The sequence below is a fragment of the Nocardia sp. NPDC004573 genome, assembly GCF_053602135.1.
Map to the genome: position 1 here is coordinate 112,615 of NZ_JBSGDA010000015.1, position 57,308 is coordinate 169,922.

Consider the following 57,308-nt stretch of genomic DNA (forward strand, 5'->3'; position numbering starts at 1 on the left):
GGCGATCGAGACCCAGAAGTGCTTCGACGAGGGCGTGCTCACCTCCACCGCCGACGCCAACATCGGCTCGATCTTCGGCATCGGCTTCCCGGCCTGGACCGGTGGTGTGCACCAGTTCATCGTCGGTTACCCGGGTGGCCAGGAGGCCTTCGTGGAACGCGCCGATTACCTCGCCAAGAACTACGGCGAGCGCTTCGAGGTCCCGGCCTCGCTGCGTAAGTAGTTTCCGCCGCAAGGCAAGGGCGAAGCCCGCCACCGTGTTTCGCGGTGGCGGGCTTCCGTCGTTTTCCGGCCCGTTCACCGTCGCGTCCGTTCGGCCGGATAGGTTGGCAGCCGTGCCGAGACGTAGTCGCCCTGTTCTGATCGCCGGTTGCGCCCTCGCGCTCGCCTCGGCCCCGGTCGCGGCCGCCGCCCCGGTGGCGGCGCCCTCGGCGCGCTTGCTCGGCGAGCAGACGATCGCATCGAATTCGGATTTCGAGGGCACCGTCGTCGGTGGTCTCTCCGGAATCGATTACTCCCCTCGTACCGGTGAATTCGTGCTGATCAGCGACGATCGGTCGAGCAAGAACCCGGCCCGGTATTACACCGCGCGCATCGAGGTCGGCGAAGGCGGTGTCGGACCGGTGACCTTCACCGGCACGCGACCGTTGCCGACCGCGACGGGCGCCGTCTACCCGCCGATGTCGGTGGACCCGGAGGAGATCCGGGTGGACCCGTGGACCGGCGACTACTACTGGACGCAAGAAGGCGAGCGGGCCGGCGCCGTGCTGGACGACCCGTCTGTGCGGATCACGCACCCGGACGGCTCCTACGTCGGTGAGCTGCCGATTCCCGACAACGAACGGATGCGTCCCGACGCCGGTCCCCGGCGGAACGCCGCGCTGGAGGGGGCGACCTTCCTCGCCGCGGGCGCGTTGTTCGCGACCTCGATGGAGGGGCCGCTTCTGCCGGACGGCCCGGCGGCGACCACGACCAGCGGAGCGCTCACGCGCATCACCATCCAGGCTCGATCCGGTCCGCTGCTGGCCCAGTACGCGTATCCGGTGGAACCGATCTTCGCCGAATCGCGGCCTGAACCAGGCCGCGGCGAGACCGGGATCGCGTCCATCCTCGCCGCCGATCCGCTCGACCCCACGAAACTCCTTGTGCTGGAACGGTCCTTCTCGCCGGGCACGCCCAACAAGATTCGCGTCTACGAGGCGGACCTGAGCGCGGCGACCAACATCCTCGACGCCCCGATCGGCACCGCGCGTCCGATGACCAAGCGGCTGCTGATCGACCTCGACGACGTCGGGCTCTCCGCCGTCGACAACGTGGAGGGCATGACCTGGGGTCCTCGCCTGCCTTCCGGCGAACGGACCCTCGTCCTGGTGAGCGACGACAACTTCGACAGCCGTCAGATCACCCAGATCATCGCCCTGGCCGTCGCCTAGTCCGCCGGACGCAACTCCTCGGCGGCCGCCTGGTACGCGGCGGCGGCCCTGGTGAAGTAGTCGAACAGCACCTCCTGCTGTTCGGGTGCGTAGCCGCGGATGATCTCGCCGATTCGTTGTCGCGCGGGGGCGAGGACCTCGTCGAGATCGGCGGGCTTGCCGATCAATTCGACGGTCACCTTGCGCCGGTCGCCCGGGACGGGCGCGCGGCGGACGTAACCGGCGTCCTCCAGGCGGTCGATCAGCCGCGTGGTGGGGCCGGTGGTCAGTCCGCTGCGCGCGCCGAGCTCGCCGGGCGTCATCGGTCCCGCCAGTTCGAGGATGTTGAGCGCGTAGAGGTCGGTGGCGCCCAGGTCGACCGCCCGCGCGCCGGCTTGTCCGTGCAACATGACCGCGCTCAGGTAACGCCGATAGACCGAACCCGCGTCCGGTGGTAGGCCGCGTGCCGCGGAATCATCGTCGGGATCAGGCGTTGACACCGAATTCCTCCACGTCCAACTTCTACCGATATAAACAGGCTTCTCGAAAGAAGAAAACTCCGTGCAGAAGCAACTTAGCACGGCGCTTGCTTGACGCCATCCTCGTGGGGTAACCCTCCTGGTGAACCCGATGTGGCGGTGTGGTCATGAGCCGAGGCGACGTCTGCGAAGACCCTCGATCCCCACCGCTGCGCGGCGCGAAACACGCGGATCCGAGACACACCCGTCCTCTCCGGAAACGTCACCCGTGTGATACCGCACCGCGCTACGTTGGAATATGCGCAGACATATCGGACACGACGTCCGGGGTGTCGGCGCGGAGTTGGTCGCCGATGTCGCCGATTCGATGTGAGTTCGAGGTGATCACATGAATCCACAGACGCGTTCGGGCCGGGTGCGCCCCGAATCGACTGCGGCCGAAACGAACACACAGCGGCAGACACCCGTCGACATCGCCGACGAACTGGAGGCGATGGGCCTGTCCGGAGCGGTGGAGATCGGTCGCGGCGGGTTCGGCGTGGTCTACCGCTGCGTCCAGACCGCGTTGGATCGCGTGGTCGCGGTGAAGGTGCTCCCCTCGGAGATCGACGAGGAGAGCCGCGAGCGGTTCCTCCGCGAGGAACAGGCGATGGGCAGGCTGTCCGGTCACCCGAACATCGTCGACATCCTCCAGGTGGACGTGACGGCGACCGGCATGCCGCTGATCGTCATGCCGTACTGCACGCACGGGTCGCTGGAGAAGCTGATCCGCGATCAAGGCCCGTTGACGTGGGCGGACTCGCTGCGCGCCGGCGTCAAGCTGGCGGGCGCCATCGAGAGCGCGCACCGCGCCCGCATCCTGCACCGCGACGTGAAACCGGCCAACGTGCTGCTCAGCGGCTACGGCGAGCCGCAGCTGACGGATTTCGGCATCGCCCGCATTCCCGGCGGGTTCCGCACCTCGAGCAGCATGATCACCGGTTCACCCGCGTTCACCGCGCCGGAGGTGCTCAAAGGCGACGAGCCGACCATCCGCTCCGACGTCTACGGCCTCGGATCGACGCTGTTCGCCCTGCTCACCGGGCACGCGGCCTTCGAGCGGCAGGCGGGCGAGCGGGTAGTCGCGCAGTTCTTGCGAATCACCACCCAGCCGATACCCGACCTCCGTGCACAGGACATTCCACCGGATGTGGCCACCGTCATCGAACACGCGATGGCTCCCAGTCCGCGGGATCGCCCGGCCAGTGCCTACGAGTTCGGCGAGATGCTGCGTGCGGTGCAGCGCAGCCATGACCAGCTGCCGGACGAGATGGCACTGCTGGACACCACGCCGGAGGTCGAAGCGGCGGCGCCGACCGCGATCGGCGAACCGACCGTGGCCTGGACCGGCTCTCGTCCCGCGGTCACCGCCCGGCGCAGCTGGCCGTTGACGCTGCGTCCCGCCGTCTCGCAGCATCCCGTGTCCGCGACGACGACACCGCCGACCGCCGTGACCAAATTCCGTCCTCCGACGCCCACCCGGGATCCGATACCCCGGCCGCGTCTGCTGGACATCCTGCGCGGGGGCGGGCGGCGCAGGCTCGCCGTTATCCACGCGCCCGCCGGATTCGGCAAGAGCACGCTGGCCGCGCAGTGGCGCGCCGAACTCACCGAGGGCGACGCCGCCGTCGCCTGGATCGGGATCGACCGCGACGACGACAACGAGATCTGGCTGCTGGCCCACCTCATCCAGGCCATTCGCCGGGTCCACCCGGACGTCGGCGCGGGTCTGGAACAGGTGCTGGAGGAGCGGCCGGCCGACGCCGCCGCGTTCGTGATCCCCACCCTCATCGACGAGATCCATACGGCGGGCAAGACGGTCGTGGTGATTGTCGAGGACTGGCAGCGGATCACCGACGCGGGTGCGCATCGGGCGATGGAAGCCCTGCTCGACAACGGTTGCCACCACCTGCGGTTCGTCGTGACCAGCCGAGAGCAGTCCGGCCTGCCGACCAGCCGCATGCGGGTGCACGACGAACTGGTCGAGATCGGCTCGGCCGCGTTGCGCCTCACCGAAGCGGAGACCAGGCAGATCCTGGTGGAGCGCAACGGATTCGACCTCACTCCCGAGCAGGTCACCGATATCCACATCGCCACCGACGGCTGGCCCGCGGCCATCCAACTGGTCGGACTGTCGCTGCGTGGCAACGCCGACCCCGCCCAGCTGATCGCCACGCTCTCCGAGGGCAACCACGGCATCCGCGAATACCTCGCCGAGAACGTGCTCGACACCTTGGAACCGCGAATGCTCGAGTTCTTGATGTCGATCGCGGTGACCGAGCGGGTGTGCGGCTCGCTCGCCGCGGCGTTGTCCGAGGAGCCGGACGCCGAACAGCTGCTCGAACAGGCCGAGCAGCGCGAGTTGTTCCTACGGCGCATCCAGCACGACCCGGAGTGGTTCCGGATGCAGCCGCTGTTCGCCGAGCATCTGCGGACCCGGCTGGAGCGCGTCCACCCGGGCAAGGTGAAGTCGCTGCACCGCAAGGCTTCACGCTGGTACGCCGAACATCAGCTGCTGCGCAAATCGGTCGATCACGCACTGGCCGCGACCGACCTGAAGATGGCGCTCGACCTGCTCGAGGGCGGCGGCATGGACCTCATCGACGGTTCCCGGCTGGCCACCCTGCTCGGCAGCGTGTCGAAACTGCCGATGCAGCAGGTGGCCTCGCGCTCGAAATTGCTGATGGCGGTGGCCAGGGCGAATGTCAACCTGCAGCAGTCCGGCGCGGCGCGCAACGCCCTCGGCAGGCTGTCCAACATCCTGGCCCGCGGTTCCACGAGCGACGCCGACGTGCGTGTGCAGCGCTGCCAGGCTGCGGTGCTGGCCGCGTCGGACCAGATCGCGCGCGACCGCACCGAAGGCGTGCTGGACCGGGTCGCCGACTGCCTGCGGGAACCGGATGACCTCCCGGCGTGGACCGTCTCGACCGCGGCGAACTTGACCACCTTCGTGCGCCTGTGCGGGTTCGACTTCGAGGGCGCGAGGAAGATGCAGGAGTGGGCCGAGGAGTACCACGAGCGCTCGAAGGACCCGCTGGGCCTGGTGTTCGGCCGCTGCGGCCAGGGCGCGGCCGCCTACGAGCAACTCGACGTCGCCACCGCCACGAGTTGCTTCCAGCAGGCGTGGGACTCCGCGCGCGAGCGTTCCGGACCACGCTCGCACGCGGTGCGCGTCGCCGCGGCGCTGCTCGGTGAGATGAGCTATCGCCGGGGCGATCTGGAAACCGCCGACCGGCTGCTCGACGAGAGTCACGAGCTGGTCACCCGGGTCGGGCCGGTGGACTTCCTGATCTCCACTTTCGTCGTCGGCGCCAGGGTCAAGGCGGTCGGCGGGGACCTGCTCACCGCGGCCACGCGACTGGAGGAGGGCGCGCGCATCGCCGCCGACAACCGCCTGGCCCGGTTGGCCGCGCACATCCGAGCCGAACGGCTCCGCCTGGGCCTGCCGCTGGAGCCGGGCGAACGCCGGTACACCGATCTCAGCGAATCGACGCCGTTGCAAGCAGCGCATCGGCTGACCGGCGGCGCCTTGCTCACCGCCGAAGCCGAGGAACTCGCCGCGATTCGCGCGCTGCTGGCCGAACACCGGCACGGCTCCGAGGACCGAGCGGTCCGCCGCGCCCGCGCGCTGTACGACCACACCCTGCAAAAGCGCCGTCCGCGCGCCCAATTGGACGCCGCGGTGCTGCTCGCGGAATGCCTGGCCGCCGCTGGCTGGGTCGGCGAGGCCACCAATCTGCTACTGCCCGCCGTCGCGACCTGCGCCGGCCTCGGCTGGACCAGGCCGCTGCTGGACGCGGGGCCCGGCGTGGTCGGGATCCTGCGCGTCCTGCGGACCGACCTGCCCGCCTCGGCGCAGGTCGGCGACATCGAACTGCCCGCCCCGTTCCTCGACGAAGTCCTGAACGAGGCGGGCAGCAGCGCCTACTGAGCGAACCCGGTTACGGCTGCCACCACGGGCGCAGCGGTACGGTCCATGCGCCGTCCGGGGGCAGCTTGACCCCGAGCACCTGGTGCAGCTGAACCACGTTGCGCTGGAAGCCGAGCCGGCAACCCGCCATGTAGAGGCCCCACACCTTCGCGGTGCCCTCACCGACCTCCGCGACGCAGGCGTCCCAGTTGGCCACCAGGTTCTTACACCACTCGTGCAAGGTCAGCGCGTAGTGCTCGCGCAGGTTCTCCTCGTGCAGCACCTCGAGACCGATGTTCTGGATCTCGGAGATGATCCGGCCGGAGCCGATCAGCTCGCCGTCGGGGAACACGTAGCGGTCGATGAAATCGCCCGCTTTGGTGGTGCGGGTGTTGTCCGGGCGGGTGATGCAGTGATTCAGGAACAGGCCGCCGTCGCGCAGCTTGTTCTTGATGTACTCGAAGTAGAACGGGTAGTTGTGCACCCCGATGTGCTCGGTGAGCCCGATCGAGGAGACCGCGTCGAACTCGCCCTCCGGCACGTCGCGGTAGTCGGAATGGCGCACTTCGGCCAGATCGGCGAGACCTTCCTCGGCGATCTTCTTCTGTGCCCAGTCCGCCTGCTCGGCCGAGAGCGTCGCGCCGATCACCTTGACGCCGCGCTTGGCCGCGTAGCGCACCATGCCGCCCCATCCGCAGCCGATGTCGAGCAGCCGGTCGCCTTCCTTCAACCGCAGCTTCTCGAATACCAGGCGATATTTGTTCTCCTGCGCCTGCTCCAGCGTCCAGCTCTCGTCGCCGTAGGCCGCGCAGGTGTAGGTCATCGACGGGCCGAGCACATACTCGTAGAACGTGTTCGAGACGTCGTAGTGGTGGTGGATGGCTTCGGCGTCCCGGGTCTTGGAGTGGCGCAGGCCCTCGAAGGCGATCCGCCGCCAGCGCGGCAAGGTCTCCTGCGGCGGCGGGGCGACCGGCTTGAGCCGCTCCCAGCCCAGCGAGCGCGCGATGGTCACCAGGGCCAGCGCGGACGGGCGGCGGAACTTCAACCGCTCCATCGCCTTCAGGATCGGGTACGGATCACCGGGATGCACGCCGCCCGCGATCATGTCGCCCGCGATATAGGCGCGGGCCATGCCCAGATCGCCGGGGGCCGTCGCCAGATAATTGATCCCACGCGGGGTCCGGATGTCCAGCGTGAACTCGGAATCCTGCGGCCCGGTCGCGCTGTCGTCGTAAGCCGTCAACCGGATCGGAACTTCGCCCTCGACGAGGGACTCGAAGATTTCGGCAATGCTGAGTTTGGTTCCGAGATCGTTGAAGACATCGGAACGGTCCTTGAATGTCGTCATTTGCGTTGCACCGCCTTCGAATACAGATCCAGCAGGCGCTGGTCCGGGTCGTAGCGTTTCTTGAGTTCGGTATAAGTGTTTCCGCCGTAGAGCGCGGCGAATTCATCTTTGTCGTAGAAGGAATCCGAGTACAGCGACTTATGACCGTCGAACTCGGTCACCGTGCGCTCGATGGCACGATTGGCCGCGCCCTCGTGCTGCCCGGGGGTGGTTGGCACGGCCGACCAGAAGCCGACATTCACGTAGGTCCGGTCCGGCTCCAGGGGATACAGCGGCCAGGCGCGTCCACCCGGCCGGTTCGGGCCGCCCGTGTGGCGCAAGCGCAGCGGGCACAGCCAGATCGGCTCGATCGGGATCTCGCGCAAGAACCATTCCACGAAGTCGGCGGTGCGTTCCACGGGCACCTCGATGTCCTGCACTACTCGCTCGCGCGGGGGATTGCCCTTGCGGGCCTCCAGCTTGTCGCCGATGGCGTACTTGTGGTCCAGCGCGACGAGCTTCCAGTAGAAGCTGCTGCGCCGGTAGCGCTTCGGCCAGAACCGGCGGATCTTCGGGTTCTGCGTGCCGAACGCGCGCGAGCACCAGAACCAGTCGGTGTCCCAGCGCCACAGGTAGTCGTGGATGGTCAGGCGGTCGCGCTTGGGTGTGGCCCCCTCGTGTTGCAGAGACCGGTAGTAGACGTCCATGCCGGTGTAGTCGCTCACCGGGCCCGGTTCGTCGGTCCGGCGGCCCAGCGTCAGGTAGCTCTCCTCGGCGGAGAACACGACGCCGTCGAGGTAGTCGACGGTCTCGCCCTGGTAGACCCGGTCGGTGACGATCGCCGCGAGCGTCGTCTCCAATTCGCGCACGTCACGGAAACGCACGTGCCGCAGCGCGACGTACGGCTGCACTTCCTCCAGTTCGATCTTCAGCCGGACCGTATAGCCCAGCGTGCCGTAGGAGTTCGGGAAGCCGCGGAACAGATCGGCGTGTTCGTTGTCCGGCGTAGCGGTGAGGATCTCGCCCGCACCGGTCAGCACATCCATCTCCAGCACCGACTCGTGCGGTAGACCGTTGCGGAAGGACGTGGACTCGATGCCGAGGCCGGTGACCGCGCCGCCCAGCGTGATCGTCTTGAGTTGCGGCACGACCAGCGGCGCGAGGCCGTACGGGAGGGTGGCCGCGACCAACTCCTCGTAGGTGGTCATGCCTGCGACGTCGGCGGTCTTGGCGGCCGGGTCCACCGCGATGACCCGGGTGAGTCCGGAGACGTCGAGGCCGGGCGCGGTGTTCTTGGCCCTGGCTCGGAATAGGTTCGAGGTCTTCTTCGCCAACCGGACGTTGGCGTGCTCGGGTATCGCGCGGTAGCTCGCCAATAGGCGGTCCACGCCCGCTCGATGCGCGGCAAATCCTGATTCGCGTGCGGCCGGTGCGTGTCCGGCCTTCCCCAACAGACTCACTGCCACCCCTCGACGCTAGTACGGACCCCACGGCTGGGCTACCGCTCGGCCACGGTGGCGGAGAAATGTCACGCACATGTTGCGAAGTGGAATACCGAATTGTCCGGAGTGGTTCGCCGTACCCTCGCCGCTCCGCTCCCGCGCAGGCAGGGCAGGATGGAGACCGGTCGAGACACCGCATCCGGACAAGGAGCTCATTGTGGGACAGGTCAGCGCCAGTAGTTCGATCGACGTGGCGGCGGATCCGCAGCGCGCGCTGGAGGCCATCGCCGACTACGACACGGTACGTCCGCGCATTCTCTCGTCGCACTATCGCGACTACAAGGTGGTCGAAGGCGGCAAAGGCGCGGGCACCGTCGCGGAATGGACGTTGCAGGCCACCGAGAAGCGCTCACGGAACGTGCACGCGGTCGTCTCCGTGTCCGATTCCATTGTCACCGAGCGCGATTCGAATTCGACGTTGGTGAACACCTGGACCGTCACCCCCGAGGGCGCGGGCGCGCGGGTCACGCTGCGCACCACGTGGAAGGGCGCGGGCGGCATCGCGGGCATCTTCGAGGGCATCTTCGCGCCGCTGGGCCTGAAGAAGATCCAGGCCGAGGTGCTCGGGAACCTGCAGCGCGAGCTGGCCTGATCCGGCGGTCGCGACGACGGTCCGTCCGGGCCGTCGTCGCGATCTACCCGGGAATCACTCGGACTCGATGTCGAAGAGGTTCCCCTCGGGATCGGCCAGCGTAGTCCACCTCAGGCCCCACTCGTCGTAGTCGGCCACGTGCTTCGCGCCGAGATCGATCGCGCGCGCGACCTCGTCCCGGCCCGATGCGTGCAGATCCAGGTGGATCACGTTCTTGCCGGGGTTCTTGTCGGGCACCCGGGTGAACATCAACACGGGCGCGGCGCCCGCGGCCCGGCCGACGGTCGCGAACTCCGGGGTCGGGTCGGGATCGACGGGCGTCTCCAGCAACTGTGACCAGAATTCCGCCAGGGCGCCAGCATTCTCACAATCGATGGTGACGTGGGCGATCGACAGCGTCATGGATATCTCCTTTTCAAGGCTGGGCGATGGGCCAGCACACTTCGGTCCGGTAGGTGGCGGGATCGTCGGACACGTCCGGTCCGACCAGGTACATCTCGCGGATCGGCTCGGAGAGCGCGACGTCGTGCTCGGCGACATGACTGCCCAGCGCGCCGTAGGTTCGGTCGAAATCCTCGAAAGGACCCTCGTGCACGGCGACGGCGAACCGGCGCGCGGGCAGCTCGATCGCCGAAAGTTCCGCGGGCAGTGCGACCTCGGCGTCGGCGAGGGGGACGAACGCGACGACCGCGCCCTCGTCGTGTTCGAAGAAATCGGTGCCGTAGGTGGCCCCGCCGACGCCGGCGGGCGTGATGTCCGCGGCGGCCAGCGCCTCGTACAACGCCTGGAACGTCGCAGCGCACCACTCGTCGATGTGTTCGCGCGCCACCGTCGCCCCGATCGCCGCCGCCGGGAACGCCGCCACCGCGCGGTACTCCACGGAGATCGGCGCCGAGGGCGTCAGCAGCGCGCGCAGCGAGGCCACGACCGCGCGGGTGCGGGCCAACTCGGCCTCCATACGCTCCAGATGCGCGCGCAGCGTGGCGTCACGGGCGTTCTCGTCCGGCGCGGCGAGCACCGCGCGGATCTCCGGGACCGGCATGTCCAGCTCGCGCAGCCGCCGGATCAACTGTGCCTGCGAAACCTGTGCCGTCGCGTACCGCCGATAGCCCGAACTCGCGTCTACGCCGACCGGAGCGAGCAGGCCGATTTCGTGGTAGTAGCGCAACGTCTTCACGCTGAGATTGCTCAGCCTGGAGAATTCCCCGATGGGGACGGTCGCCGTCATGGCATCAGCCAACACCCTCCAGTGACGGGAGGGTCAAACGACACCCGTTGTTCAGGCGAGTGCGAAGGTCAACAGCAGGGTGGTCTGGACGGCGCCGCGCCACCACGAGTAGCCGAACCACACACCGGGGGTGACCTCCCGGATCTCGTCGTAGACCGGCGGCGTCGGCGACGGCGTGTAATCGAGCGCCCAGGCCGGCTGCCCATCGGTCAGGGCAGGCGCCGCATACACGTCGGCGCGCCAGCCCTCGATGCCCGCGCCGGTGAGGCGGTTCATCAGGTGGCCGCCGTCCGGGCCGGTGTAGAAGGTCTTGCCGATCCACAGCGGAGGCGCGACGGCCTGCATGACCGGCGGGCGAGTGACCCAGCCCGACTTCACACCGGTCGGCACGGCGCCGAGCGGCGCGGCGCGGAAGATGGCGTCCTGTTGTTCGGCCGAGCACCGCAAGCGCAGCGAATCGAGCGTCGCGGCCTTGTCGTCGGGGTAGAGCACGCAGCCGCCGCCGTAGTCCGCTACCGCCGGGGTGGGTTCGACCTCGACGCCCTCTTGGACGTCGATCACCTCGATGATCTCCGTGTCCGCCGACGCCGCGGGACCCGCGACGCCGAGAAAGATGCTGGGAACACCGATCGTGAGCACCAGACTGCTCAGGAAACGTGCACGAACTGCGATCATCTTTGTCTCCAGATTTGCACACCGGTCGCCGATCCGGTGTCGATGGTAAGGGGAGCTCGGTCGGTCTCCACCAGAACTACCCAACCTGTTATCCACCATGCGCCGTGGTGATCGCCGACCGTCGGGCCGCGCTCGGGACACGGTGTGGCAGGACTAGGCTGGCCGGTGACACCTTCTCCAGAGAGGACCCTCCCGTGCAGCCAGGTGGCCAGTTCGACATGCAACAGTTGCTCGCCCAGGCGCAGCAGATGCAGCAGGCGGTGATGGAAGCCCAGGCCGAGATCGCGGCGACCGAGGTGGAGGGCGCGGCGGGCGGTGGCCTGGTCAAGGTTACCATCAAGGCCAGCGGCGAGGTGTTGTCGCTGACCATCGATCCCAAGGCTGTGGATCCCGACGACGTCGAGACCTTGCAGGACCTGGTCATCGGCGCGGTCAACGACGCGATGGCCAACGCGCAGCGCGTCGCCGCGGAACGGCTCGGACCGCTGTCCGGCGGCCTCGGCGGCGGTTCGCTGCCCGGTTTCTGAGCCGAGGCAGCGGGTGTACGAGGGTCCGGTCCAGGATCTGATCGACGAGTTGGGCAAGCTGCCCGGCGTCGGTCCGAAGAGCGCGCAGCGCATCGCCTTCCACTTGCTGCAGGTGGAGCCGCCGGAGATCGACCGGTTGCAGGCCGCGCTGCAGAAGGTGCGCGACGGTGTGCAGTTCTGCGTCACGTGCGGGACGGTCTCCGACGGCGAGCTGTGCCGCATCTGCGCCGACCCGCGCCGGGACCGGACCATGATCTGCGTGGTCGAAGAACCCAAGGACGTGCAGGCGATCGAGCGCACCCGGGAGTTCCGCGGTCGCTACCACGTGCTCGGCGGCGCGCTCGACCCGCTCAGCGGGATCGGTCCCGATCAATTGCGCATCCGGGAACTGCTGGCGCGCATCGGGAATCAGGAGGACGGCGTCGACGTCAGCGAGGTGATCATCGCGACCGACCCGAACACCGAGGGCGAGGCCACCGCCACCTACCTGGTCCGGATGCTGCGCGACTTTCCCGGCCTGAGCGTGACCAGGCTGGCCTCGGGCCTGCCGATGGGTGGCGACCTGGAGTTCGCCGACGAGCTGACCCTCGGCCGCGCGCTGTCGGGGCGGCGCGCGCTCTAACCGGCGAGAACTCTTACCGCGAGCGCGATTGCGCCCGCCGGGCGTGGGTTACCGTGTGGGGGATGAGCATCGAATTCGTGCTGACGACGCTCGTCATCGTCGCGACCCCTGGTACCGGGGTGCTGTTCACACTGGCGGCCGGACTGTCCCGCGGCATGCGAGCCGCGGTGATCGCGGCCTTCGGCTGTACGCTCGGCACCGTCCCGCACCTGGTCGCGGCGATCACGGGTCTGGCCGCGCTGCTGAATGCCAGCGCGGTCGCGTTCCAGACGCTGAAGTACCTCGGCGTCGCCTATCTGGTGTACATGGCCTGGAGCACATTCCGGGACAAAGGCGCGCTCGCCGTGCCGGAGCAGGCCGGGCGCACCGCGCCCTCGGCGCGGCAAGTGATCACCTCGGCGGTCCTGCTCAATCTCCTCAATCCCAAGCTGACCATCTTCTTCTTCGCATTCCTGCCGCAGTTCGTCCCCAGCACGGCGCCGAATGCCCTGGCGCGCATGCTCGCGTCGAGCGGCATCTTCATGCTCGCCACATTGGTGGTGTTCGCGGTGTACGGCATGTGCGCCGCCGCCGTGCGGGACCACGTCGTGCACCGGCCCGCCGTGGTGACCTGGACGCGCCGGGTCTTCGGCGCTTCGTTTCTGGCGCTGGCCGGTCGGTTGGCCGCTCAGCACCAGTGACCCGGGTTCAGAGGTCGACGCGGGTCCAGGGCAGGCCAGGGAAGCGACCGCGGTCGTCGTTGGCCCAGCCCCAGATGAGGGCGGCCACCGTGGCGGGGTCGGAGACGGTGGTGCCGAAATGCTTCTCGGATGAGCCGTCCCGGTATTCCACGGTGTACGCACCGGTATTCCCGCGATAGGTCTGGATGTAGAACTGCTCGCCGCGTTCGACGACGAGATACGGGTTCGGCGCGCTCAGCTCCGGAACCCACTGATGGACAAGCGCTTCGGTCAAGTACGGGAACTCGCCCGCGCCACCGTGGGTGACGAGGGCGTCGACATGCCCGGCGGGATCGATCAGCCAGGCCAGCTGCGGGTCGTAGACGGCGTAATCCAGTGGTGTGGCGAGTTCGAACAGCAAGTGGCGGACGAAGCCGATCGCGTCGTAGGGACACGGCACGTGCAGCACCGCGCCGGTGGCCGCCCCGCCGACCGGGACGGTACTGAGAAAGCTGTCTTCCTCGGGCAGTTCCGCGTTGCGTCTGTTCAGTTCGGCCGCGATCTGCGCGACCGCCCCCGACTCGGGGACGCCCTGCTGGGTGCTCAGGTAGGCGTCGACCTCCGCGATCGACGACGCGACACCGGACGGCAGCAACACGTGGTCATAACTCACTCGGGCCAGGGTACGGAACCGTTCAGGCGCGGCGGCGAACCGTGTCTTCCTCGGTGCACCGGCAGCCACCCGCGAGGTCTCGGCAATCGAGGACGAAGGCGTGCCGGGCATGGCTGAGTTCCAAGCAGTGCTCGTCGGTGCATTCGGCGATCCGGCTCGCGTGCACGATCAGGGTTCCGTGGCAGTGGTCGAAGGCGGAGTCGCACGATGAGCAATCGGTTGTACGCATATGACCTCCTGACGAGATCGTTGTCGTGGTTCGGTGATACCACCGGCCCGGCCGTCGCGGTGGGATCTGACCCGCGTGTCGTGTGCGCGATATGCGGGCAATTATGTGGCAACTGGAAATGATGACTGCGGATGCGTCTTGAAGCTTCGCCGATATCGGCGCCGCGACGTGCGAAAATGACCACACACCCCAATGGTTCATGGCGTCCGTCACAGTCGAACAGCCCGGGTAGGAACTGTCCGGAGAGCGTTCGGCCACCATTGGGCAAGGATGCGGCGGAAGCGAGGTCGGCGCGGTGACGTTGCGCGAGGAGCGACGGGAGACCGGCACCGGCGTCGTTGTGCGCGAACAGTTCACGCGCTACCGCTCGGAGGGCGCCGACACGGGCGCCTACGACGAATGCGGCGCGCCCCTGACGGGCTACTACGACGAACTGGTCGACGTCGACGGCACGGTGCGCCGGACCTGGTCGGAGCTGGCGGCCGACTTCGCCCGGCTCGACGGGGACGGGCTGCGCAGGCTGGACAGCCGGGTGCGCCGGTTGATCGATGACGACGGGATCGCCTACCACGAGGTCGGCGCCTCGGCCGATGCCACGGCGCCCTGGCGCCTCGATCCGATTCCCTTGCTGGTCGCCGCGGACGACTGGACCCGGCTGGAGGCCGGGCTGGAACAGCGCTCCCGAGTACTCGACGAGGTGCTCACCGATGTCTACGGGCCGCGCAGGACGCTGCGGTCGGGACTGCTGGCGCCGGAGGCCGTGTTCGGCCACCGTGGCTACGTCCGCGCCGCGCACGGCATCACCGTGCCGGGGCGACATCAGCTGTTCCTGCACGCCTGCGATCTCAGCCGATGGGCCGACGGACGGTTCCGGGTGCTCGCCGACTGGACGCAAGCGCCTTCCGGCGCGGGATACGCGCTGGCGGACCGCCGGGTCGTGGCGACCGCTATCCCGGAGTCGTTCGAGCACGCCAATCCACGTCCACTGACGCCATTCGCCCGGGCGATGCGCCTGATGCTGATCGAATCGGCGCCGACCGACGACGACGAGCCCGTGGTCGTGGTGCTCAGCCCGGGAGTGCATTCCGAGACCGCGTTCGATCAGGCCTATCTCGCCTCCACGCTCGGCTTTCCACTGGTGGAGAGCGCGGATCTGGTGGTGCGCGACGGCGCGCTGTGGATGCGGTCGCTCGGCACGCTGAAACGGGTGGACGTGGTGCTGCGCCGGGTGGACGCCGAGTTGTCCGATCCGCTCGATCTGCGGCCGGATTCGCGCCTGGGCGTGGTCGGTCTGGTCGAGGTGCTGCGGCGCGGCGCGGTGACGGTGGTGAACACCTTGGGCAGCGGACTGCTGGAAAATCCCGCGCTGGCCGGTTTCCTGCCCGCTCTCGCACGCGCGCTGCTCGGCGAGGACTTGCTGCTGGAGAATGCGCCGTCGTACTGGGGCGGTCGCGAGCAGGAGCGCAAGCATCTCATCACCCACTTGGACAAGCTGATCCTGCGCTCCGCGGTCGACGGGAGCATGCTGGTCGGGCCCGAACTGAGCCGGGACCAGCGCGCGGAGACGAAGGCGAGGATCGAGGCGCACGGATGGCAGTGGGTGGGCCGGGAACCGGCCGAGTTCTCCGTGGCGCCCGCGATTCGCGATCACGAGAACCTCGGCGCGGCTCCGGTCGGTATGCGCTTGTTCTCTCTCGCCCACCGGGGCGGCTATACCGTGCTGTCCGGTGGCCTCGGCCAACTGCGTCAGCGCACTGCCGACCGTGCCGCACGCACGGTGGCCGCCAAAGACATCTGGGTGCGGGCCGCGCCGACGACCGCCGCCGCGATCAGCACCGAGCCGTCCCGCGAACGGCGCACCGCGCCGATCGTGGAACCGATCAGCTCTCCTCGTGTGCTCAACGACCTGTTCTGGATGGGTCGCTACGGGGAGCGCGCGGAGGACACGGCCCGTCTCCTGATCGCCACCCATGAGCGTTATCAGGAGTTCCGCTATCGCCCTTGGCTGGAAGGCGCCGAGGCGCTGCCGATCCTCATGGCCGCCCTCGGCCGAGCCACCGCCACCGCCGCTCCGACCGAGGGGCGATCCGGTGTCGATTCGGCGCACACCGAGCGCAGCGCCGCAGTGTCCCGGAACGAAGCCGTGGCCCACGCCGGTGCGGAAGAACCGATCACCGCCGGTGTGGAGGCCGTCGCAGAACCACCGGACGGCGCCGGTACGGCAGGCGCGGCGCCGGTCATCACTCCCGAGGCGCACCGGGTGCCCGGCGATTCCCGTTCGGACCACGACTATCTCGTCGCGCTGACGATCGACCGGGAACTGCCCGGTTCGCTGGCCTTCGCGATCGACCGCTACGGCAACGCCGCACGGGCCGTGCGTGACCAGCTGTCGGTGGACACCTGGATGATCCTAGGCGCGGTCGACCGTGCGCTGGCGAGCTATCCGGTGGCGGCGGGCGACCGGGTGGCCGAGCTCTCGGAGGTGCACGCGCGCAGTCTGGCCGGATTGCTCGCGCTGTCCGGCATCGACGGTGAGTCGCTGATCCGGGACACCGGGTGGTACGTCAGAGACATCGGCAAGCGGATCGAGCGCGGTCTCGCCCTCACCGCGTTGCTGTCGGCCGCGCTCACCCAGCGGTATCCGAAGCAGACCGAGCGGGAGGTCACCGGATGGGTGCTGCGGGCCACCGAGTCCTCGGTGAGTTATCGGCGGCGGCACCAGGAATCGGTCCGGACGGCGGACATCGCCGCACTCCTCCTGTTCGACACCGCCAATCCGCGCTCGCTGGCCTATCAGCTGGACCGGTTGCACAGCGCTTTCCACGCACTGCCCGGCGCGTCCGGATCCTCGCGCCCGCAGCGGCTGCTCGCGGACGCGCGCCGCATGCTGCGCCGTCTGGACCCCGACGACTTGGCGGTCACCGATGCCGAGGACCGGCGCACCGAACTGGCGGAGTTGCTGGAGGGTGTGCACGTGCGCCTGCGCAAAGTGTCCGATTCCTTCGAGACCACCACGCTGTCGGTGCCGGTCGGCATCCAACCGCTGTGGGGTAGCGCGCAGGTCGTCGGATGACCGGCCCCCCGGTGCGGCGGTATCGGGTAGCGCACCGCACCGCGTACTCGTACTCGAGGGAGGTCACCAACTCCTACGGGCGCGCCTATCTGACGCCGCGCGACCTACCCGGCCAGCGGCTGCTCACCCACGACATCCGGATCGACCCCGCTCCTTCGGATCGATCGGTCGGCGCGGACGTGTACGGCAACATCACCTCCTATTTCCACGTCGCCACCGAGCACCGCGCGCTGACGGTCCTCGGCGACTCGCTGGTCGAGGTCGACGCCTCGGCTCGCGGCAGCTGCGCAGCGGCCGCCGAGCCGTGGGAGAAAGCGCGTCCGAGCAGCGCGACCGAACCGTTGGCCGTGGAGTTCGCCCTCGATCTGCAGCCACCGGAGATCACGTCGGAGATCGTGGCCTACACGGCCGAATCCCTCCTGCCGGGCCGACCCCTGCTGGATGCGGTGGCTGAGCTGAACACGCGCGTCCACACCGATTTCGCCTACCGGTCCGGCGCCACGACGGTGTCCACCCGGGTGGCCGACGTGTTCGCGGCACGCGCGGGCGTCTGTCAGGATTTCGCCCGCCTGGCCGTCGCGTGTCTGCGCTCGCACGGTCTCGCGGCCAGGTACGTGTCCGGTTACCTGGCCACCGATCCGCCGCCGGGCAAGGAGCGGATGGTCGGCGCCGACGCCACCCACGCCTGGGCGGCCGTGTGGGTGCCCGGCGCGGACGGACACGATCGCACCGGCCGATGGATCGACCTCGACCCCACCAACGACCAGCTCGGCGACGAGCGATACATCATCACCGCCTGGGGCCGGGACTACGCCGACGTCCCCCCGCTGCGCGGCATCATCTACACCGACGCGAAGGACAGCACGATCACCGTCTCCGTCGATGTCACCGAGGTATGACCCGATTCGATACCGCCCTATACCGCGGCGCCCTGCTTTCGGGCCCGCGGTTGCGAACCCGCACCGACGGCGTTCGTGACGAGGTGCAGTTGGCAGTTCCGGGGATCGGCCAGCGAAGGGACGAGCAGGGTCGGCATTCCGACCGCCACAGCCGCCCCGTCGCGAGCGGGCCGGTCTCCGACCATGAGGGTCTGCTCGGCGCGGGTGCCGAGTTCCGCGAGCGCCAGGCGGAATATGGCGGGGTCGGGTTTCTGTATGCCGTGCTCGTTGGACAGAACGAAGGTCTCGATCGATGGCAACAGCCCCGCTTCGGCGAAACAAGGGCGGATGTCGAAGTGAATGTTGCTGAGAACGCCTATCTTGCAGCCTGTTTCGACGAGTGCGGTGAGAGTGACGGCCGCATCGGCGGCGAAATGGTTGTAGGCCGGATCAGAATCCACTGCGAAAAGTTCGTCGGCGAGATCGGTGTCGAGTCCGGCATCCGCGAACACCGAGTAGAAGGTTTCCCTGTGCCGGGCGGCGCTGGTGTTGCCTTGCGGTGATTGCAGACGGTTCGGTTCGCCGGCGGCTGCCCGGATCTTCCACAGGAGCGCGCGGGCAGCATCGTCGTCGTGTCTGCGGCCGGCCCGCCGCAGGGCTTCCTGAGCCCACCGTTGTGGGGAGAGTTCCGAGACGAGTGTGCCGCGCCAATCGAAGACGACCGCTCGGATGTCGTGGCTGTGCGAACCTTTGGATGGCATGCAGGTCGAGGCTCTCCGGGAGTGCGGGGCTGGAAGCAGAACGAAACGCCTGTGGAGCATCGTTTTCGCGCGTCCGGCCGAGGTAGGGTGCCGCTCGGCGACGAAGATCATCGCCGTCGCGTGCGCCCCCGCGTGCACACAGCCGAGCTCGGAGGAGATGCCCTCGGCCGCGATCAGGCGCGCAGGCGCTCCCGCCGGAGCTGGTCGACCTCGGGGAGGTCGAGGGCGGCCAGCTCGGTGACGCCGAGGGCGCGCATCAGCAGCAAGTCGGCGAGTTCGGGGTTGCGGGCCAGCGCTGGGCCGTGCATGTAGGTGCCGATCACCGAACCCTGGACGACGCCCTCCAATCCGTCGCCGACACCGTTGCCGACGCCACGGGTGACCCGGGCCAGGCCGTGCGCCTCGCCACCGAGTTTCGTTCCGCCCCGGTGATTTTCGAAGCCGGTGAGGGGCGCGGTGAGCCCGTCGAGCAAGGGGGTGGTGGTCACCTCGCCGATGGCGCGTTTGTGCTGCGGCGACGTGGTGACGTCGAACAGGCCGACGCCGTCCACCCGCTCGCCCGCCGAGGTCTCGTACCACTGCCCGAGCACCTGGATGGCCGCGCAGATCGCCAGCACCGGGGCGCCTCGGCCCGCGGCGCGTTGCAAGCCGGGGTAGCGCTGCAGGTGCCGGGTGGCCAGACGCTGCGCGGAGTCCTCGGCGCCGCCGAGGGTGTAGACGTCCAGGGAGTCCGGCACCGGCTCGGACAGCGTGATCTCGACGATCTCGGCGTCGTATCCGCGCATGCGCAGGCGCTGGCGCAGCACGAGGGCGTTGCCGCCGTCGCCGTAGGTGCCCATCACGTCCGGCAGCACCAAGCCGATGCGGAAGGTCGACTCGCTCATGAGGCCCGCTCCTCCAGGTCACGGTTGAGATCACGGAACGCGGTGTAGTTCGCCAGCACTTCCACATGGCCCGCGGGGCACGACGCGATGGCGCGCACCGGATCGGGCACCAGGGTGTGCTCCACGCCCGCGTAGGTCAGCCGCACGGCCAGGTCGGTGGCGCGCTCACCCGCGGCCACCACCTGCACGCCTTCGAAGTGCTCGAACCGCACGTCCCACAGCCAGGACAGGTCCTCGCCGTCGGGCACTTGGCCGTTCACGGCGATCACCAGCCCCGCGGAGGTCGGCTCGATCATCGACAGCGCCTCCTGCCATCCGGCCGGATTCTTCGCCAGCAACAGCCGCGCGTCGTGCTCCCCGACCTGCACCGTGCGGTAGCGACCCGCGATCTCGCGGACTGTCCCGGCAGCCGCGACGGCCTGCTGCGCGTCGGCGCCGAGCGCGACGGCGGCGGCCACTGCCTGTGCGGCGTTGCCGCGATTGGCCCGGCCCGGCAACGCGAGCCGCAGCGGGAAACGCTTGCCCTCCGGCCCGATCAGATCGTCACCGTCGAGCCACCAATCCGGCTCCGGACGCTGGAAGTCCGCACCGGTGCTGCGCCAGTGCGCGCCCTCCCAGACGATCGGCTCACCGCTGCGCGGGCAGCTGGTCGCGTCCATCGCCCAGCCGCTGCCCGCGGCCACCCACACCACGTTGGGGTGGTCGTAGGCGATCGAGGTGACCAGGACGTCGTCGCAGTTGGCGACCACGACGGCGGCCGGGTGCTTCGCCAGGCCCGCGCGCAGCTTGCGCTCGATCATGTTGATCTCGCCGACCCGGTCGAGCTGGTCGCGGCTGAGGTTCAGCAGCACCACCGCCGAGGGGTTCAGTGAATCGGTGACGTGCGGTAGATGCAATTCGTCGACCTCGATCGCGGCCAGCGGCGCGCGCCGGTGCGCGTTGAGCGCGGCGACGATGCCCGCGTCCATGTTCGCGCCGTCGGCCTGGGTCGCGACCGTGCCCAGCGTGCTGAGCGCCGCGGTGGTCATCCGCGTGGTGGTGGACTTGCCGTTCGTGCCGGTCACCAGCACGGTGCGCCGCCGCCGTCCCAGTTGATCCATGACGGTCGGATCGATCTTCAACGCGATCAGGCCGCCGATCATCGAGCCCTTGCCGCGGCCCGCCTTCTGCGAGGCCCAGGACGCCGCGGCCGCCGCCGCCAGCGCGAGCCGTCCGCGCACCGATATGTCTGCCACGTCGCGAGTCTATGTTCGCGCCGCGATCGCGGCGCGCCGCGGTCGGGTGGCGTGGGCCACGCCGCTCACCCCTGGTAGAGCTTGGCCGCGTAGTTCTCCGGCGCGTAGTAATGCTCGAGTTCCTCCACCGTCTCGGTGACGTTCGTCTGCACCTCTTTGACCAGGCGGGCAGCGCTCGGCAAGGTGTCCTGCGGCCACTGGTCGGGCTCCCAGAGGTGACTGCGCATGAACGCCTTGGCGCAGTGGAAGAAGATCTGGTCGATGTCCACCTCGACGGCCAGGATCGGGCGATGCCCGCGCACCACCATGTCGTCGAAGTACGGCGCGTCGCGCACCAGCCGGGCGCGGCCGTTGATCCGCAGCGTCTCGCGGCGGCCCGGGATCACGAACAACAGGCCGACGTGCGGGTTGGCCAGGATGTTGAGGTAGCCGTCGGCGCGCCGGTTACCGGGCCGCTCCGGGACGGCGAGGGCGGTGTCGTCGAGCACCCGCACGAAGCCCGCCGGATCGCCCTTCGGGGAGGCGTCGCAGTTGCCGTGCGCGTCGCTGGTGCTCATCACCAGGAACGGGGAGGTCGCGATCCACTCCCGGTCCCGGGCGTGCAGCGCGGCGCGCTCCTTGGTGGCGACGCGGGGCGCCACCTCGCCGAGCAATGCTCGCAGATCCGCCGGGTCGGTGATCGCGTTCGAAGTGGTGCGCTCGCCCATGTTTCGATTCAAGCACCGTCCCCGCCGGTGTGGCGATCGAATCCCGTTCCCGCGAGGGGAGATCGATCACAGCCGTTCAGACCGGGACGTCGAACATGTTCGGCTGCCCGGCGGCGTAGCGGTCGGCGTCGAGCCGGCGCAGCGGTTCCAGCTCGGGCGCGCGATACAGGGTGTACGTCCGGCAGCGCTCCGCATTCGAGCCGGCCACGTCCAGCAGCGCGTTCACCGCGGCGCGCGCGGACTCGTTGGCGCCCTCCATGGTGGCCAGATCGACGTTCGTGCGTACGTGATCGCCCGCCAGGAAGAGGTTCTCCAGCGCCCCGTGCGCCTGCGGGCGGTGGTCCCACGACCCGGCGGTGTTGATCAACAGCGGGTCTGCGTTGGCGTTGCGCCGCTGCCCCTCCTGCCAGGTGATGCCCGGGTCGAGGAACCACGAGTGCAAATCGGCGTCGCCAAGCACCTCGCCACGATCGTCCAGGTGCGCTCGGATCTGCGCCCACGCTTCGCGTGCGATCTCCTCGTGCGTGCACTCCTTGGCCGGCTTGCCGAACAATATGCCGGGCGTATTCCAGTCGGAGATGTCCACCGACAGGCAGTCCTGCACACCGCCGTCGCCGAACTCGGGCAGCTTGCGCCGCCACAACTGGTTCTGACTGATCGAGGTGAGCGACCACGGCGCGTCGATGTAGGCGGTGTGGCCGCGCGAGATGTCGGCCTGCCTGCGCAGATAGAACTGGATGCCGTTCATCCAGTCGGTGACGAGGTGGTCCATCCCCGCCAATTCGGGCTGGACGTCGAGCACCTGCGGCGACCACAGGGCGCGCGCCCGTTCGGCGGGCAGCGCGACGACGAAATAATCCGCCTCGACCGTGCGCTGCGCGCCGGTCTCGTCCACCACACGCGCCGCGACGATCCTGCGGTCGCGCACCTCCAGTTCGCGCACTTCGGCGCCCAGCACGAAGTCCGCCCCGAGTTCCCGGATCCGCCGCAACCACGGCTCGATCCAGACCGCGTTGGTGGGGCCGTTCAGCACGCGGTCCAGGCCGCCGTCGTTGCCGATCCCCATCGGGTTGCCGAGGAACTGCTCGCCCATCGTGCCGATGGTGCGCACGCTCGCCACGTCCTCCTTCGCGGCGACCATGATGCTGGTCAGCGTGCGCGAGAGCAGGGCGCGGAACTCGTGCGAGCGCGCGTGGCCGCCGACGAAGTCGTGCCAGGAGGTGCGCTCCCACTGGCCGAGGCGGCGGGCGTCGCAGCTGGTGTTGAAGACCAGCAGGCGTTCGGCGAAGTAGATCCCCTCGTTCGTGGGCATCTTCAGCGCGGTGGACAGCGCCGCGCCGAGCGTCTCGCGGAAACCGGCCGGGGAGAATTCGGCGCGGGCGCGCGGACCGAGCGGAACGCGGAAGTCGTCGCCGCCGCGCCGGGCGAAACGCGCTTCCGGCACCGCGACCAGGTTGTCCCATACCCCGTTGGCATTGCCCGGGAACGGGATTCGGCGCATGGTGTCCGGCACGTGCTGATAGAAGCCGGGGAAGAAGCGGAAGCCGTGTTCGCCGGGCAGATCCGGTCGTCCTCCCGTTCCGGTGCCTGGCACGCCGACGCTGCGGGCCTTGCCGCCCCACGCGCGCTTTTCGTAGACGGTGACCTGGAATCCGCGTTCGGCGAGCTCGTGCGCGGCGGTGAGACCGGCGACACCGCCGCCGAGCACCGCGACCCGTCTTCCGCCGGGATTCGCCGCGGCCCGCGTCGGTCGCAACGCACCTGCCGTCAGCGCCCCCGCTGCCACCCCCGCCGCGACCGTGTTACGAAGCAGTGCTCTTCGCGATACGGTCCATCGATTTTCTGCCATGCGCCGCTCTGCCGCCTAGAACCGGGACCAACTTCCACGCCGGGCACTACTGTAAGGCGGCAATTCGAGGATCTCGCACCCACCCCGCAAAGCCATCGGCGCGCCGTGCGAAATCTGTGCGGTCGAGCACCGGCGGGGGCGAGTGCTTCGGCGTCCGCTGGATCGGCCCGATCTGGTAGCGCAGCGCGACCCGGCCGCAGCGGCGCCGTCGGCGGTGGCCGGATCCGGGCGCGACCGCCTGGTCAGGCCGGTCGGCCGGCGTCGGCCAGTGCGGGGGCGCTCGGTGTCCCGGTGCGGATGTCCGCCGCCACCGCACGTGGCCTGCTCGACGTGGCGGCGAACGCGCCCGCCAGCACCACAAGGCCGCCGACCAGCGACATCAGGGTCGGTGTCTCGTCGAGGACGGCCCAGGCGGCGGCGATTCCGACGACCGGAACGAGCAACGAGAACGGGGCGACCGCTCCTGCGGGATAGCGGCCGAGCAGATAGGTCCACAGTCCCGTACCGACCACGGTGGCGAGGACGGCGATGTAGGCCAGGGCCAGCAGCGCCGGCAAACCCTCGGCTGTGAACGACTCGGCCAGGGCACGCGCGCCCGTCGTCGGTCCCTCGGCGACCATGGACAGCGCCAACAGCGGCACCGGCGGGATGGCGGTGGTCCACAGCATCAGATGCAGCGGATTGACGCCGGGAGTCTCGGTGCCGGCCAGACGCGCGCCGATGTTGCCGAACGCCCAGCCGAGCCCGCCCGCCAGGGTCAGCAGCACCGGCCACAGGGCGGCGTGGGCCAGCCGGTCCCATCCGATCACCGCCATGCCCGCCACCGCGACGGCGAGGCCCCCGACCTGGACCGGACGCATCCGCTCACCCAGTAGCAGCGTGCCGAGCAACACGGTGAACGGCGCGGAGGACTGCAGCACCAGCGAGGCGAGCCCGGTCGGCATGCCCACCCGCATCGCGGTGAACAGGAACGCGAACTGCAGGATGCCGAAACCGGTGCCGTAGAGCAGGATCCAGCGCATCCGGACCGCGGGACGCGGGACGAACAGCAGTGCGGGCACCGCGAGCACCGCGAAGCGCAGCGCCGCGAAGAAGAACGGCGGGAAGTGGTCGAGCCCGATCCGGATGGCGAGGAAGTTCAGTCCCCAGAGCAGGACGACGGTGAGGCCGAGCAGGCGGTCGCGGTTGGTCACGTCGCTTATCGTGCGGCTCGCTAATGATCAGAACAATCGAATAATTTTTGAACCATAATGTAGTGTTGCTTAATGGATTACTCTCCCGTCGTACGCGGTTCCCCGATGGCGCTCGAGCGGCTGCGCGTGCTGCGGGAACTGGCCGATCGCGGCACCGTGGCCGCCGTCGCCGCGGCGCTGTCGATGACGCCTTCCGCCGTCTCACAGCAGCTCAAGGTGCTGGCCAGGGAAGCGGGCGTGGCCCTGCTGGAACCGGACGGCAGGCGGGTCCGGCTCACCGACGCCGGACGCGCTCTCGTGGTGCGCGCCGACGAAGTGCTCGCCGCCATGGATCGCGCGGTCGCCGAGATGGCGCACTACCGCGGCTCGCCGCGCGGGCGGGTCCGCGTCGCGGTGTTCCCCTCGGGCGGCGCGTTGCTGCTGCCGCATGTGTTGCCGGGCATGGTGGACAGCGGGGTGGACGTGGTCGCGCGGGACGAGGACGTGCCGCCGTCGGAAGTGGCGCGACTACTCGCCGATTACGACGTGGTCCTGACCCATCGCGACGAACGCGCCGCCCCGATCACCGACCCGCGCGTCGACACCAGGGTGCTCATGCGGGAGCCGATCGACGTCGTCGCGGCGCCGACGCACCGGCTCGCGGGCCGATCGGCCGTCACGCCGGAGGAATTGGCCGACGAGACCTGGCTGAGCGTGCGAGGCGGCTTTCCTGTCGACGACGTGCTGCGCTCGATCGCCACCGTGACCGGCGTGCAGCCACGGATCGCTCAGCGGCTCAACGATTTCCGCGTCATCGAGACGTTGGTCGCGACCGGCTACGGCGTCGCGCTCATGCCGCGCTACGCGGTGGCCCACCCGGACCTGGCGGTGCTGCGGTTGTCCGGCGTGCGGGCCGCCCGGATGTACGAGCTGGCCACCCGGCCCCGCGCCGATGCCCGTCCCGCGATAGCGGCTGTGCTCGCGGCATTCGAATCGGCCGTGGCAGTGGTGGCAGCCGATTCCGGGACGGCGCCCCGAAAGGGCACGGCCGCATCGGCGTAACTCCGGACGTCGGTGCCGAAGCGGGGGCCGATCAGAATCCCGGCGGCGGTTGATACCGGTAGGGATGCTGGGCCTGCGAGCTGACGTAGCCGAAGTCGTCGGCGACCATGGCCGCCAGTTCCAGCAGCGCCCGCCGCGTCGGCTTGCTCACCAGTTCCAGATCGATCTCCGCGCCCTCGGCGAGGTGGTCGTCGAACGGCACCACCTGCACCGCGCGGGTGCGATCGAGGAAGAGTTTGCGCAGCTGGTCGAGGTCGACGGTGGACGCGCCGCGCCGGGAAGCGTTCACCACCACGACCGTTCGCTCCACGAGCTTGCCGTAGCCGTGGTGGTCGAGCCAGTCCAGCGTGGCCGAGGCGCTGCGTGCGCCATCGATCGCGGGCGAGGTGACCAGTACCAGTGAGCTGGCCATATCCAGCACGCCCGCCATCGCGGAGTGCATCAAGCCGGTGCCGCAGTCGGTCAGGATGATGTTGTAGAACGACTGCAGGATCCCGATCGCCTTGCGGTAGTCCGCCTCGCTGAACGCCTCGGAGACCGCCGGATCCTGTTCACTGGCGAGCACTTCCAAGCGGCTCGGCGCCTGCGAGGTGTGCGCCCGCACGTCGGAGTACCTGGTGATGTGCTGATCCTCGAGCAGGTTGCGCACCGTGGAGCGGGTCTGCCGGGGCACCCGGTGGGCGAGCGTGCCGAGGTCGGGATTGGCATCGATCGCGATGACCCGGTCGCCGCGCTGCGACGCGAAGGTGGAGCCGAGACCGACCGTGGTGGTGGTCTTCCCGACGCCGCCCTTGAGCGAGAGGATCGCGATCCGGTAGTCCCCGCGCACCGGCTGGTTCACCCGGTCGACGAGGTCCTGGTAGACGATGTCGGCCGCCGACTCGCCCGGGTTGATCATGCCGCCGGACGCCTTGTGCACCGCACGGCGCCAACCGCTGCGCGGCGCCCTGCGGGCCCGCCTGAGCAGATTCAGGTCGTTGACCGAATGCCCCGGCTGGCCGGGCTGCGGCACATGCTGCGGTTGGAACGGCGGCGCGGCCAGAGGCGGCGGACCGCCCTGCCAGCTCGGCACCTGCGGTTGCCCGATCGGCGGCGGAGGCGGTGGCTGATACGGGGGAGGCGGAGGCTGATGTGTCACCGGCGGGGGCGGCGGCGCCCAGCTGTAGATGGGGCCGCTGGGCTGATCGGGCTGCGGCGCAGCGGCTTCGGGCTGCGCGGAATCCAAGGGCACGCGCCGGACCAAACCGTCGCCGCCGATTTCCTGGCGGTACTCCCCGTAACCGGGATGGGGTCCGTCCGGTGGTGTGGCTATGGGATGGCTACCGCTGTGACTCGACGGCGGCTGAAATGCGCCGGTAGGGAACGGCTCACCCGGAAAAGGCGAGGGCGGGGGGTACGCGCCCGGGCTCGGCGGGGCGTACGAACCATAGGGCTCGGCCGGTCCGGCCTGCGGGGGCGCCCAAGCCTGTGCCGGTGCGGCGGCTTGGGGATAGGCCGTGGTCTGCTCCGACGAACCTTGCGGCTCCGGCTGTTCGGGCTGTGCGTCGGACTGGGCAGGCCCATCCGTCACGTCGGTTTCCTTCGCTTCCGCGCCGCCGATCGGCTCGGCCGACGGGTCGGTGGCCGCTGACTCCGCGTCGCTGACTTCGGCCGTATCCACGGAATGACTCTGCAGCCAGGGCGGAGAGGTCGGATTGTGGTCGTTAGTTGTCACGGTTCCCCCATCTGCTCGGGAGTTCGAGCAGAGAGCTCGGCGCTTGGAGTGCGAATCCCACGCTAGCACGGGGTTCGCTACGCCGTGTCGCGGTAGGCATGCCGCACCTGGGGAGCGGTAGGCCGCCACAACCGGTCTGCGCCAGCGAGATCGGGCGCCGCGCGGTGGAACCGTCGCGACGCCCGATCGAATCCTTCCGGAATGCCCGGTCAGTGCGCCCGGTTCACCGCCGACACCACCGCGCGCAGCGACGCCGTCGTGATCGAGGTGGCGATGCCGACGCCCCACACCACTCGGTCGCCGATCGCGCACTCGACGTACGCGGCGGCCTGGGCGTCGTCACCCGCGGACATGGCGTGCTCGGAGTAGTCCAGCACCTCGACGTCGAAGCCGACCGTGGCGATCGCGTCGACGAACGCCGCGAGCGGGCCGTTGCCCTTGCCGGTGATCTCCTGCTCCACACCGTCGACCTTCACCACGGCCACGATGGAGTCGACTCCGCCGTCGGTCTCCGACGCGGTGACCTTCTGGCGCATCCGCTCCAGCGGACGGATCGGGCTCAGGTACTCCTCGTGGAAGACGTCCCACATCTCCTTGGGCGTCACCTCGCCGCCCTCGCCGTCGGTGATCTTCTGGATCGCCTGGGAGAACTCGATCTGCAGCCGTCGCGGCAACGCCAACCCGTGGTCGGTCTTCATGATGTAGGCGACGCCGCCCTTGCCGGACTGCGAGTTGACCCGGATGACCGCCTCGTAGGTGCGGCCGACGTCCTTCGGGTCGATCGGCAGGTAGGGCACCTCCCAGACGATGTCGTCCACGTCCGCCCCAGCGGCGTCGGCCGCGGTCTTCATCGCGTCCAGGCCCTTGTTGATGGCGTCCTGATGGCTGCCGGAGAACGCGGTGTAGACCAGGTCGCCGCCGTACGGGTGCCGCTCGTGCACCGGCAGCTGGTTGCAGTACTCGACGGTGCGGCGGACCTCGTCGATGTCGGAGAAGTTGATCTGCGGATCGATGCCGCGAGAGAACAGGTTCATCCCCAGCGTCACCAGGCAGACGTTGCCGGTGCGCTCGCCGTTGCCGAACAGGCAGCCCTCGATGCGGTCGGCTCCGGCCTGGTAACCCAGCTCCGCGGCGGCCACGGCGGTGCCGCGGTCGTTGTGCGGGTGCAGCGACAGCACGATCGACTCCCGGCGGGCCAGATTCCGGCTCATCCACTCGATCGAATCGGCGTAGACGTTCGGGGTGGCCATCTCCACGGTGGCGGGCAAGTTGATGATCAGCGGCTTCTCCGGCGTCGGGGCGATGATCGCCGACACCGCGTCGCAGACGTCCTTGGCGTATTCCAGCTCGGTGCCGGTGTAGGACTCCGGGCTGTACTCGTAACGCCAGTTGGTATCCGGGTAGCGCTGCTCGATCTCCAGGCACAGCGCGGCGGCGTCGGTGGCGATCTTCTTCACCGCCTCGCGGTCGGCGCGGAACACCACCTTCCGCTGCAGGATGGAGGTGGAGTTGTAGAAGTGCACGATGACGTTCTGCGCGCCGGCGCAGGCCTCGAACGTGCGCTCGATCAACTCCGGGCGGCACTGGGTCAGCACCTGAATAGTCACGTCATCGGGGATCGCGCCGTCCTCGATGATCTCGCGGACGAAGTCGAAATCGGTCTGGCTCGCCGACGGGAAGCCGACCTCGATCTCCTTGTAACCCATCCGCACCAGCAGGTCGAACATGCGGCGCTTGCGAGCCGGGCTCATCGGGTCGATCAGCGCTTGGTTACCGTCGCGCAGGTCGACCGCGCACCAGCCCGGAGCCCGATCGATGACGTTGTCCGGCCAGGTGCGGTCGGGCAGCGTGATCGGCTCGACCTCCTCGGCGAACGGCCGGTAACGGAAGGTCGGCATCGAGGAGTTCTTCTGCCTGTTCCAGCCGGGCTGGTCGGCGGGGGCGGGTTTGCTCGGCGCGGTGATAGTGCGCGCGCCGGATACGAATGCGTCAGCAGGGGACATGGGCGGTTCTCCCGAGGATGTCGTTTTTCCCAATGGGCTGGGTCGACCGGCGCAGCAAAACCCCGCGACGGGAGCCGGTCCGATCAGACCCCGTCGCGGCGGTCGAGAAGAAGTGCCCGCTGCATGATGTCCGCGAGTTTACCGTGCCGCGAGTAGGCCGGAAAGGGAGGTCCCTTCGTCGGGTCATCCGACGACAACGCTACGGTTCGGTCCGGCAGTGGACACGTCGAAGGATTGGCTATGACCTGGCTGGAGCAACTGGCGGTCTTCGGTGCGGGCATCGCGGCGGGCGGCATCAACACGATCGTCGGCTCCGGCACGCTGATCACCTTCCCCGTTCTCCTCGCCTTCGGCCTCCCGCCGGTGACGGCGAATGTGTCCAACACCATCGGTCTGGTTCCGGGCTCGATCAGCGGCGTGCACGGGTATCGCCGCGAACTCGCGGGCCAGCGTGACCGGTTGCTCCGCCTGGGCACGGCCTCGCTGCTCGGCGGCATCACCGGAGCGGTGCTGCTGCTCGTCTTGCCCGCCGGTGCGTTCAAGGCGATCGTGCCGGTCTTGATTCTCGTGGCGCTGGTGCTGGTCGTCGTGCAGCCGAGGCTGGCGAGCTGGGTGAAACGCCGCCGGGAGAACGACGGCGCTGCGGCGCCCGCGCACGGCGGACCCATCCTGTTCGCCGCGGTGTACGCCGCAGGCGTCTACGGCGGGTACTTCGGCGCCGCGCAAGGCGTGTTGCTGATCGGGTTGCTCGGGGTTTTCGTGCACGACGACATCCAGCGCCTGAACGGGACGAAGAACGCGCTCGCCCTGATCGTGAACGCGGTGTCCGCGGTGATCTTCATCGTCGTGGCGGACGTGGACTGGCGCGCGGTCGTGCTGATCGCGCTCGGCTCGATCATCGGCGGGCAGCTCGGCGCCCGGTTGGGCAGGCGGATGCCGCCCACCTTGTTGCGCGCGGTCATCGTCGTGGTCGGCCTGATCGCGGTGATCCGCTTGGTGACGTCTTAGGCAGCGGGCGAATGGCACTGAAGACGCGCACGGTGTGCGAGCGCTGTGGCGCCGCCGACGGCCCGGCTTCGGATCTGTAGCTGCGCATGCGCCTTCTGCGCTCGGTGCGACGACGAGTCGCGCGCCGTCTGCCCGAACGGCGGCGGCGAATCGGTGGCGCGCCCGCGCCGAATGCCGGGGTAGTGCTGCGGGGAATCTCAGGGTCGGATGTCAGTCCTCAGGGTGACGACGGCCGCCTCGCGCGGGCCGCAGGATGAGTGCGTGCCCAACTGGAAGATCGTCATCGCCGCCGCGCTCCTGCCCGTGCTGAGCGGCTGCGGCGGACCGCCGAGCCGACACGAGTCCGCGGTCGCGGAGTTGGTCGCACAAGCCGACGCCGCGCCGACGCCGCGGCTGGACTGGGCGCCGTGCGCGGACCCGAGCCTGAGCCGCTTCCACTGCGCGACCGCGCAGGTACCCGTGGACTACGCGAACCCGGACGGGCCGACGCTCGGACTGGCGGTGGTGCGTCAGCAGGCCACCGACCCGCAACAGCGGATCGGCACCCTCTTCTCCGCCGTCGGCGGTCCCGGCGGGTCGGGACTGCGCTGGGCGGCGGAGGGCGAACTGCTCGGCGGCGAATTGGCCCGCCGCTTCGACGTGATCACCTTCGACCAGCGCGGGGTCGGCCACAGCGGACAGGTGCGGTGTTTCGCGGACGCCGAGCAGCAGCGCCGGTTCTGGTCCGGCACGTGGCTCGCACCGGCGAATCCCGAACAGGAGCGCGCGGCCGATGCGGCGAGCCGGGAACTCGCCGCCGGTTGCGCGGCGCACGGCGGCGCGCTGCTCGGGCACCTGACCACCGTCGACGCGGCGCGCGACCTGGACCTGCTGCGCCGAGCCGTCGGTGATGAGCAGCTCACCTACGAAGGCGGTTCCTACGCGAGTTACCTGGGCCAGGTGTACGGCGCGCTGTTCGGCGACCGGGTACGCGCGCTGCACCTGGCATCGCTGATCGACCCGGACGCGTACACCAACGACACGCGAAGCGCCGTCGCGGACACCGCGGCGGGCACCGAGGAGATACTCGGTGAATTCTTGCGGCTGTGCGCGGACGCGGGCCGGGGGCGCTGCGCCTTCGCGGCGCAGAGCGACGCCGTCCTGGGCGCGGGCGGGGGCGAACCCGTCCGGCCCGCCGATCTCCGCGCGCGCAATGACGCTGTGCTGCAACGTCTTCGGGAGATGCCCCTGACGGTGGGGACCGGGCCCCGGGCGCGGACGGTCACCTATACCGAGGTGCTGTCGTCGCATGCGCTGTTGCTGTACGACCCGGAGCGCGGCTGGCCTGCCCTGGCCGACCTGCTGGCCGAACTGGAGCGCGGACCGGCGGGCAACCCTGACGCCGTGGGCGAGATCCTCTCGGCCACCGCGCAACCGGACGACTTCCTCGACTCCTTCACAGCGATCTCCTGTGCCGACAACGCCTTTCCACGCGATCCCGGTCAATGGGCTTCCATGGCAGCGGATCTGGCGGGCGACAGTCCCACGTACGGCGGGTTCTGGCTGGCGCTGCGTCAACCGTGCGCGTTCTGGCCCGCGCCGCCCGAGGGGTATGCGCAGCGGTACACCGGGCCATGGATCCTGCGGTCGGACACCCCGGCTCTGTTGGTCAACAACCGATTCGACCCGGTCACCCCGCTCGACGCCGCACGGCGCGCGCAGCAGGAGCTGGTGAACGCCCGGCTGGTCGTCGTGGAGGACGGGTACGGGCACACCCCGCTCGGCGAATGCACCCGGAAACTGCGCGAGCGTTATCTCGTCGATCTGCAGCTACCGGCCCCCGGGGCGACGTGCCGCCTCGACGAGCTGCCGTTCGGTCGATAGCGAAACCGGATATCTGTTCACAATTCGGGAATACCGGTAATCTGCGCACGCTAAGCCTGATGATGGAAGGTGACCGGTGCGTAGACGTGCCTTGTTCAAGGCGGCGGGCACGGCCGCCCTGCTCGGTGCTGTGGGAACGATGGCGGGAACGACTGTGGCGTCCGCCGACCCGATGTGGGAGGCCCTGTTCCGCGCCTGGGTGCCGGAGATCTTCGCCCCCATTCCCGACCCGCCGGAGCATTCCCCCGCGATCGTCGTCGGCTCCGGCTTCGGCGCCGCGGTGTCCGCGTTGCGCCTGGCCGAGGCCGGAATTCCCACCACCGTGCTGGAACGCGGTTCCCGCTGGCCGAACGACCCGTGGCGGGAGATCTTCACCGGTGACGACCTGCCCGACGGCCGCGGCTTCTGGCATCGCACGCATTTCACCGGCGTCACCAAGGTGCCCATGCGTTTCGCCAGTTTCGGCGGCGTGCTGGACTGCACCGAATATCCGGGCATCGACGTCTGGCGCGCGGCCGCCGTCGGCGGCGGCTCGGTGATCTTCAGCGGAACCATGATCGCCCCGCAGCGCCGCTTCTTCGACCACGTCTTCGGCGGCACCGTCGACTACGGCGAGATGGAGCGCGTCTACTACCCGCGGGTGCGGGAGATGCTGCGGTTGAGCCCGATGCCCGCGGACATCTACAACTCCGCACCGTTCGCGCACTCGCGTGCCTGGGACGATCAAGTGCGCAAGGCCGGCTACGAGCCCCAGGCGAACGAGTCGATCTTCAACTGGGACATCCTGCGCGCCGAGCTCGCCGGCGCCACCAGGGCTTCCGCCACGGCGGCCCGCAGCAATCTGGGCAATTCCAACGGCGCCAAGTTCGACCTGAACCAGAATTACCTGGCGTACGCGCAGGGCACCGGCCGGTGCGGGATCTTCCCCGGCCACCGGGTCGACGCCATCGCGCAGGAATCCGGGGGCCGCTACGCGGTCACCGTGACGAAGCTGTCGCCGACCGGTGACGTGCTGTCCACCCGCACCCTCACCTGTGATCGGCTCTTCCTCGGTGCGGGGTCGATCGGTACCTCCGAACTGCTGGTTCGCGCGCAGGCCACCGGCGCGCTGCCGAACTTGAACGAACACGTCGGCGACGGCTGGGGCACCAACGGAGACGTGGTGCTCGCCCGCGGCGCCAGCGCGCTGGCCGGTCACGGCCAAGGCGTGCCGAGCGCGAGCCGGATCTTCCACGAGTCCGACGTGCCGCTCACCCTGGAGAGCTGGTACATCCCTGGCATCCCGTTCGAGACCGGCGCGCTCGCCTCGCTCGGCATGGTGCTCGACTCGACCCGCACCCGGTTCGGCTACGACCGGGCGACCAATCGGGTCGGGCTGACCTGGTCGGTGCAGAATCGGGACGACACGGTGGCCGCGGCCCGCGCGGTCGACCACCGGATCGCCGAACGAGCGGACGCGCTCGTCGAGTACAGCGCTCTCGGCTACGACGCGAACGCACTGTTCACCGCGCATCCGCTGGGCGGAGCCGTGCTGGGGCGGGCGACCGACGGCTACGGCCGGGTGCACGGTCACCCCGGCCTCTACGTCATGGACGGCGCCGCGATACCGGGCAGCACCGGCACGGTGAATCCCTCGCTGACCATCGCCGCGCTGGCCGAACGCAATATCGAGGCGATCGTTCGCGGCGGTCGCTGAGCACGCCCGCGCCGGGCGAAGCGTTCGCCCGTCCGGCGCGGTTCCCGGGGGTATCGCCAACTGTGCCGAGCGTGCTTTCCTCGTACTAATGTCGGCGGCACCGTTCGGCGTCGAAGGGATCCGCAGTGTCCGCTCCCACTCCTCACTCGGGCATCGAGAACTCCGCCGTCGACCGCTACGGCCTGCGGGAAACGCCGGAGCAGCAGGAGTATCCGCGCAAGCCGCCGATGTTGTGGACCGATTTCGTGATGCTGGCGCTCGCCGTCGTCTCCGTGGCGCTGGTCGCGTGGATCACCTTCTTCCCGGTGGCCGGGCACACCTATCACGTGGTCGTGGTCATCGACTGGACGTTGTGCGGGGTGTTCGCGGTCGAGTTCCTGTGGCGCTGGCACCGCGCGGGCTGGCCGTGGACGTTCCCGTTCGTCTACTGGTACGAAGTCCTCGGCATGATCCCGGTGACCAGCCCGTTCTTCCGCGGTTTCCGGTTGCTGCGGATCGTGGTGATCGGCGTCCGGCTCGCCCGGGTGGCCGATCGCGTGTTCGGCGACCGGGTGACGGCCGCGGTGGTGAACCGGTTCGTGGCGACCATCGTGGACACCATCCGCCGCCCGATGACCATCGCGGTGATGGACGAGGTGGCGGAGGTGCTGCGTACGGGGCACTACACCCGTAACATCGCGGCCGCGCTGGAGGAGAACCGCGCCGAGCTGGACGAGATGATCCTCGAACTGATCAAGAAGGACCCGCAGGCGGGACGGGTGCGCTACATCCCGTTCCACGACGAGATCATCCGGTTGATCGCCGATACCACGTTCCGCATCGTGTTCCAGGTGCTGGAGGATCCGCGCACCGACGAACTCGTCGCCGACATGCTGCGGGAGAACATCGATCAGATCCGCGACGCGGTCCGCGACGGCGTCCGGGTCCCGCCGTCGGCGTACGGCCCCACCACCGGCGAGGACGGCGTGCGGCATCGTATCACTCGGGTACCGCGTGCCTGATGGCGTCGCGCGGCTGCGCCAAACGCACGGTTTCCCAAGCGATCAGCGCGAGCAAGACGCCGCACAGCAGGGCCAGTGCGGCCAGTGCGGGCAGGGCGCAGGCCACCGGGATCAGCGCCAGCAGCACCGCCACGGTGACCACGCGGGGCACCGTGACGGTACGCGTGGCGTAGTACTTGAACCCCACCAGGGCGATCAGATACAGCACGACGCCGCCGTAGAGGGCGTAGAGCGGAATGCCGTACAACGCGTCCTGCAGGGTGTGGTGGGCGGAGTCCCCGACGTAGTAGAGCACCTTCTTCAGCCCCAGGGACAGCGCGATGATCCCCACGATCATCGGGAAATGCCAGAACGTGTAGCAAACCTGCGCGATCTTGATCTGCCGCCTGCCTTCGGCGTGGACGAGTTCGTGCTCCACCGCCAAGGCGGCGACGTCGAAATACGCCCACCACAGCAGGCCGGAAATCGCGAGGCCGAGCAGCGAGCCGAGCGCGATCGGCCAGGAGATCGGCAGGCCGGCCACGCCGATACCGATCGAGACGATCGATTCACCGAGCGCGACGATGATGATCAGCCCATACCGCTCGACGAAATGGGTGGCCGAGTTCAAGCGCCAATCCGTGCCCGCGAACAGCGTCCAGAGATAATCGCCCGCGATCGCCGCGATCCACAGCGCGATCTGTACCCGGCCGGTGGTCAGCGCGGCGACCACCAGCAGCGAGGTGCCGAGGCTGATCGAACCGAGCGCCCAGCGCAGCAACTGGCCGCGCAATTGCGGATCCTCCGAACTGGCCAGCCAGAACATCCCCAGGTGCACCAAGCGCACGATCAGGTAGGCGATGGCGAACACCAGCGGGCCGAACCATCCGCCGCGCAGGTCCTCGAAGGCCTCCGGGATGGTGAGCGCGGCGAGGAAAGCGCCGCCCATGGCGGCGAACATCCCTACCCGCGCGATGCCTTCGTCGGCGCGCACCACGTTGCCCAGCCAGGAATAGGCGATCCACAACCACCACATCACCGCGAGCACCAGCAGCGCGCGCAGCATGTTCTTCGCGCTGGTTTCCTCCGCGGCCAAGCCTGCGACCATGGTGAAGGCGAAGACGAGCACCAGGTCGAAGAACAGCTCGAGTTGGGTCACCGACGCGCCTTCGGCCATCGGCTGGAACCGCACTCGTTTGGAACCGATCATGCGCCCATCGTCGCACCCCGCTCGATTCCGCGCCGGTTCGCTGCTCGTCCGGCAGCCGATTTCGCGCAGAGCGCGGCCGTCCGGCTATACGGGTTGATAGGTCTCCGTTTCGGGGAACCGCTCGGCGAAATCTATGAAGCACTCCACGACCACCTCGTTGGTCTTGCGAAAAGTGCGTTTGAGCAGAAATCCGGGCACCGGGAGGGGCAGATAGAGCTCGACGTGGTACCAGACGTGCGTGCCCTCGACGCTGTCGGACACCTCGAAGAACCCGCCGCCGCGCACGCCCCTGGTGCTGTCGGCGACGATCCAGGAAGACCGGTCGTCGGTCCAATCGTATTCCAGCACTTGCAGATCAGAACTGCCGAGCAGTTCCGCCTTGAGGAACACCCGCCGCGGCCTGCGCCGTGCGTCGCGGGTCGCGACCCGGACGTCGCTGTAGGAGGACGACCATTCCGGAAGCGATTCGACGTCCGTCAGCGCGTCCATGACCTGACCGGGATCGGTGTCGACGAAGAATCGGATATCCGTTTTGGTGCGCATGGCATACCTCCGACCCCCGGATGGACAAGTCGGCCGATTGTCTCCGCGTTTTGTCCGATTCGTCAACCTGACTGTGCCAGACCATATCTCGGCTACCCGGATAACGTGCCGTTATCTGCTCGAGATCGGGGATCGGCAACCGCGGGACCAACTTCCGTCCGGAAGGATGGGTGCGGCCGGGGCCCGCGCGCCTACCATCGAATCCGAATGGGCGCCGGTGTCCGGCGCCGTCGGTACGGGCGGGAGGATGTCATGAAATACGCCGAACTGCTGGCGCAGGCGCGGGACGCGATCACGGTGCGCCGGGTGTACGGCGAGCCCTACGAATCCGGCGGGGCGACAGTCATTCCCGCCGCCTCGGTCGGGGGCGGCGGTGGCGGAGGCGGTGGTACCGGGAACGGTGCCGAGGGTGAGGGCTCCGGTGAAGGCGTGGCGTTCGGCGTCGGCGCCAAGCCGGTCGGCGCTTACCTGCTTCGCGACGGTCGGCTGACCTGGCACCCGGCCGTGGACGTCAACGCGATCATCGCGACGGCGGGCAGGGTGCTGATCGCGGGCATGCTGGCCTTGGCGCTGACCCGCTGCGTCAAGCGACGCGCCTGACCGGCGCGATGGACCTGGTTCGCCATCGGCGCGCGCCGGGCCGAGCGAAGGAGAGGCCGTCCAGCGCTCGGTCCGGCGCGACGTTCATTCCGACGTAGCGGGCTCGACGATCGCGTCGGGCCCTGGATACACCAGCGACTCGTGACCGTCGGAGAAACGCACCACGTAGGGCGGCGTCCCGTCCGGTCCGCGGACCTCGATGATCTCGGCCAGGTGATCCACTTCTCCCACCACGTGTCCGTGCACGCAGAGTCGATCTCCTACATGTGCGATCATCGCCCCATTATCGAACGTCGGTGGTGCGCGTCACAACCGCTTCGGCACCTGTATGGATCCGTGTCGCTCATCCGCGCTGGTCGGGCTCCCGCTCCTGCTTCGGCAAGGTCCTGTTGCCGTTCCGATTCGAACGCCTTGACACAACTCTGTATGTAGTACTACGTTCAAACCGCTACAGTTGGAGTGCATTGATTGGGGCGGTATGCGGAAACTTGTCTATTTCGTCGGCGTTTCCCTCGACGGCTATATCGCCGGGCCGAATGGGGAGATCGACTTCTATCCCGTGGCCGAGGACATGGCGGATTGGCTGCGCTCGGAGTATCCCGAGACGCTGCCCACGCACGCACGGCCGCACTTCGGCCTCGCTGTGGACGCGCCCAGTCAGAAGTTCGACACGCTGATCATGGGCCGCGGCACCTACGAACCGGCCCTGGCCATCGGTGTGACCAGCCCGTACGCCCACATGAAGCAGTACGTGGCATCCCGCACGCTCGGCCGCATCGATGACCCCACGGTCGAATTGGTCGAACACGATCCGGTGGAACTGGTCCGCGAGCTGAAGCGGCGGGACGGCTTGGACATCTGGCTCGCGGGCGGCGGCAAGTTCGCGGCCGCGCTGCTGGAGGAGATCGATGAACTCGTGATCAAGAGCTATCCGGTCGTCGCGGGGGCCGGGGTGGCGAGCTTCACGGGCGAGTTCCGCCCGACGTTGTTCCAGCCGGCCGAGCGCATCGCCTTCGGCAACGGCGTGCAGGTCAGCTGGTTCACCAGGGCCTGACCGGCACGGCCGGGTCGTCGGGGCGAGGCCACCCGGTAGCCGCGGCTCAGCCGGCGTCGGTGAGGAAGGACAGCCGCACCTGGCGGTCCGGGTTGTCGACATTGAGATCGACCAGCGCGATCGACTGCCAGGTGCCGAGGGCGAGCTGTCCGCCGAGCACCGGGACGGTCGCGTACGGCGCGATCAGGGCGGGCATGACGTGCGAGCGCCCGTGCCCGCGCGACCCGTGCGCGTGCCGCCACCGGTCGTCGGCGGGCAGCAGATCGCGCAGCGCGGCAAGCAGATCGTCGTCGCTGCGCGCGCCGAGTTCCATGATCGCGATGCCCGCGGTGGCGTGCGGCACGAAGACGTGCAGCAGCCCGTCGCCGCCCGCCGAGCGCACGAAGGTCGCGCATTGCGGCGTGATGTCCTGTACCACCTCGGTGTGGCCTGTCCGCACCTCGAGCAGCGTGCTCTTCATGCGCACATCGTCCCTCATCCGCGCGGGGCCGCGCCGGGTGATCGGGATGCGATGCGGTTGTGGGTTTTTCCACAAGCCGGGTAGGTAGCGGCAAAACCGCTGGCCCCGGCCGGTACCCTGAATGACTGTTACCAGTTTGTTGTCGATCTTGGAGGACCCTGTCGTGGCTCTCGTGGTTCAGAAGTACGGAGGATCCTCGGTAGCGACCGCCGAGCGTATCCGGCGCGTCGCTGAACGGATCGTGGAGACCAAGAAGCAGGGCCACGACGTGGTGGTCGTCTGCTCCGCCATGGGTGACACCACCGACGAGCTGCTCGACCTCGCACAGCAGGTGGCCCCGTCGCCGCCCGCCCGTGAGATGGACATGCTGCTCACCTCGGGAGAGCGCATCTCCAACGCGCTGGTCGCCATGGCCATCCACTCTCTCGGCGCGGAGGCCCGCTCGTTCACCGGCTCACAGGCGGGTGTGATCACCACCGGCGCGCACGGCAACGCGAAGATCATCGACGTGACCCCCGGTCGCGTCCGCGACGCGCTCGACGAGGGCCTCGTCGTGCTGGTCGCCGGATTCCAGGGCGTGAGCCAGGACAGCAGGGACGTCACCACGCTGGGCCGCGGCGGTTCGGACACCACGGCCGTCGCGCTGGCGGCCGCGCTGCAGGCCGACGTCTGCGAGATCTACACCGACGTGGACGGCGTCTTCACCGCCGACCCGCGGATCGTGCCCGACGCGCAGCGGCTCGAGCAGGTCTCCTACGAGGAGATGCTGGAGCTGGCGGCCTGCGGGGCCAAGGTGCTGATGCTGCGCTGCGTCGAATACGCCCGTCGCTACAACGTGCCCGTGCATGTGCGCTCGTCCTACACCGACAAGCAGGGCACCTACGTTTACGGATCGATGGAGGACATCCCCTTGGAGCAAGCAATCCTCACCGGCGTCGCGCACGACCGCAGCGAGGCCAAGGTGACCGTGGTCGGGCTGCCGGACGAGCCGGGCTACGCCGCCAAGGTGTTCCGCGCCGTCGCCGACGCCGAGATCAACATCGACATGGTCCTGCAGAACATCTCGAAGATCGAGACCGGCAAGACCGACATCACCTTCACGCTGCCGAAGTCCGAGGGCGCCCGCGCGGTCGAGATGCTCACCAAGCGCCGGTCCGACATCGGCTTCTCGCAGGTGCTCTACGACGACCACATCGGCAAGGTGTCGCTCGTGGGCGCGGGCATGAAGAGTCACCCCGGCGTCACCGCCACCTTCTGTGAGGCGCTGGCCAAGGCGGGCGTGAACATCGATCTCATCTCCACCTCCGAGATCCGGATCTCCGTGCTGGTCAAGGACACCGAGCTGGACGAGGCGGTCAAGGTGCTGCACAAGGCGTTCGACCTGGGCGGCGACGAGGTCGCGGTGGTTCACGCGGGAACGGGGCGATAGATCATGGGAGTTCGCGTAGGAGTCGTCGGCGCGACCGGACAGGTCGGCGCCGTCATGCGAAAGCTGCTGGAGGAGCGCAACTTCCCGGCCGACGAGGTGCGGTTCTTCGCCTCCGCCCGTTCGGCGGGCAAGACGCTGTCCTGGCGCGGTCGCGAGATCGTCGTCGAGGACACCGAGACCGCGGATCCGTCCGGCTTGGACATCGCGTTGTTCTCCGCGGGCGCCACCATGTCCCGGGTGCAGGCGCCGCGCTTCGCCGCGGCGGGTGTCACGGTGATCGACAATTCCTCGGCGTGGCGTAAGGACCCCGAGGTCCCGCTGGTGGTCAGCGAGGTCAACCCGGAGCAGACGCGCAACCTGGTCAAGGGCATCATCGCCAACCCGAACTGCACCACGATGGCGGCCATGCCGGTGCTCAAGCCGCTGCACGACATCGCCGGTCTGCGTCGCCTGATCGTGTCCAGCTACCAGGCGGTCTCCGGTAGCGGCCTGGCCGGCGTGGAAGAGTTGGTGAGCCAGGCCCGCGCGGTGATCGGCGAGGCCGAGAAGCTCACCCACGACGGCCGCGCCGTCGACTTCCCCGCGCCGAACAAGTACGTCGCGCCGATCGCGTTCAATGTGCTTCCCTTGGCCGGTTCGCTGGTCGACGACGGCTCCGGCGAGACGGACGAGGACCAGAAGCTGCGCAACGAGAGCCGCAAGATCCTCGGCATCCCGGATCTGGCCGTGAGCGGCACCTGTGTGCGCGTGCCGGTCTTCACCGGTCACTCGCTCTCGGTGAACGCCGAGTTCGCCGAACCGCTCTCGGTGGAGCACGCCAAGGAGATCCTGGCCAAGGCCCCCGGCGTGAAGCTGGTCGACGTGCCGACTCCGCTCGCCGCGGCGGGCATCGACGATTCGCTTGTCGGTCGCATCCGTCAGGACCCGGGTGTGCCGGACGGGCGCGGGCTCGCACTGTTCATCTCCGGCGACAACCTGCGAAAAGGCGCCGCTCTCAACACTATTCAGATCGCCGAGGTGCTGATCGGCGACCGCTGAGGGTTTCTCGGTGGGACGGGCCGTGGATTTCCGCGGCCCGTTCGTCGTTTCGCGCATTCGGGCCGCCGTCCGCGTTGTTCTGGTTGCCGACCGGGATGGGCGATGGGTCCGCCGCCGGAGGCCGGGGAGCCACTTCTGGAACCGATCAGCGGGCGCGCAGTCCGTCGAAGACGACGGCGAAGGTTCGCTCGCGCTGCGCTGGAGTGGCGGCGGTGCCATGGGTGGCCAGGAACGCACCCTTGATGACGCGCATCAAATCCTCGACCTCGATGTCGCCGCGCACGCCACCAGCCTGCTGAGCGCGGGTGAGCAGCGTGCCGATGGCCGCGTTGAGCCCGTGTACCGGCCGAAGGTATTCCGGCGCGTCCGGGCCGCCCACGGCGTCGGCGAGATCGCGCTTGACGCTGCCCTCCGCCACGAGCCGGGCCAGGAGGTCGAAGAACGCCGCCACCGGTTCCGCGGCGTCGTCCAGTTCCCTCGCCAGGGCGATGATGCGGTCCACCCGATCCACGATCGCCGCCTCGAACAGCGCTTCCTTGGTGGGAAAGTGCCGGTAGACGGTACCCGCGCCGACACCGGCCCGCCGGGCGATCTCGTCCAGCGGCACCGAGAGGCCTTCCGCGGCGAACGCTTCCTGCGCGGCTGCCAGGACCCGCTCGCGGTTGCGACGGGCGTCGGCGCGCAAAGGTCGGCGCTCGGGTTCGGTCACGAGGACCGAGTCTACTGCTGGCAACGGGGCGCACGTTCCGGAAAATGCGGCGGCTTCGGATCGCCGAAGTCGGCAAGTACGACTGAACGGCCGCCGAAAAGGTCTCGCTCGTCGCGGGGCGTGGCTGTTAGCCTGCGCCGATGGCGAATCCTCATCCTCACGTGTATCTCGGCGACCGGATCGTTGCGGCTGACGCTGCCACGGTGGGGGTCGCGTCGTCGGCGGTGTTGTACGGACTCAGCGTCTACACCGTGTTTCCGGTGCACGTGGATGGGGCAGCGCGGACGGCCTTCCGGCTGGACGACCATTTCCGCCGGCTCGAGGAATCCTGCAAGATCATCGGAATCGATCGGTTCGCGGCGGAATGGGATTTCGGGCGATTCCGGGCGACCGTAGTGGAATTGATCGCCGCGAACGCTCCGCGCGAAGACGTTTTCGTCCGGGCGACGGTGCACGTGGTCGAGTCGATTCCGGGCACCAGGGTGCGCGGCTGCGCGATTCAGGTCAGCATGTTCGTCTATGACGCGGTGCCGATCGTCCCGCAGGACGGCATGCGCCTGAAGTCCAGCCCGTGGCGGCGCATTCCGGACAACGCGATTCCGTCGCGGGCGAAAGTCAACGGAGCCTATGTGAATTCGGTGCTGGCCAAGCAGGACGCGATCGACAGCGGGTACGACGACTGCGTCTTCCTCGACGGCAACGGGCACGTCTGCGAACTCAGCGCGGCGAATATCTTCCTCGTCCGCAACGGCACCTTGATCACGCCCGACGTCTCCTGCGACATCCTCGACGGCATCAACCGCAGGACCGTGCTGACCTTGGCGGCCGAAGACGGCATCCCGGTGGTGGAACGCGCCGTCGATCTCACCGAGCTGTACATCGCGGACGAAGTGTTCGTCACCGGCACCTCGTCCGGTGCGGCCCCGGTCGTGGAGGTCGACGGCCGCCTGGTCGCCGACGGCGTTCCCGGTCCGGTCTCCCAGGCGCTGCGCAAACGTCACCATGCGGCCTTGCGCACCGATGCGGTGCACGGCTGGGTCACGGATCTGTCCGCCGCCGGATAGCTATCGCGCGGTCGTTCAGCGGATGCCGGGGGTGCGCGGATCGGGTCCGAGGCAGGCCAGGATGGCGCACCCCGGCGCGGTGTCCGCGAATGGCGGGTCCAGCGGGCGATTCAAGCAGGCGAAGACGTTGCACCCCGGGTAGGCGGCGGGGCCGAGCCCGAAGACCGCGATCAGGATGTCCGCGTCGACGAAGCGGCGAGGGTCCAGTCGCAGCGGCGGCTCGACGTACGGGCCCGGGTCGGGCACCGGACGGGTGTCGAACGCGTCGAACACCTTGCGGAAGAACTCGTAGGGCAACTCCTGAGTGTTCTGTACGACCCCGGACACGCCCTGGCTGCTGACGTTGCCGAAGACACCGGTCCACACCACCGTGAGATCGAGGCTCGGGATGACGAAGACGTTCTGCAACCCGAGTCCCGCCATGGCGTACACGTCGTCGGGCAGGAAGTCGGCGATCTCGGCGCACCCGCTCCCGAGCCAGAACAAGTAGCCGTAGCAGGCGTTCGTCGGCGAGGGCGTGCGCGCCTTGCGCAGGTAGTCCAGGGAGACGAGTTGTTGTCCGCCCCAGCGCCCGTCGTTGCTCACCAGCAGGCCGAGCTTCGCGAAGTCGTTCGGCGGGATCATCAGGTGCGCGTAGCCGTAGGTGTGCCCGGAGCGGTCCCGAGCCCAGTAGTAGTCGCTGCGCAGGATCCCGAGGGGATCGAACAACTCGCGCTGGGCGAACCCTTGCAGAGGTTCGCCGACGGCCAGTTCCAGCACGTAGGCGAGCAGGTCGACATTGCGCTGGCTGTAGGTGAAGACAGTGCCCGGCGGGTTGTCCAGCGGCACACCCAACGCCTGCACCGCGCTGTCCGGGTCGACCGGAATAACCCCGGTGACGCCCTCGGTGAGCACACCCACCCGCATGCCCGAGGTCTCGGTGAGCAGATTCTCCACGGTGATCGATCGGTGTGCCGCATCGCCGAGCCCTGCGGGCAAGTAGCGGTCGATCGGCGCGTCGAGGTCGAGTTTCCCCTGGTCCGATGCGATTCCGGCGAGCAAGGATACGACGCTCTTGGTGGAGCTCCAGATGTTCCATGCCACATTGCCGGTCTGCCCGTTCGTCGGCCCCTCGCCGATCAGGCAGTTGTGCCGGAACACCTGGACGTTGAACCGGTTCCGCCCGGCCGCGAAGGTCAGCGCTTCGCGCAGCTTCCCGGAATCCAATCCGACCTGTTCCGGGGCCGCCCGTTCCAGATCGCGCCCCGAGGTGACCGAGCACCGCAGCTGATCGCCTGGCTCGGCGGCCGCGCTTCCGGCGAAGAGATTGCCCGCCACCAGTGACAGTGCCGCGATTCCCGCCAGAAACCCACCGAAACGCCCCATACGCAAAGGCTAGCGCCCTCCTGCCAGTTCAGAGCCCCAACAGACCGGGCGTGTGGCGAGAAACTGGACGTTCGATATCAAACGACAGCGCCGCCGGGTTCGCGGAGAACCCGGCGGCGCTGCAAGCTCGGACACCCGGTGGTGTCCCCACCGTGGTCGACGTCCCACAAGCGCCTCTCGGCGGGTGGTCGCTCGTAGCGACGAAGGGTGCGGCCCGGGGCTGTCCGGACGCCGACGGTGGGTGTCGACGTCCCACAAGCGCCTCTCGGCGGGTGGTCGCTCGTAGCGACGAAGGGTGCGGCCCGGGGCTGTCCGGACGCCGACAGGGGTTTCAACCACGTGCCCTCGGAAGCTATTCCGCCCCGAATTTGTGATGCTCGCCACTTCGATTCAGGTGCCGCTCGGTATCGAGAAGCCCGCGTCGTTGCCGGTCGGCGTCCCGGACCCGAGAGTTTTCTTGACTGATTCCAGATTATTTTCTTGACTTATTCCAGATAGCGGTCAGAATCGAAGCATGCACACCACCGGAACCACCCCACGAGAGTGGCTGCGAGCAGCGGGTTTGCGTGTCACCGCACCACGGCTCGCGGTGCTCGACGCGGTGTCCGCGCGGCCGCACTCGGATGCCGACGCGGTGGCCGCCGCCGTCCGGGAAACGCTGGGCTCGGTGTCCACGCAGGCCGTCTACGACGTCCTGCACGCCTGCGTACGCGCCGGGATCCTGCGACGGATCGAGCCCGCCGGCTCGTCCGCGCGGTACGAGACCCGGATCGGTGACAACCACCACCATCTGGTGTGCCGAAACTGCGGTGCGGTCGCGGACGTCGACTGCGCCGTGGGCCATGCCCCCTGTCTGGACCCTTCGGACGCGCACGGATTCGTGGTCGATGAAGCCGAGGTCGTCTTCTGGGGGATGTGCTCGTCCTGCCGTTCCGAATAGCGGTCCGCACCTTTGCCGCCCGGGGCAGCCCTCCCGGGACTGATGTTCACCAGCCGAGGAGCCACCTATGACCAAGCCGACAACGACGAACGCCGGTATCCCGGTCGAAAGCGACGACGAATCGCTCACCGCGGGCACGCAGGGCCCGATCCTGCTGCACGATCACTACCTCATCGAGAAGCTGGCCCAGTTCAACCGCGAACGGGTGCCGGAACGCATCGTGCACGCCAAGGGCGCGGGCGCTTACGGTGAGCTGGTCGTGACCCACGACGTCAGCGAGTACACCAAGGCCAAGCTTTTCCAGCCCGGTGCGCGAACGGAGTCGCTGGCGCGCTTCTCCACCGTGGCGGGTGAGCAGGGCAGCCCGGACACCTGGCGTGATCCGCGCGGATTCGCGGTGAAGTTCTACACCGAAGACGGCAACTACGACCTGGTCGGCAACAACACGCCGATCTTCTTCATCAAGGACCCGATCAAGTTCCCGGACTTCATCCGGTCGCAGAAAAGGCTGCCGGGCAACGGCCTTCGCGACCACAACATGCAGTGGGACTTCTGGACGCTGCGTCCGGAGACCGCGCACCAGGTGACCTGGCTGATGGGCGATCGCGGCATCCCGAAGACCTACCGGCACATGAACGGCTACGGTTCGCATACCTACCAGTGGATCAACGCCGCCGGGGAGCGCTTCTGGGTCAAGTACCACTTCAAGACCGACCAGGGCATCGAATACCTGACCCAGGCCGACGCCGACCGGATCGCGGGCGAGGACGCCGACTACCACCGCAAGGACCTGTGGGAGGCGATCGAGCGCGGCGAGTTCCCCAGCTGGACGGTGTACGTGCAGGTGATGCCGGTCGCGGCGGCCGAGGGCTACCGGTTCAACCCGTTCGACCTGACAAAAGTGTGGTCGCACAAGGACTACCCGCTGATCGAGGTCGGCAAGTGGACGCTGAACCGCAACCCGCGCAACTACTTCGTCGACATCGAGCAGGCCGCGTTCGAGCCGTCGAACGTCGTTCCCGGCATCGGTTTCTCGCCGGACAAGATGCTGCTCGGCCGGGTCTTCGCCTACGCGGACGCGCACCGCTATCGCATCGGCACCAACTACGCGCAGCTGCCGCCGAACCAGGCCAGGGCCGCGGAGGTCAACTCCTACTCCAAGGAGGGCGCCATGCGGTACCACCACAACGACCCGAATGTGCCGGTGTACGCGCCGAATTCGTTCGGCGGCCCGCACGCCGACGCGCGGCAGGCGCCCGACGGCGGCATCTGGGACTTCGACCCGACCATCGTGCGGGCCGGCTACGTCCAGCACGCCGAGGACGGTGACTTCACCCAGGCGGGCACGCTGGTGCGCGAGGTGCTCGACGACGCGCAGCGCGAGCGCTTGGTGCGCAACATCGTCGGCCACGTGCTCGGCGGTGTGCGGGAACCGGTGCTCGGCAGGGTCTTCGAGTACTGGAAGAACGTGGACGCCGATCTCGGCAAGCGGGTCGAGGAGGGCGTGCGCGCCGGACTCGACGGCGGCGCGCAGAGCTGACATCCACGCCGGAGGCAGCCGCGTGTTCGAGGACGCGCGGTTGCCTCCGGCGTGTCCGCCCGATCCTGTTTGCCCGGTGGGTGCCGGGGTGCCAGAGTGATGGCATGCCTCGGCTGACACGTGACCATCGGGTGGCGCTGGCCGCCGCCTTGGCGCTGCTGGCCGGTTGCGGTGCCGAAACCGGGGCGGTCCAGCCGGGTTCGATCACATCGAGCGTGCAGGCGGGCCCCGCCGCGAACGCGAGCGTGGCGGCTCTGGAGGCCCGCTACGGTGCGCAGGTCGGGTTGTTCGCGGTGGACACCGGCACCGGCCGGACGGTCACCCATCTCGCCGACGAGCGTTTCCCGTTCCTGTCCACCTTCAAGACCCTGGCGGCGGCCGCGCTGCTGCGTTCGCGTCCGCTCGACACGGGATACTTCGATCGGGTGGTTCGCTTCCACGAGGCGGATCTGGTCGCGAACTCCCCGGTGACCAGCGCCGCGGTGGCCGAGGGGATGACGCTGGCGCAAGTGGCCGAGGCCGCCATCACCCGAAGCGACAACACCGCGGGCAACCTGTTGCTGCGCGAGATCGGCGGCCCGGAGGGGCTCACGGCGTTCCTGCGCACGCTCGGCGATCCGACCAGCAGGCTCGACCGCTGGGAGACCGAACTCAACACCGCGATTCCCGGTGACGAACGGGACACCACCACCCCCGCCGCGCTGGCCGCGGACTATCGCGCCGCCGCGCTTGGCGACGCGCTCGGCGCCTCCGAGCGCGACCAGCTGGTCGCCTGGCTGAAGGCCAATACCACCGGTGACAAGCGCATTCGCGCGGGGTTGCCCGCGAACTGGGTCACCGGGGACAAGACGGGCACCGGCTCCTACGGCTGCGCCAACGACGTCGCGATCGTCTGGCCGGAGGGCCGGCGGGCACCGATCGTGATCGCGATCCTGAGCCGCAAGTCCGACGCGAACGCCGAGGCGAACAACGACCTGCTGGCGGAAGTGACGAAGATAGCCGTCAACGGTCTCCGATGACCTGTCGCCCCGGCTATCCGGTGATGAGCAGCGAACGGGCAAGCCGGGCCTCGGTACCACCGATGAAGGCCCGCCCGTAGCGCTGATCGGACGGAGCTCGCCGGTGTCACTCGTCGCGCGTGTCCATGGCCAAGGCGGATTCGGAGGCCTTGGCGATAGTCATATCGATCTCCTGGATCTGGAGTGTCACGCCGTCCGGATCGACAACCCGCAGGCTGCGACCGAAGTCCTCGTCGTGAATCTCGTAGTCGTAGCCGCGCTCGCGCAGCCGGTTCGCGACCACTTCCAGTTTCTCGTCGGTCGCGAACCCGAGTTCGACCGCTCCGGCGTGGCGCCCCTTCGACACTCGGAAATCGTGCAACCCGACCGCGCCCGCATCGGCCGAAAGTTGCGCCCAGACATCGAGACTCGCATTCGGATCGAGCGCCAGCCCGAGTCCGGCATAGAACTTCCGGCACGCTTCCAGATCGGCGACGTACCTGATGGGCAGGACAGTAAGCATCTGCACTCCTTCTCGGAACCAACCGGAATCGAGTATCGAGCGTTGTCCTCGGGCATGGCCCGTGCTGCCGGGGCATACGCCGGGATCCGACACGCGGTGCGGTGCATGCGACGGATTCCGTCACGGCGGTCGCCGCGCCGCGCACAGGGGCGAGTCGGGCGCGCCCATCGTTACGCGCGAGTTCCCGCGCGGAGTATGTGTTGCGGTCCGTTCGCAGTTCGGATGCGTGGGGATCGCGAAGGCTGAACGACGTACTGTAGTAGACCTGGCCGGGTTGGGCGGCCAGGTTCGGACACCTACAGCAGGCCCCACCAATACAGCAGGCTGGCCAGAATCCAGACCACCACGGTTTCCATCGTCGCTCCCGATCTCGTTGGCGCACTCCTCACCATCATCCCGCGATCCACGGCAGGGCGGTAGGAACTTGCCGGGCACTACTCGATAAAGCTCCGCTCACCTGCCTTTTTGATCTTGCAAGGTGTTCTTAAGTCCGCGCCAAGCCCGAGCCTGCATTGTTTGTCGCACGGGAGGGACAAGCCCAGCACCGAAGGTGCGGACCGAGGAACGACCTGTCTCGAGGGGTGACAGGTCGAACCTCGGGGGTGGTGTCCGCCGGGCCGGTCTACGAGGGGTGGCCGGCCCGGTGGACGCGGAACGCGGCGCGGTCGCTCGCGCAGGCTCTTCCTGGAGCTGACCGGCAATCAACTGTTGTTGCCGCTGCCGAAGGTAACCGACAGGTGGGCGGCGCCGAATCCGAGACGAGATGGTGTGGCTGGGCCGGTCGGGTGGGTGATCGGCCCGCCCGATATGAAACGTGTTCTAGACAGTTGGGCGATTTTGTCTTACTGTCGATACATGGCGAACGTTGCGTATCGGGCGGCTCCGGTCTTCCAACTCCGTTCCGGCCCCACCTGGGCGTCGCCGTGGGATATGTACGCGGCGCTGCGCGAGCACGACCCGGTGGCGCACATCGTGCCGGACGTCCGTCCGGAGAACGACTACTGGGTACTCACTCGGCACGAGCACGTCTACGCCGCGGCGCGGGACAGCGAAACGTATTCCTCGCGCGACGGGCTGACGGTGGAATACGGGGAACTCGACGAACTCGGCTTGACCGACAACCCCCCGCTGGTGATGCAGGATCCCCCGCAGCACACCGACTTTCGCAGGCTGGTCGCGCGCGGGTTCACCCCGCGCCAGGTCGAGGACGTCGAACCGGTGGTCCGCCGGTTCGTGCGCGACCGGCTCGACGACATCGCCGCCCAGGGCGGCGGTGACATCGTCGAGCAGCTGTTCAAACCGCTGCCGAGCATGGTGGTGGCGTACTACCTCGGGGTTCCGGAGCAGGACCGGGCACGGTTCGACGGCTGGACCGACGCCGTCGTCGCGGGCAGCATCGATCGGACGAACACCAAGGCGCGGGCGGCGTCGGCGGAGATGATGGGGTACTTCGCGGACCTGATCAAACGCAGGCGCAGCGATCCCGGCGACGATACGGTGTCCCTGCTGGTCCAGGCCGGCATGGCGGCCGACGACATGGACTTGCGGGGGTTGGTCCAGATTCTCGCCTACACCTGGACCATGGTCGCAGGCGGCAACGACACCACGACGGGCCTGCTGGGCGGCGCGGTGCAACTGCTGCAACAGCACCCGGACCAGCGCGCCGCGCTCGCCACGGAACCGGACCGGATCCGCGTCGCGGTGGAGGAATTCGCCCGCCTCACCTCGCCGGTGCAGGGATTGGCGCGAACCGCGACGCGTGATGTCGAACTTGCCGGGAAGACCGTGCCCGCCGGGCGGAAGGTGCTGCTGGTGTTCGGATCCGCCAACCGGGACGAACGGGCGTTCGGCGCCGACGCCGCCGAGCTGGACATCGACCGGAATCCGCAGCGGATCCTGACCTTCGGGCACGGACCGCACCACTGTCTGGGCGCGGCGGCCGCGCGGATGCAGGCCCGGGTCGCGCTCGAGGAGTTGCTCGACCGGTTTCCCGAGTACGTGGTCGACATCGACGCGGTCGAGTACGCGAACGGGCCGTATGTTCGCAGGCCGACTACTGTGCCGTTCCGGTGCAGGAGCTGAGTGGCCAGGTCGGGCGGTGTGAGGCGCGTGCGGTAGGAGAGGACATGGCATGAGTGGCGATTGGCTGGCCGACGGCCGCGCCGAGTTGGCCGGTGAGCGCATTCTCGACGCGGTGCGCGCGCTGTTCATCGCCAAGGGCGTCAGCGGGGTCGGCATGGCCGAAGTCGCCGACGCCGCAGGCTGTTCCAGGGCGACGCTGTATCGCTACTTCGAGAATCGGCAGGCGCTCTACGTGGCCTTCGCGGGACGGGAGGCGCGGCAACTGATCGAGCGCGTCTGGCGGGATCGGGGTGCGCCTACGAGCACGGAGCCGGGAGAGCAGTTGCTCGACACACTGACCGCGCTGCTCGCGGAGGTGCGGAAAACGCCGCATCTGGCGGTCTGGTTCGAGCCGTCCAACGCGGGCATCGTCGCCGAACTGGCGAATTCGGCGGGTGTGGTCGATGCGCTCGCCACGGACTTCGTCGCCGGATTCCGCCCCGGACTGCCCGCCGTCGCGGCCGAGCGCGTCGGTCGATGGGTGGTGCGGGCGATGGTGTCGTTGCTGACGTTGCCCGGCGGCGGCGAGGACGAAGAACGAGCGATACTGCGGGACTTCGTGCTTCCGTTCCTGCTCGATGACCGAACCGTGATCGGCTGATTCCGGCACGCCGTCGACCGGAGCCGCGCGGAACTCCGGTCGAGGCGTGAGCCGACGGCGGACGGCTCAGACGGTCGCCGCCGAATAGTCGGGCAGGTCGTAGGTCTCCGTCCTGCTCAACATCCGCATCATCACCGGTCGCATCGCCTTCGACATCATCACCTTGCTGAGGGCGTGGCCCGCGCGAATGCCGAAGCGGGACTTCGGCGTCATGGCGCTCAGGCCGCCGGGCTGCAACTGCTGGGCCGTCTTCACGAAGGGGCGCAGCACCTCTTCGTAACGAGCCAGGGCTGCTCCGAGGTTGTCGGCCTGCGCGGCGAGTTCACCGGCGAGGACGTACGCGCCCACCAGTGTCATCGCGGTTCCCTGCCCGGTGAGCGGTGAACCGCAGTACCCCGCGTCGCCGAGCAGGACCACCCGGCCCTGGACCCAGCTCGGCATGTCGATCCGAGCCAGCTCGTCGAAGTAGAAGTCCGGCGCCTCGGACATCGCCGCCGCGATGCGGGCGGATTCCCAGCCGCCGCCGGCCAGCCGGTCGCGGATGAACTGCTGCTGTGCCGAGACATCCCGGCGCAGAGCGGGATCCGCCGCCGCGCGGATCACCACGAGCGCCTTGCAGGTGGCCGGGTCCGCGTCCGTACGCATGCCGAGCCCGGTCGCTCCGACCAGCGAGTGCATCGTGAACCAGTGCGGCTCCAGGTCTTCCGGTCGCTCCAGCGTGAAGAACGACATGTAGCCGCCCAGATACGTCGCGAATTGCTCCTCCGGGCCGAAAGCCATCCGGCGCGTGGCGGAATGCAGTCCATCCGCGCCGATCACGAGGTCGAATCGCTCTGCCGTACCGGAGGCGAAGGTGACGTCGACGCCGGCGTCGTCCTGACGGATCTCGGTGATCCACTCCCCGTACCGGTAATCGACGCCGCCCTCGGCGGCGAGCAGATCGAGCAGCACCTGGTTGAGATCGCCTCGCGTGATTTCGATTTCGGCGACCCCGCCCTTGCCGTCGAAGAGCTCGGCGGGCATGCGGAGGATTTCGCGCCCCGCGTCGTCGACGTACCTCATGCCGCGCTCATCGAGCTGGTATTGCCGGATGCCCGGCATCATGCCCATCCGCTCGGCCACTTCGCGGCTGGGGCCGCGCAGGTCGACGGCTTGCCCACCGGGTCGCGGCGTCGCCGCGCGCTCCACCACGGTGGCCCGGATGCCGGACCGGAGCAGTTGCAGGGCAACGGCATTGCCGCCGATGCCGCCGCCGGCGACGAGTACACGGAGCTGGCTGCTTGCGGACTTGGGGCTCATGACTTCCTCGACTCCCACTGAGTTTGACCATATGTCTTAGACAAATGTCTAACACATGCCTGGTACGGATGTCTAGCACAAATGTCTAAAGTGCTGGAGACGCAAAGGGCCCATGGCGGCGAGGAATCCTCGCGGCCATGGGCCATCGGTGCGAAGCGGGAGCTACGAACGATGCCGCAGGTACGTCCGCCAGCTCGCGTGATGGGTGATGTCGGTGGCGGCCGCCGCGGCATCGTGGGTGCAGGTGAATCCGACGACGTCGCGCCCGTCGGCGAGTTCGATACTGGTCAGGGCCATCGGAGCGGGGAGCTCGGCGAGGAAGACGCCCAAGCCGGCCGCGGAGACCCGGAACAGCTCACCCTCGATCGGAGCGCCGCGGCCCGGTCCGTGCCGCACCAGTCCCGGCTTGGGCGGGGTGGTGTCGAGCGCGGTCAGGCGGTAGGCGTCGGTGGTGCGCACCGCGCCCAGGAAGCGTGCGCCGAGGTGCTCGAGCTGCCAGTGCAACGGCTGCCCGCGCAGGTGCGCTCCGAAGACCGCCAGGTCGACACCCTGGTCGACGAGCAACGGCGCGTTCGCCAGGCCGAGCAGGCGGGCGGCGATGTCGACGGCCACCTGATCGGCGAAGGCCGGGGTGACCAGCATGACCCCGAACGGAGCGCCGTCGGTGGTGGGTGCGCCCGGGATGGCGACGGCGGCCATGTCCAGCAGATTGCAGAAGTTGGTGTACGTGCCCATCCGCCGGTTGATGCCGATCGGATCGGCCTGGACCGCGGCGATGCTCGGATGCTCGGTGGTGGTCGGCAGCAGCAGCGCGTCATATCCGCGCAGCAGGTCGGCGGCTGCTGCCTTCGCGCGGGCCAGCGTGTCCAGATCGGCGGCGAACGCGGGGCCGGACTTCTCCCGCGCCGCCCCGATGATGGCGGCGACCGTCGGATCGGCGCCCGCTGGAGCGGTGTCCAGGAACGTGCCCACCGCGGCATGGCGTTCGGCGACGATTGCGCCGTCGTAGAGCAGCAGTGCGGCGTCGAGCAGGACGGAGACGTCGATTTCCTCGGTTTTCGCGCCGGTTTCGACGACACCGGCGACGGTGCGCGCGAACGCCTGTCGATACGGCTCGCTGAGCGGGGCCAGATCCTCCGGGCGTGGCACCGCGATGCGCGGCGCGAGCGGGGCGGCCAGCCGCACGTCGGCGGGCCAGACCCGGCTGCGCGGGTCGCGCGGCTCGGGGCCCGCCATCACCGCGGCCGCGGAGACCGCCGAATCGAGGTCGGCGGCGAAGACCGTCACGGCGTCGTAATCCGCGCACGCGGGCACGGTTCCGTGCGCCGGGATCACGCCCAAGGTGGCCTTGAGTCCGACGATCCCGTGCAATGCCGCGGGCACGCGCCCGGAACCCGCTGTGTCGGTGCCGATCCCGATGTCCGCGATGCCGAGGGCCACCGCCACGGCGGAACCGGAACTCGACCCGCCCGACACCAACTCCGGATCGAGGGCGTTGCGCACCGCGCCATACGGGGTGCGTGTCCCGACCAGCCCGGTGGCGAACTGGTCCAAGTTCGTCTTGCCCAGCACCAGCGCGCCCGCCGCGACCAATCGCTCGATCGCCGCCGCGGTCGCTTCCGGCTGATAAGCGAACTCCGGGCAGGCCGCAGTGGTCGGCAGGCCCGCCACATCGATGTTGTCCTTCACCGCCACCAGCACTCCGGCCAGCGGCAGGGTCTCTCCGGCGGCGAGCCGCCGTGCGAGCGTGGCCGCCTCGGCGGCGACCTCGGACTCGGGTCGCAGGGTGATCCACACCTCCGGCCGATCGACTTCGGCGATTCGCCGATAGGCGGCCGCGACGCGTGCGACGGGGTCGGCTGCGATGTTGCCTAGGACGCCTGGGGGCATTCAGTCGGCTCCGATCACTACTAGGGGCGTTCCCGGCTCCACCTTGGCGCCGGACGTGGTCAGGACCTCGAGCACGGTGCCCGCGGCCGGGCTGTGCACAGGTAATTCGAGTTTCATCGCCTCCAGGACGGCCACCGCCGCACCCGCCGCGACCCGCTGACCGGCTTCGACTTCCACCCGCCACACATTGCCGATCATCGGTGCGGTGACGACGGTCGCGTCGGCGGGCAGCCCCGCCAGCGGGTCGTGGATCGGTGCGGCGACGGGCGCGACGGCGCCGCGTTCGAACTCGCCCGCCGCCCGCCACGCGTCCTTCTCCGCCTCGAACGCGGCGGCCTGCCTGGCCTCGAACTCGGCGATCGCACCGGCCTCGGTGCGCAGCAACCGCAAATGGTCGGCGAGCGCGAAACTGCCCTCGCTCACCTCGGCGTCGAACCTGCCCGCAGCGGCCGCGGCGCGGTATTCGAGCAACTGCTGCGCGCCGACCGGTTCCCAGACGATGCGATCGAAGAACCGGAACAGCCAGGGCGTGCCCGCCTCGAACGGCGCGGACTGCCGATAGCTGGACCAGATCGGCACCGTGCGGCCGATCAGCTGATAACCGCCCGGTGAGGCCATCCCGTAGACGCACAGGTACTTGCCGCCGATGCCGACGGCATCCGACGGGGTCCAGGTACGCGCCGGGTTGTATTTGGTGGTGACCAGGCGGTGCCGCGGATCGAGCGGAACCGCCAGCGGCGCACCGAGATACACGTCACCGAGCCCGAGTACCAGATACTCGGCGTCGAAGACGGTGGCGCGTACGTCGTCGACGCTGCCGAGCCCGTTGATGCGGCGGATGAACTCGGTGTTCGACGGCAGCCACGGCGCGGTGTCGCGCACACCGCTGCGGTAACGGTCGATCGCTTCGGCGATGGACGGGTCGTCGAACGACAGCGGCAGCCGGATGGTGCGGCTCGGCACCACCAGATCGGTCGTGGCGGGCAACTCGGCTTCGAGTTCGGCCAACGTGCCGAGCAACCGATAGTGCGGCAGCACTTCGGGGTCGAAGTGGATGTGCAGGGAGCGGACGCCAGGGGTGACGTCGAGGATGCCGGGCAGCCGGACGCTCGCGAGGACTTCGGACAGCGCGTGCACCCGCATGCGGAGCCCGAGATCCAGCACCATCTCGCCGTACTCGACGAGGACGTTGTCGTCGCCGCCGCGCAGATATCGCACCTGCGGACGGTCCGGTGACGCCTCGATGCCGCCGAGGACACCGCGATCCCGCAGCGCGGCGGGAGAACCGGTGGGCAGATCCGGCACGCGGCTGCCGTTGGACGCGCGCAGCGCGGCCGCCTTGTCGTCGTCGACGGGCACGAACCGCACCGTGTCGCCGGGACGCAACTGGCCCATCCGCCAGCGATGCGCGGACACCACGGTGAGCGGGCAGGCGAAGCCGCCGAGGCTGGGGCCGTCGGGCCCGAGCAGGATGGGCGTGTCACCGGAGACGTTCAACGCGCCCACGCTGTAGGGGTTGTCGTGCAGGTTGGACGGGTGCAGCCCGGCCTCGCCGCCGTCGGTGCGCGACCAGGCCGGTTTCGGTCCCTCCAGCCGGATGCCGGTGCGGTTGGCGTGGCTGCCGACCCGCCACGGGTGCGTGCAGAACTGGGTCATGTCGGCGTCGGTGAAGTACGCGGGCGCGGTCTGCGGACCGACGCCGACCGCGAGCTGCCAGTCATGGGTGAAGGCGGGCCGGTCTCCCGGCGGCACCGCGGCGGGTGCGCCGAGTGCGCCGGTGTCCACCGAAGCGATGCCGAGCACGTCGCCGGTCGCCACCGCCTTTCCGGTCACACCGCCGAATCCGCCGAGGGTGAAGGTGGCCGCGCTGCCGTGGTAGAGCGGCGCATCGATACCGCCGCGCACCGCCAGATAGGTGCGCAGGCCGGTGTCGGCGGGTGCGCCGATGTCCAGCACCGCGCCCGCGGCCACGATGACCGGCTCCCACATCGCCACCGGGCGGCCGTCCACCGTCACCGGCGCAGGCGCACCGGTCACACACACGACGGTGGTGTCGGAGAAGCGCAATTGCGGGCCCTGCAAGGTGCATTCGAGCGCGGGGACGCCGGCCGGGTTGCCCACCGCGGTGTTGGCGAGGGTGAAGGAGAGGTCGTCCATCGGGCCGGACGGGGGAATGCCGACCTCCCACAGACCGATTCGGCCGGGGTAGTCCTGCACGGTCGTCATGGTGCCGCCGCGCAGCACGTCGATGCGGCGGCCGACCGGGCGGATCTCGGCCAGCGTGGTGGTGGTGTGCTCGGTACGCAGCACCCGGCTGTCGGCCGCGACTCGGCGCACTTGCGGCAGATTCGTCTGGACGCCGTAGATCCGGGTCCCGGCGAGTGCGGTGCGCAGCCCGGCGAAGGCGTCCGCTCGGTTCTCGCCGGTGCTGATCACCTTGGCCAGCAGCGGGTCGTAGTACGGACTGACCTCCGAACCGGTGGCGACCCACGTGTCCACCCGGACGTCGTCGGGGAAGTGCGCGGCCGTGATCAGGCCCGCGCTCGGGCGGTAGTCGTGGCCGGGATCTTCCGCGTAGACACGCGCCTCCACCGCGTGACCGGTGATCGGCGGGCCGCTCTCGGGCTGTTCGTCGACCATCGAGGTGTCGCCGCCGGCGAGGCGCAGCATCCATTCCACCAGGTCGACGCCGGTGACCGCCTCGGTGACCGGATGCTCCACCTGCAGACGGGTGTTCATCTCCAGGAACGACGCGGCGCCGCTGTCGGCGTCGTAGACGAACTCCACCGTCCCGGCCGAGCGGTATCCGACCGAGCGGGCGAGTTCCCGGGACGCGGCGAGCAGGCGCTGTGACAGCTCCGCGGCGAGCCCCGGCGCGGGCGCTTCCTCGATCACCTTCTGGTTGCGGCGTTGCAGCGAACAGTCCCTGGTGCCGAGGCTGACCACGCGGCCATGGCCGTCGCCGAACAGTTGCACCTCGATGTGCCTGGCGCGTGCGACGAAACGTTCCAGGAAGACGCCCGCCGAACCGAAGTTCGCGGCCGCGATGCGCTGCACCCGCTCGTAGGCCGCGCGCACCTTGTCCGGGCCGAAGCAGGCCTGCATGCCGATGCCGCCACCGCCGCCGACCGCCTTCAGCATCACGGGAAAGCCGATCCGCTCGGC

General features: G+C 68.9%; 50 protein-coding genes and 1 pseudogene (2 of these 51 only partly in view). 25 read left to right on the forward strand and 26 right to left on the reverse strand.

Annotated elements, in window-relative coordinates:
- Together ACWEKR_RS23005 and ACWEKR_RS23010 are read left to right on the forward strand one after the other, a co-directional pair.
- A protein-coding gene (locus ACWEKR_RS23005) for a 3-hydroxyacyl-CoA dehydrogenase NAD-binding domain-containing protein (protein WP_452356197.1) crosses the window boundary here: on the forward strand, positions 1–223 show its 3' end. 1,928 nt of this gene lie to the left of the window's left edge; the window shows 223 of its 2,151 coding nt (coding positions 1,929–2,151); its start codon lies off the left edge, out of view; it ends in the stop codon at positions 221–223.
- Between the two features lie 112 nt (positions 224–335).
- Positions 336–1,433: an esterase-like activity of phytase family protein gene (locus ACWEKR_RS23010; RefSeq protein WP_452356198.1), complete on the forward strand. Its 1,098-nt coding sequence runs from the start codon at positions 336–338 to the stop codon at positions 1,431–1,433.
- Here the strand turns inward: ACWEKR_RS23010 and ACWEKR_RS23015 are convergent.
- Positions 1,430–1,912, reverse strand: coding sequence for a MarR family winged helix-turn-helix transcriptional regulator (locus tag ACWEKR_RS23015; RefSeq protein WP_452356199.1), 483 nt, complete (start codon positions 1,910–1,912; stop codon positions 1,430–1,432). The genes ACWEKR_RS23010 and ACWEKR_RS23015 overlap by 4 nt on opposite strands.
- A 367-nt stretch (positions 1,913–2,279) precedes the next feature.
- Between ACWEKR_RS23015 and ACWEKR_RS23020 the strand changes: the two genes are divergently transcribed.
- The gene (locus ACWEKR_RS23020; RefSeq protein ID WP_452356200.1) at positions 2,280–5,861 is read left to right on the forward strand and encodes a protein kinase domain-containing protein; all 3,582 of its coding nucleotides are present in this window, start codon (positions 2,280–2,282) and stop codon (positions 5,859–5,861) included.
- Between the two features lie 10 nt (positions 5,862–5,871).
- Here the strand turns inward: ACWEKR_RS23020 and ACWEKR_RS23025 are convergent, their stop codons facing one another.
- Both ACWEKR_RS23025 and ACWEKR_RS23030 read right to left on the reverse strand, forming a co-directional pair.
- Complete coding sequence (locus ACWEKR_RS23025; protein WP_195084920.1) at positions 5,872–7,188, reverse strand: class I SAM-dependent methyltransferase; 1,317 nt, start codon at positions 7,186–7,188, stop codon at positions 5,872–5,874.
- Positions 7,185–8,627 (reverse strand): FAD-binding oxidoreductase, encoded by a 1,443-nt coding sequence (locus ACWEKR_RS23030; protein WP_452356247.1) that lies wholly within the window; start codon positions 8,625–8,627, stop codon positions 7,185–7,187. Before ACWEKR_RS23030 ends, ACWEKR_RS23025 begins: the two co-directional genes overlap by 4 nt.
- Before the next feature lie 199 nt (positions 8,628–8,826).
- Here ACWEKR_RS23030 and ACWEKR_RS23035 point away from each other — a divergent pair, with 199 nt between their 5' ends.
- The gene (locus ACWEKR_RS23035) at positions 8,827–9,261 is read left to right on the forward strand and encodes an SRPBCC family protein (protein ID WP_195084919.1); all 435 of its coding nucleotides are present in this window, start codon (positions 8,827–8,829) and stop codon (positions 9,259–9,261) included.
- Between the two features lie 54 nt (positions 9,262–9,315).
- On the opposite strand, the gene ACWEKR_RS23040 is transcribed toward ACWEKR_RS23035, so the two are convergent.
- Genes ACWEKR_RS23040 through ACWEKR_RS23050 form a run of 3 tightly spaced genes read right to left on the reverse strand, consistent with a single transcriptional unit; the run spans position 9,316 to position 11,164 of the window.
- Positions 9,316–9,663, reverse strand: coding sequence for a VOC family protein (locus ACWEKR_RS23040; RefSeq protein WP_195084918.1), 348 nt, complete (start codon positions 9,661–9,663; stop codon positions 9,316–9,318).
- A 13-nt stretch (positions 9,664–9,676) separates the two neighbouring features.
- The gene (locus tag ACWEKR_RS23045) at positions 9,677–10,489 is read right to left on the reverse strand and encodes a MerR family transcriptional regulator (RefSeq protein ID WP_452356201.1); all 813 of its coding nucleotides are present in this window, start codon (positions 10,487–10,489) and stop codon (positions 9,677–9,679) included.
- 51 nt (positions 10,490–10,540) lie between these two features.
- Complete coding sequence (locus ACWEKR_RS23050; RefSeq protein WP_452356202.1) at positions 10,541–11,164, reverse strand: hypothetical protein; 624 nt, start codon at positions 11,162–11,164, stop codon at positions 10,541–10,543.
- 194 nt (positions 11,165–11,358) lie between these two features.
- On the opposite strand from ACWEKR_RS23050, the gene ACWEKR_RS23055 reads away from it, so the two are divergent.
- The 3 genes from ACWEKR_RS23055 to ACWEKR_RS23065 all read left to right on the forward strand — a co-directional run bounded on the left by ACWEKR_RS23055 (position 11,359) and on the right by ACWEKR_RS23065 (position 12,993).
- A complete protein-coding gene (locus ACWEKR_RS23055; RefSeq protein WP_195084915.1) occupies positions 11,359–11,691 on the forward strand; it encodes a YbaB/EbfC family nucleoid-associated protein in 333 nt (110 codons plus the stop codon).
- Between the two features lie 13 nt (positions 11,692–11,704).
- Entirely contained in the window at positions 11,705–12,313 is a 609-nt protein-coding gene (gene recR, locus ACWEKR_RS23060) for a recombination mediator RecR (RefSeq protein ID WP_067799767.1), read from the forward strand.
- A 62-nt stretch (positions 12,314–12,375) separates the two neighbouring features.
- On the forward strand, positions 12,376–12,993 hold the full coding sequence (locus ACWEKR_RS23065) for a LysE family translocator (protein WP_452356203.1): 618 nt from the start codon (positions 12,376–12,378) through the stop codon (positions 12,991–12,993).
- Positions 12,994–13,000: 7 nt separating this feature from the next.
- Here ACWEKR_RS23065 and ACWEKR_RS23070 read toward each other — a convergent pair whose 3' ends face one another.
- Together ACWEKR_RS23070 and ACWEKR_RS23075 are read right to left on the reverse strand one after the other, a co-directional pair.
- On the reverse strand, positions 13,001–13,645 hold the full coding sequence (locus ACWEKR_RS23070; RefSeq protein ID WP_195084913.1) for a hypothetical protein: 645 nt from the start codon (positions 13,643–13,645) through the stop codon (positions 13,001–13,003).
- Positions 13,646–13,667: 22 nt separating this feature from the next.
- Positions 13,668–13,874: a hypothetical protein gene (locus ACWEKR_RS23075; protein ID WP_159844468.1), complete on the reverse strand. Its 207-nt coding sequence runs from the start codon at positions 13,872–13,874 to the stop codon at positions 13,668–13,670.
- Positions 13,875–14,169: 295 nt separating this feature from the next.
- Here ACWEKR_RS23075 and ACWEKR_RS23080 point away from each other — a divergent pair, with 295 nt between their 5' ends.
- Complete coding sequence (locus tag ACWEKR_RS23080; RefSeq protein WP_452356204.1) at positions 14,170–16,947, forward strand: circularly permuted type 2 ATP-grasp protein; 2,778 nt, start codon at positions 14,170–14,172, stop codon at positions 16,945–16,947.
- Positions 16,944–17,846, forward strand: coding sequence for a transglutaminase family protein (locus tag ACWEKR_RS23085; RefSeq protein WP_452356205.1), 903 nt, complete (start codon positions 16,944–16,946; stop codon positions 17,844–17,846). The genes ACWEKR_RS23080 and ACWEKR_RS23085 overlap by 4 nt, the downstream gene beginning before the upstream one ends.
- 17 nt (positions 17,847–17,863) lie before the next feature.
- Here the strand turns inward: ACWEKR_RS23085 and ACWEKR_RS23090 are convergent, their stop codons facing one another.
- From ACWEKR_RS23090 to ACWEKR_RS23115, 6 genes are all read right to left on the reverse strand, one after another.
- Positions 17,864–18,586 carry an HAD family hydrolase gene (locus tag ACWEKR_RS23090; RefSeq protein WP_452356206.1) on the reverse strand — a complete coding sequence of 241 codons (723 nt, stop codon included), beginning with the start codon at positions 18,584–18,586 and terminating at the stop codon, positions 17,864–17,866.
- Positions 18,587–18,759: 173 nt separating this feature from the next.
- Positions 18,760–19,470, reverse strand: a complete 711-nt coding sequence (locus ACWEKR_RS23095; RefSeq protein WP_452356207.1) for a type 1 glutamine amidotransferase — start codon at positions 19,468–19,470, stop codon at positions 18,760–18,762.
- A complete protein-coding gene (locus ACWEKR_RS23100) occupies positions 19,467–20,705 on the reverse strand; it encodes a MurT ligase domain-containing protein (protein WP_452356208.1) in 1,239 nt (412 codons plus the stop codon). The genes ACWEKR_RS23095 and ACWEKR_RS23100 overlap by 4 nt, the downstream gene beginning before the upstream one ends.
- 65 nt (positions 20,706–20,770) lie before the next feature.
- A complete protein-coding gene (locus tag ACWEKR_RS23105) occupies positions 20,771–21,412 on the reverse strand; it encodes a pyridoxamine 5'-phosphate oxidase family protein (RefSeq protein WP_452356209.1) in 642 nt (213 codons plus the stop codon).
- A gap of 76 nt (positions 21,413–21,488) precedes the next feature.
- The gene (locus tag ACWEKR_RS23110) at positions 21,489–23,261 is read right to left on the reverse strand and encodes a hydroxysqualene dehydroxylase (RefSeq protein ID WP_452356210.1); all 1,773 of its coding nucleotides are present in this window, start codon (positions 23,259–23,261) and stop codon (positions 21,489–21,491) included.
- A 242-nt stretch (positions 23,262–23,503) separates the two neighbouring features.
- A complete protein-coding gene (locus ACWEKR_RS23115; RefSeq protein ID WP_195084906.1) occupies positions 23,504–24,454 on the reverse strand; it encodes an EamA family transporter in 951 nt (316 codons plus the stop codon).
- A gap of 105 nt (positions 24,455–24,559) precedes the next feature.
- Here ACWEKR_RS23115 and ACWEKR_RS23120 point away from each other — a divergent pair, with 105 nt between their 5' ends.
- Positions 24,560–25,495 carry a LysR family transcriptional regulator gene (locus ACWEKR_RS23120; RefSeq protein ID WP_452356248.1) on the forward strand — a complete coding sequence of 312 codons (936 nt, stop codon included), beginning with the start codon at positions 24,560–24,562 and terminating at the stop codon, positions 25,493–25,495.
- 31 nt (positions 25,496–25,526) lie between these two features.
- Here the strand turns inward: ACWEKR_RS23120 and ACWEKR_RS23125 are convergent, their stop codons facing one another.
- On the reverse strand, positions 25,527–27,155 hold the full coding sequence (locus ACWEKR_RS23125) for a MinD/ParA family ATP-binding protein (protein ID WP_452356211.1): 1,629 nt from the start codon (positions 27,153–27,155) through the stop codon (positions 25,527–25,529).
- 263 nt (positions 27,156–27,418) lie between these two features.
- The gene (gene leuA, locus ACWEKR_RS23130) at positions 27,419–29,212 is read right to left on the reverse strand and encodes a 2-isopropylmalate synthase (RefSeq protein WP_452356212.1); all 1,794 of its coding nucleotides are present in this window, start codon (positions 29,210–29,212) and stop codon (positions 27,419–27,421) included.
- 240 nt (positions 29,213–29,452) lie between these two features.
- Between leuA and ACWEKR_RS23135 the strand changes: the two genes are divergently transcribed.
- The 5 genes and pseudogenes from ACWEKR_RS23135 (at position 29,453) to ACWEKR_RS23155 (ending at position 34,780) form a co-directional block, all read left to right on the forward strand.
- On the forward strand, positions 29,453–30,220 hold the full coding sequence (locus ACWEKR_RS23135) for a sulfite exporter TauE/SafE family protein (protein ID WP_452356213.1): 768 nt from the start codon (positions 29,453–29,455) through the stop codon (positions 30,218–30,220).
- Positions 30,221–30,262: 42 nt separating this feature from the next.
- Positions 30,263–30,403: pseudogene (locus ACWEKR_RS23140) on the forward strand (DUF1272 domain-containing protein); the annotation flags it as partial.
- Between the two features lie 78 nt (positions 30,404–30,481).
- The gene (locus ACWEKR_RS23145; RefSeq protein ID WP_452356214.1) at positions 30,482–32,083 is read left to right on the forward strand and encodes an alpha/beta hydrolase; all 1,602 of its coding nucleotides are present in this window, start codon (positions 30,482–30,484) and stop codon (positions 32,081–32,083) included.
- Between the two features lie 76 nt (positions 32,084–32,159).
- On the forward strand, positions 32,160–33,779 hold the full coding sequence (locus ACWEKR_RS23150) for a GMC oxidoreductase (protein WP_452356215.1): 1,620 nt from the start codon (positions 32,160–32,162) through the stop codon (positions 33,777–33,779).
- Positions 33,780–33,904: 125 nt separating this feature from the next.
- Entirely contained in the window at positions 33,905–34,780 is an 876-nt protein-coding gene (locus ACWEKR_RS23155) for an ion transporter (protein ID WP_452356216.1), read from the forward strand.
- Here the strand turns inward: ACWEKR_RS23155 and ACWEKR_RS23160 are convergent.
- On the reverse strand, positions 34,758–35,969 hold the full coding sequence (locus ACWEKR_RS23160) for a low temperature requirement protein A (RefSeq protein ID WP_452356217.1): 1,212 nt from the start codon (positions 35,967–35,969) through the stop codon (positions 34,758–34,760). The genes ACWEKR_RS23155 and ACWEKR_RS23160 overlap by 23 nt on opposite strands.
- An 84-nt stretch (positions 35,970–36,053) precedes the next feature.
- Positions 36,054–36,512, reverse strand: a complete 459-nt coding sequence (locus tag ACWEKR_RS23165) for an SRPBCC family protein (RefSeq protein WP_452356218.1) — start codon at positions 36,510–36,512, stop codon at positions 36,054–36,056.
- 252 nt (positions 36,513–36,764) lie between these two features.
- On the opposite strand from ACWEKR_RS23165, the gene ACWEKR_RS23170 reads away from it, so the two are divergent.
- Positions 36,765–37,112 (forward strand): sporulation protein, encoded by a 348-nt coding sequence (locus ACWEKR_RS23170; RefSeq protein ID WP_452356219.1) that lies wholly within the window; start codon positions 36,765–36,767, stop codon positions 37,110–37,112.
- 84 nt (positions 37,113–37,196) lie between these two features.
- Here ACWEKR_RS23170 and ACWEKR_RS23175 read toward each other — a convergent pair whose 3' ends face one another.
- The gene (locus tag ACWEKR_RS23175) at positions 37,197–37,388 is read right to left on the reverse strand and encodes a DUF1918 domain-containing protein (RefSeq protein WP_039794508.1); all 192 of its coding nucleotides are present in this window, start codon (positions 37,386–37,388) and stop codon (positions 37,197–37,199) included.
- Positions 37,389–37,590: 202 nt separating this feature from the next.
- Between ACWEKR_RS23175 and ACWEKR_RS23180 the strand changes: the two genes are divergently transcribed.
- The gene (locus ACWEKR_RS23180) at positions 37,591–38,166 is read left to right on the forward strand and encodes a dihydrofolate reductase family protein (protein ID WP_452356220.1); all 576 of its coding nucleotides are present in this window, start codon (positions 37,591–37,593) and stop codon (positions 38,164–38,166) included.
- Between the two features lie 46 nt (positions 38,167–38,212).
- Here ACWEKR_RS23180 and ACWEKR_RS23185 read toward each other — a convergent pair whose 3' ends face one another.
- On the reverse strand, positions 38,213–38,626 hold the full coding sequence (locus tag ACWEKR_RS23185) for a secondary thiamine-phosphate synthase enzyme YjbQ (RefSeq protein ID WP_452356221.1): 414 nt from the start codon (positions 38,624–38,626) through the stop codon (positions 38,213–38,215).
- Between the two features lie 163 nt (positions 38,627–38,789).
- On the opposite strand from ACWEKR_RS23185, the gene ACWEKR_RS23190 reads away from it, so the two are divergent.
- Together ACWEKR_RS23190 and ACWEKR_RS23195 are read left to right on the forward strand one after the other, a co-directional pair.
- Positions 38,790–40,055, forward strand: a complete 1,266-nt coding sequence (locus tag ACWEKR_RS23190) for an aspartate kinase (protein WP_195084895.1) — start codon at positions 38,790–38,792, stop codon at positions 40,053–40,055.
- 3 nt (positions 40,056–40,058) lie between these two features.
- A complete protein-coding gene (locus ACWEKR_RS23195; protein ID WP_452356222.1) occupies positions 40,059–41,093 on the forward strand; it encodes an aspartate-semialdehyde dehydrogenase in 1,035 nt (344 codons plus the stop codon).
- 145 nt (positions 41,094–41,238) lie between these two features.
- Here ACWEKR_RS23195 and ACWEKR_RS23200 read toward each other — a convergent pair whose 3' ends face one another.
- A complete protein-coding gene (locus tag ACWEKR_RS23200) occupies positions 41,239–41,802 on the reverse strand; it encodes a TetR/AcrR family transcriptional regulator (protein WP_452356223.1) in 564 nt (187 codons plus the stop codon).
- A gap of 140 nt (positions 41,803–41,942) precedes the next feature.
- Between ACWEKR_RS23200 and ACWEKR_RS23205 the strand changes: the two genes are divergently transcribed.
- Entirely contained in the window at positions 41,943–42,866 is a 924-nt protein-coding gene (locus ACWEKR_RS23205) for an aminotransferase class IV (RefSeq protein ID WP_452356224.1), read from the forward strand.
- Between the two features lie 15 nt (positions 42,867–42,881).
- Here the strand turns inward: ACWEKR_RS23205 and ACWEKR_RS23210 are convergent, their stop codons facing one another.
- Positions 42,882–44,231 carry a serine hydrolase domain-containing protein gene (locus ACWEKR_RS23210; protein ID WP_452356225.1) on the reverse strand — a complete coding sequence of 450 codons (1,350 nt, stop codon included), beginning with the start codon at positions 44,229–44,231 and terminating at the stop codon, positions 42,882–42,884.
- Between the two features lie 514 nt (positions 44,232–44,745).
- On the opposite strand from ACWEKR_RS23210, the gene ACWEKR_RS23215 reads away from it, so the two are divergent.
- The 3 genes from ACWEKR_RS23215 to bla all read left to right on the forward strand — a co-directional run bounded on the left by ACWEKR_RS23215 (position 44,746) and on the right by bla (position 47,730).
- Positions 44,746–45,171 (forward strand): Fur family transcriptional regulator, encoded by a 426-nt coding sequence (locus ACWEKR_RS23215; RefSeq protein ID WP_452356226.1) that lies wholly within the window; start codon positions 44,746–44,748, stop codon positions 45,169–45,171.
- Positions 45,172–45,238: 67 nt separating this feature from the next.
- Positions 45,239–46,711 (forward strand): catalase, encoded by a 1,473-nt coding sequence (locus ACWEKR_RS23220; RefSeq protein WP_452356227.1) that lies wholly within the window; start codon positions 45,239–45,241, stop codon positions 46,709–46,711.
- Positions 46,712–46,815: 104 nt separating this feature from the next.
- Positions 46,816–47,730, forward strand: coding sequence for a class A beta-lactamase (gene bla, locus ACWEKR_RS23225; protein ID WP_452356228.1), 915 nt, complete (start codon positions 46,816–46,818; stop codon positions 47,728–47,730).
- 106 nt (positions 47,731–47,836) lie between these two features.
- On the opposite strand, the gene ACWEKR_RS23230 is transcribed toward bla, so the two are convergent.
- Entirely contained in the window at positions 47,837–48,232 is a 396-nt protein-coding gene (locus tag ACWEKR_RS23230) for a VOC family protein (RefSeq protein ID WP_452356229.1), read from the reverse strand.
- A gap of 855 nt (positions 48,233–49,087) precedes the next feature.
- Here ACWEKR_RS23230 and ACWEKR_RS23235 point away from each other — a divergent pair.
- A complete protein-coding gene (locus ACWEKR_RS23235) occupies positions 49,088–50,314 on the forward strand; it encodes a cytochrome P450 (RefSeq protein ID WP_452356230.1) in 1,227 nt (408 codons plus the stop codon).
- A gap of 49 nt (positions 50,315–50,363) precedes the next feature.
- The gene (locus tag ACWEKR_RS23240; RefSeq protein WP_452356231.1) at positions 50,364–50,954 is read left to right on the forward strand and encodes a TetR/AcrR family transcriptional regulator; all 591 of its coding nucleotides are present in this window, start codon (positions 50,364–50,366) and stop codon (positions 50,952–50,954) included.
- A 66-nt stretch (positions 50,955–51,020) separates the two neighbouring features.
- Here the strand turns inward: ACWEKR_RS23240 and ACWEKR_RS23245 are convergent, their stop codons facing one another.
- From ACWEKR_RS23245 to uca, 3 genes are all read right to left on the reverse strand, one after another.
- Positions 51,021–52,271 carry an FAD-dependent monooxygenase gene (locus tag ACWEKR_RS23245; RefSeq protein WP_452356232.1) on the reverse strand — a complete coding sequence of 417 codons (1,251 nt, stop codon included), beginning with the start codon at positions 52,269–52,271 and terminating at the stop codon, positions 51,021–51,023.
- Positions 52,272–52,415: 144 nt separating this feature from the next.
- Positions 52,416–54,143: an allophanate hydrolase gene (gene atzF / locus ACWEKR_RS23250; RefSeq protein WP_452356233.1), complete on the reverse strand. Its 1,728-nt coding sequence runs from the start codon at positions 54,141–54,143 to the stop codon at positions 52,416–52,418.
- Positions 54,144–57,308 carry the 3' portion of an urea carboxylase gene (gene uca, locus ACWEKR_RS23255; protein WP_452356234.1) on the reverse strand. The gene runs 447 nt beyond the window's last position, so 3,165 of the gene's 3,612 nt are visible here — the last part of the coding sequence; the start codon falls outside the window, past its right edge — the gene reads right to left on this strand; the stop codon is at positions 54,144–54,146.

Bases quoted from the DNA above. Each gene is read 5' to 3' on its own strand.
- ACWEKR_RS23235 (WP_452356230.1), top strand. From the start codon at position 49,088: ATGGCGAACGTTGCGTATCGGGCGGCTCCGGTCTTCCAACTCCGTTCC.
- atzF (WP_452356233.1), bottom strand. From the start codon at position 54,143: ATGCCCCCAGGCGTCCTAGGCAACATCGCAGCCGACCCCGTCGCACGC.
- ACWEKR_RS23095 (WP_452356207.1), bottom strand. From the start codon at position 19,470: ATGAGCGAGTCGACCTTCCGCATCGGCTTGGTGCTGCCGGACGTGATG.
- bla (WP_452356228.1), top strand. From the start codon at position 46,816: ATGCCTCGGCTGACACGTGACCATCGGGTGGCGCTGGCCGCCGCCTTG.
- ACWEKR_RS23170 (WP_452356219.1), top strand. From the start codon at position 36,765: ATGAAATACGCCGAACTGCTGGCGCAGGCGCGGGACGCGATCACGGTG.
- ACWEKR_RS23180 (WP_452356220.1), top strand. From the start codon at position 37,591: ATGCGGAAACTTGTCTATTTCGTCGGCGTTTCCCTCGACGGCTATATC.
- ACWEKR_RS23040 (WP_195084918.1), bottom strand. From the start codon at position 9,663: ATGACGCTGTCGATCGCCCACGTCACCATCGATTGTGAGAATGCTGGC.
- ACWEKR_RS23230 (WP_452356229.1), bottom strand. From the start codon at position 48,232: ATGCTTACTGTCCTGCCCATCAGGTACGTCGCCGATCTGGAAGCGTGC.
- ACWEKR_RS23025 (WP_195084920.1), bottom strand. From the start codon at position 7,188: ATGACGACATTCAAGGACCGTTCCGATGTCTTCAACGATCTCGGAACC.
- ACWEKR_RS23165 (WP_452356218.1), bottom strand. From the start codon at position 36,512: ATGCGCACCAAAACGGATATCCGATTCTTCGTCGACACCGATCCCGGT.
- ACWEKR_RS23090 (WP_452356206.1), bottom strand. From the start codon at position 18,586: ATGCCATCCAAAGGTTCGCACAGCCACGACATCCGAGCGGTCGTCTTC.
- leuA (WP_452356212.1), bottom strand. From the start codon at position 29,212: ATGTCCCCTGCTGACGCATTCGTATCCGGCGCGCGCACTATCACCGCG.
- ACWEKR_RS23220 (WP_452356227.1), top strand. From the start codon at position 45,239: ATGACCAAGCCGACAACGACGAACGCCGGTATCCCGGTCGAAAGCGAC.
- ACWEKR_RS23110 (WP_452356210.1), bottom strand. From the start codon at position 23,261: ATGGCAGAAAATCGATGGACCGTATCGCGAAGAGCACTGCTTCGTAAC.
- ACWEKR_RS23045 (WP_452356201.1), bottom strand. From the start codon at position 10,489: ATGACGGCGACCGTCCCCATCGGGGAATTCTCCAGGCTGAGCAATCTC.
- ACWEKR_RS23160 (WP_452356217.1), bottom strand. From the start codon at position 35,969: ATGATCGGTTCCAAACGAGTGCGGTTCCAGCCGATGGCCGAAGGCGCG.
- ACWEKR_RS23085 (WP_452356205.1), top strand. From the start codon at position 16,944: ATGACCGGCCCCCCGGTGCGGCGGTATCGGGTAGCGCACCGCACCGCG.
- ACWEKR_RS23020 (WP_452356200.1), top strand. From the start codon at position 2,280: ATGAATCCACAGACGCGTTCGGGCCGGGTGCGCCCCGAATCGACTGCG.
- ACWEKR_RS23065 (WP_452356203.1), top strand. From the start codon at position 12,376: ATGAGCATCGAATTCGTGCTGACGACGCTCGTCATCGTCGCGACCCCT.
- ACWEKR_RS23135 (WP_452356213.1), top strand. From the start codon at position 29,453: ATGACCTGGCTGGAGCAACTGGCGGTCTTCGGTGCGGGCATCGCGGCG.
- ACWEKR_RS23240 (WP_452356231.1), top strand. From the start codon at position 50,364: ATGAGTGGCGATTGGCTGGCCGACGGCCGCGCCGAGTTGGCCGGTGAG.
- ACWEKR_RS23185 (WP_452356221.1), bottom strand. From the start codon at position 38,626: ATGAAGAGCACGCTGCTCGAGGTGCGGACAGGCCACACCGAGGTGGTA.
- ACWEKR_RS23195 (WP_452356222.1), top strand. From the start codon at position 40,059: ATGGGAGTTCGCGTAGGAGTCGTCGGCGCGACCGGACAGGTCGGCGCC.
- ACWEKR_RS23205 (WP_452356224.1), top strand. From the start codon at position 41,943: ATGGCGAATCCTCATCCTCACGTGTATCTCGGCGACCGGATCGTTGCG.
- ACWEKR_RS23105 (WP_452356209.1), bottom strand. From the start codon at position 21,412: ATGGGCGAGCGCACCACTTCGAACGCGATCACCGACCCGGCGGATCTG.
- ACWEKR_RS23215 (WP_452356226.1), top strand. From the start codon at position 44,746: ATGCACACCACCGGAACCACCCCACGAGAGTGGCTGCGAGCAGCGGGT.
- ACWEKR_RS23175 (WP_039794508.1), bottom strand. From the start codon at position 37,388: ATGATCGCACATGTAGGAGATCGACTCTGCGTGCACGGACACGTGGTG.
- ACWEKR_RS23075 (WP_159844468.1), bottom strand. From the start codon at position 13,874: ATGCGTACAACCGATTGCTCATCGTGCGACTCCGCCTTCGACCACTGC.
- ACWEKR_RS23120 (WP_452356248.1), top strand. From the start codon at position 24,560: ATGGCGCTCGAGCGGCTGCGCGTGCTGCGGGAACTGGCCGATCGCGGC.
- ACWEKR_RS23210 (WP_452356225.1), bottom strand. From the start codon at position 44,231: ATGGGGCGTTTCGGTGGGTTTCTGGCGGGAATCGCGGCACTGTCACTG.
- ACWEKR_RS23050 (WP_452356202.1), bottom strand. From the start codon at position 11,164: ATGATCGCAGTTCGTGCACGTTTCCTGAGCAGTCTGGTGCTCACGATC.